At 66.1% G+C, this 56863-nt stretch carries 50 protein-coding genes (1 of these 50 only partly in view); 28 read left to right on the top strand and 22 right to left on the bottom strand.

Translation table 11 applies throughout. The features are described 5' to 3' along the window. From katE to OKW26_RS11555, 6 genes are all read left to right on the top strand, one after another. On the top strand, positions 1-348 hold the final stretch of the coding sequence (gene katE / locus OKW26_RS11530) for a catalase HPII (RefSeq protein WP_429353673.1). Its footprint begins 1773 nt before the window's first position; the window shows 348 of its 2121 coding nt (coding positions 1774-2121); its start codon lies off the left edge, out of view; its stop codon occupies positions 346-348. 262 nt (positions 349-610) lie between these two features. Further along, positions 611-4099 (top strand): response regulator, encoded by a 3489-nt coding sequence (locus OKW26_RS11535; RefSeq protein WP_429354221.1) that lies wholly within the window; start codon positions 611-613, stop codon positions 4097-4099. A gap of 34 nt (positions 4100-4133) precedes the next feature. Further along, on the top strand, positions 4134-4979 hold the full coding sequence (locus OKW26_RS11540; protein ID WP_429353674.1) for a CheR family methyltransferase: 846 nt from the start codon (positions 4134-4136) through the stop codon (positions 4977-4979). Positions 4980-4989: 10 nt separating this feature from the next. After that, complete coding sequence (locus OKW26_RS11545) at positions 4990-5631, top strand: chemotaxis protein CheB (protein ID WP_429353675.1); 642 nt, start codon at positions 4990-4992, stop codon at positions 5629-5631. A gap of 9 nt (positions 5632-5640) precedes the next feature. Next, positions 5641-6768, top strand: coding sequence for a hybrid sensor histidine kinase/response regulator (locus OKW26_RS11550; RefSeq protein ID WP_429353676.1), 1128 nt, complete (start codon positions 5641-5643; stop codon positions 6766-6768). Positions 6769-6868: 100 nt separating this feature from the next. Then, positions 6869-7693, top strand: coding sequence for a helix-turn-helix transcriptional regulator (locus OKW26_RS11555; protein ID WP_429353677.1), 825 nt, complete (start codon positions 6869-6871; stop codon positions 7691-7693). A gap of 46 nt (positions 7694-7739) precedes the next feature. Here OKW26_RS11555 and OKW26_RS11560 read toward each other — a convergent pair whose 3' ends face one another. Next, entirely contained in the window at positions 7740-8681 is a 942-nt protein-coding gene (locus tag OKW26_RS11560; RefSeq protein ID WP_429353678.1) for a LysR family transcriptional regulator, read from the bottom strand. A gap of 192 nt (positions 8682-8873) precedes the next feature. On the opposite strand from OKW26_RS11560, the gene OKW26_RS11565 reads away from it, so the two are divergent. The 3 genes from OKW26_RS11565 to OKW26_RS11575 all read left to right on the top strand — a co-directional run bounded on the left by OKW26_RS11565 (position 8874) and on the right by OKW26_RS11575 (position 12029). Beyond that, entirely contained in the window at positions 8874-10073 is a 1200-nt protein-coding gene (locus OKW26_RS11565) for an aromatic amino acid transaminase (RefSeq protein ID WP_429353679.1), read from the top strand. Positions 10074-10179: 106 nt separating this feature from the next. After that, a complete protein-coding gene (locus OKW26_RS11570; protein ID WP_429353680.1) occupies positions 10180-10974 on the top strand; it encodes a class II aldolase/adducin family protein in 795 nt (264 codons plus the stop codon). A gap of 71 nt (positions 10975-11045) precedes the next feature. Beyond that, a complete protein-coding gene (locus tag OKW26_RS11575; RefSeq protein ID WP_184060025.1) occupies positions 11046-12029 on the top strand; it encodes a 2-dehydropantoate 2-reductase in 984 nt (327 codons plus the stop codon). 108 nt (positions 12030-12137) lie between these two features. Here the strand turns inward: OKW26_RS11575 and OKW26_RS11580 are convergent, their stop codons facing one another. The 3 genes from OKW26_RS11580 to OKW26_RS11590 form a co-directional block, all read right to left on the bottom strand. Continuing rightward, positions 12138-12332: a hypothetical protein gene (locus OKW26_RS11580; protein WP_429353681.1), complete on the bottom strand. Its 195-nt coding sequence runs from the start codon at positions 12330-12332 to the stop codon at positions 12138-12140. 21 nt (positions 12333-12353) lie between these two features. Continuing rightward, entirely contained in the window at positions 12354-14090 is a 1737-nt protein-coding gene (locus OKW26_RS11585) for an FAD-dependent oxidoreductase (protein WP_429353682.1), read from the bottom strand. Positions 14091-14218: 128 nt separating this feature from the next. Continuing rightward, entirely contained in the window at positions 14219-15745 is a 1527-nt protein-coding gene (locus OKW26_RS11590) for a PLP-dependent aminotransferase family protein (RefSeq protein ID WP_429353683.1), read from the bottom strand. A 190-nt stretch (positions 15746-15935) separates the two neighbouring features. Here OKW26_RS11590 and OKW26_RS11595 point away from each other — a divergent pair, with 190 nt between their 5' ends. After that, complete coding sequence (locus OKW26_RS11595) at positions 15936-16685, top strand: SDR family oxidoreductase (RefSeq protein ID WP_429353684.1); 750 nt, start codon at positions 15936-15938, stop codon at positions 16683-16685. A 202-nt stretch (positions 16686-16887) separates the two neighbouring features. Here the strand turns inward: OKW26_RS11595 and OKW26_RS11600 are convergent, their stop codons facing one another. Next, on the bottom strand, positions 16888-17589 hold the full coding sequence (locus OKW26_RS11600) for a carboxymuconolactone decarboxylase family protein (protein ID WP_429353685.1): 702 nt from the start codon (positions 17587-17589) through the stop codon (positions 16888-16890). Between the two features lie 44 nt (positions 17590-17633). Then, a complete protein-coding gene (locus OKW26_RS11605) occupies positions 17634-18044 on the bottom strand; it encodes a (R)-mandelonitrile lyase (RefSeq protein ID WP_184060038.1) in 411 nt (136 codons plus the stop codon). Between the two features lie 114 nt (positions 18045-18158). Between OKW26_RS11605 and OKW26_RS11610 the strand changes: the two genes are divergently transcribed. Beyond that, positions 18159-19064: a LysR family transcriptional regulator gene (locus tag OKW26_RS11610; RefSeq protein ID WP_429353686.1), complete on the top strand. Its 906-nt coding sequence runs from the start codon at positions 18159-18161 to the stop codon at positions 19062-19064. 64 nt (positions 19065-19128) lie between these two features. Here OKW26_RS11610 and OKW26_RS11615 read toward each other — a convergent pair whose 3' ends face one another. The 4 genes from OKW26_RS11615 to OKW26_RS11630 form a co-directional block, all read right to left on the bottom strand. Further along, positions 19129-21102: an AI-2E family transporter gene (locus tag OKW26_RS11615; RefSeq protein WP_429353687.1), complete on the bottom strand. Its 1974-nt coding sequence runs from the start codon at positions 21100-21102 to the stop codon at positions 19129-19131. A 307-nt stretch (positions 21103-21409) separates the two neighbouring features. After that, positions 21410-22705: a UbiA family prenyltransferase gene (locus OKW26_RS11620; protein ID WP_429354222.1), complete on the bottom strand. Its 1296-nt coding sequence runs from the start codon at positions 22703-22705 to the stop codon at positions 21410-21412. Between the two features lie 275 nt (positions 22706-22980). Continuing rightward, positions 22981-24654, bottom strand: a complete 1674-nt coding sequence (locus OKW26_RS11625) for a hypothetical protein (protein WP_429353688.1) — start codon at positions 24652-24654, stop codon at positions 22981-22983. Between the two features lie 296 nt (positions 24655-24950). Next, positions 24951-26231, bottom strand: a complete 1281-nt coding sequence (locus OKW26_RS11630) for a DUF445 domain-containing protein (protein ID WP_184062366.1) — start codon at positions 26229-26231, stop codon at positions 24951-24953. Positions 26232-26438: 207 nt separating this feature from the next. Here OKW26_RS11630 and OKW26_RS11635 point away from each other — a divergent pair, with 207 nt between their 5' ends. Both OKW26_RS11635 and OKW26_RS11640 read left to right on the top strand, forming a co-directional pair. After that, the gene (locus OKW26_RS11635; RefSeq protein WP_429353689.1) at positions 26439-27644 is read left to right on the top strand and encodes a metallophosphoesterase family protein; all 1206 of its coding nucleotides are present in this window, start codon (positions 26439-26441) and stop codon (positions 27642-27644) included. Next, positions 27641-30262: an AAA family ATPase gene (locus tag OKW26_RS11640; RefSeq protein ID WP_429353690.1), complete on the top strand. Its 2622-nt coding sequence runs from the start codon at positions 27641-27643 to the stop codon at positions 30260-30262. Before OKW26_RS11635 ends, OKW26_RS11640 begins: the two co-directional genes overlap by 4 nt. 34 nt (positions 30263-30296) lie before the next feature. On the opposite strand, the gene cobJ is transcribed toward OKW26_RS11640, so the two are convergent. Genes cobJ through cobG form a run of 4 tightly spaced genes read right to left on the bottom strand, consistent with a single transcriptional unit; the run spans position 30297 to position 34850 of the window. Beyond that, positions 30297-32051 (bottom strand): precorrin-3B C(17)-methyltransferase, encoded by a 1755-nt coding sequence (gene cobJ, locus OKW26_RS11645; RefSeq protein WP_429354223.1) that lies wholly within the window; start codon positions 32049-32051, stop codon positions 30297-30299. Beyond that, positions 32048-32791 carry a precorrin-2 C(20)-methyltransferase gene (locus OKW26_RS11650; RefSeq protein ID WP_429353691.1) on the bottom strand — a complete coding sequence of 248 codons (744 nt, stop codon included), beginning with the start codon at positions 32789-32791 and terminating at the stop codon, positions 32048-32050. Before OKW26_RS11650 ends, cobJ begins: the two co-directional genes overlap by 4 nt. Then, positions 32792-33418, bottom strand: a complete 627-nt coding sequence (locus tag OKW26_RS11655; RefSeq protein ID WP_429353692.1) for a precorrin-8X methylmutase — start codon at positions 33416-33418, stop codon at positions 32792-32794. Then, positions 33411-34850: a precorrin-3B synthase gene (gene cobG / locus OKW26_RS11660; RefSeq protein ID WP_429353693.1), complete on the bottom strand. Its 1440-nt coding sequence runs from the start codon at positions 34848-34850 to the stop codon at positions 33411-33413. Before cobG ends, OKW26_RS11655 begins: the two co-directional genes overlap by 8 nt. Positions 34851-35157: 307 nt before the next feature. Between cobG and cbiE the strand changes: the two genes are divergently transcribed. Genes cbiE through cobM form a run of 4 tightly spaced genes read left to right on the top strand, consistent with a single transcriptional unit; the run spans position 35158 to position 38967 of the window. Beyond that, positions 35158-36381 (top strand): precorrin-6y C5,15-methyltransferase (decarboxylating) subunit CbiE, encoded by a 1224-nt coding sequence (cbiE, locus tag OKW26_RS11665; RefSeq protein WP_429353694.1) that lies wholly within the window; start codon positions 35158-35160, stop codon positions 36379-36381. Further along, positions 36381-37481, top strand: a complete 1101-nt coding sequence (locus OKW26_RS11670; protein ID WP_429353695.1) for a cobalt-precorrin-5B (C(1))-methyltransferase — start codon at positions 36381-36383, stop codon at positions 37479-37481. Before cbiE ends, OKW26_RS11670 begins: the two co-directional genes overlap by 1 nt. Then, positions 37478-38218: a cobalt-precorrin-6A reductase gene (locus tag OKW26_RS11675; protein ID WP_429353696.1), complete on the top strand. Its 741-nt coding sequence runs from the start codon at positions 37478-37480 to the stop codon at positions 38216-38218. The genes OKW26_RS11670 and OKW26_RS11675 overlap by 4 nt, the downstream gene beginning before the upstream one ends. Positions 38219-38238: 20 nt before the next feature. After that, positions 38239-38967: a precorrin-4 C(11)-methyltransferase gene (cobM, locus tag OKW26_RS11680; protein ID WP_187611420.1), complete on the top strand. Its 729-nt coding sequence runs from the start codon at positions 38239-38241 to the stop codon at positions 38965-38967. Positions 38968-39052: 85 nt separating this feature from the next. Here cobM and OKW26_RS11685 read toward each other — a convergent pair whose 3' ends face one another. After that, a complete protein-coding gene (locus tag OKW26_RS11685; protein ID WP_429353697.1) occupies positions 39053-40753 on the bottom strand; it encodes an MDR family MFS transporter in 1701 nt (566 codons plus the stop codon). On the opposite strand from OKW26_RS11685, the gene OKW26_RS11690 reads away from it, so the two are divergent. Both OKW26_RS11690 and OKW26_RS11695 read left to right on the top strand, forming a co-directional pair. Next, on the top strand, positions 40752-41027 hold the full coding sequence (locus tag OKW26_RS11690) for a DUF1488 domain-containing protein (protein ID WP_008923225.1): 276 nt from the start codon (positions 40752-40754) through the stop codon (positions 41025-41027). The two genes, OKW26_RS11685 and OKW26_RS11690, sit on opposite strands and share 2 nt — an antisense overlap. A gap of 319 nt (positions 41028-41346) precedes the next feature. Further along, on the top strand, positions 41347-41982 hold the full coding sequence (locus OKW26_RS11695) for a carbonic anhydrase (RefSeq protein ID WP_090809864.1): 636 nt from the start codon (positions 41347-41349) through the stop codon (positions 41980-41982). A gap of 110 nt (positions 41983-42092) precedes the next feature. On the opposite strand, the gene OKW26_RS11700 is transcribed toward OKW26_RS11695, so the two are convergent. Then, a complete protein-coding gene (locus OKW26_RS11700) occupies positions 42093-42302 on the bottom strand; it encodes a hypothetical protein (RefSeq protein ID WP_429353698.1) in 210 nt (69 codons plus the stop codon). Between OKW26_RS11700 and OKW26_RS11705 the strand changes: the two genes are divergently transcribed. Both OKW26_RS11705 and OKW26_RS11710 read left to right on the top strand, forming a co-directional pair. Further along, on the top strand, positions 42301-43200 hold the full coding sequence (locus tag OKW26_RS11705) for a DMT family transporter (protein ID WP_429353699.1): 900 nt from the start codon (positions 42301-42303) through the stop codon (positions 43198-43200). The genes OKW26_RS11700 and OKW26_RS11705 overlap by 2 nt on opposite strands. 229 nt (positions 43201-43429) lie before the next feature. Beyond that, positions 43430-44248 (top strand): DUF4148 domain-containing protein, encoded by an 819-nt coding sequence (locus OKW26_RS11710; protein WP_429353700.1) that lies wholly within the window; start codon positions 43430-43432, stop codon positions 44246-44248. A gap of 31 nt (positions 44249-44279) precedes the next feature. Here the strand turns inward: OKW26_RS11710 and surE are convergent, their stop codons facing one another. Then, entirely contained in the window at positions 44280-45059 is a 780-nt protein-coding gene (surE, locus tag OKW26_RS11715; RefSeq protein WP_184060073.1) for a 5'/3'-nucleotidase SurE, read from the bottom strand. Between the two features lie 116 nt (positions 45060-45175). Here surE and OKW26_RS11720 point away from each other — a divergent pair, with 116 nt between their 5' ends. The 4 genes from OKW26_RS11720 to OKW26_RS11735 all read left to right on the top strand — a co-directional run bounded on the left by OKW26_RS11720 (position 45176) and on the right by OKW26_RS11735 (position 49009). Next, on the top strand, positions 45176-46351 hold the full coding sequence (locus OKW26_RS11720; RefSeq protein ID WP_429353701.1) for an epoxide hydrolase family protein: 1176 nt from the start codon (positions 45176-45178) through the stop codon (positions 46349-46351). Between the two features lie 164 nt (positions 46352-46515). After that, a complete protein-coding gene (locus OKW26_RS11725) occupies positions 46516-47475 on the top strand; it encodes an aldo/keto reductase (RefSeq protein ID WP_429353702.1) in 960 nt (319 codons plus the stop codon). 172 nt (positions 47476-47647) lie between these two features. Continuing rightward, positions 47648-48592 (top strand): metallophosphoesterase family protein, encoded by a 945-nt coding sequence (locus OKW26_RS11730; protein WP_429353703.1) that lies wholly within the window; start codon positions 47648-47650, stop codon positions 48590-48592. Between the two features lie 36 nt (positions 48593-48628). Then, entirely contained in the window at positions 48629-49009 is a 381-nt protein-coding gene (locus tag OKW26_RS11735; protein WP_429353704.1) for a cupredoxin domain-containing protein, read from the top strand. A gap of 78 nt (positions 49010-49087) precedes the next feature. Here OKW26_RS11735 and OKW26_RS11740 read toward each other — a convergent pair whose 3' ends face one another. Continuing rightward, positions 49088-49393, bottom strand: a complete 306-nt coding sequence (locus tag OKW26_RS11740) for a hypothetical protein (RefSeq protein WP_429353705.1) — start codon at positions 49391-49393, stop codon at positions 49088-49090. A 197-nt stretch (positions 49394-49590) separates the two neighbouring features. Continuing rightward, positions 49591-50658: an FUSC family protein gene (locus tag OKW26_RS11745; RefSeq protein WP_429353706.1), complete on the bottom strand. Its 1068-nt coding sequence runs from the start codon at positions 50656-50658 to the stop codon at positions 49591-49593. A gap of 588 nt (positions 50659-51246) precedes the next feature. Here OKW26_RS11745 and OKW26_RS11750 point away from each other — a divergent pair. Both OKW26_RS11750 and OKW26_RS11755 read left to right on the top strand, forming a co-directional pair. Further along, positions 51247-52026, top strand: a complete 780-nt coding sequence (locus tag OKW26_RS11750) for a hypothetical protein (protein WP_429353707.1) — start codon at positions 51247-51249, stop codon at positions 52024-52026. Further along, on the top strand, positions 51983-53179 hold the full coding sequence (locus tag OKW26_RS11755; RefSeq protein ID WP_429353708.1) for a diguanylate cyclase domain-containing protein: 1197 nt from the start codon (positions 51983-51985) through the stop codon (positions 53177-53179). Before OKW26_RS11750 ends, OKW26_RS11755 begins: the two co-directional genes overlap by 44 nt. Before the next feature lie 12 nt (positions 53180-53191). Here the strand turns inward: OKW26_RS11755 and OKW26_RS11760 are convergent, their stop codons facing one another. From OKW26_RS11760 to OKW26_RS11770, 3 genes are all read right to left on the bottom strand, one after another. Then, positions 53192-53842 (bottom strand): glutathione S-transferase family protein, encoded by a 651-nt coding sequence (locus OKW26_RS11760; protein ID WP_429353709.1) that lies wholly within the window; start codon positions 53840-53842, stop codon positions 53192-53194. 162 nt (positions 53843-54004) lie between these two features. Continuing rightward, a complete protein-coding gene (locus OKW26_RS11765) occupies positions 54005-55480 on the bottom strand; it encodes a sodium:solute symporter family protein (RefSeq protein WP_429353710.1) in 1476 nt (491 codons plus the stop codon). Further along, positions 55477-55692, bottom strand: a complete 216-nt coding sequence (locus OKW26_RS11770) for a DUF3311 domain-containing protein (protein WP_090809890.1) — start codon at positions 55690-55692, stop codon at positions 55477-55479. Before OKW26_RS11770 ends, OKW26_RS11765 begins: the two co-directional genes overlap by 4 nt. Before the next feature lie 349 nt (positions 55693-56041). On the opposite strand from OKW26_RS11770, the gene OKW26_RS11775 reads away from it, so the two are divergent. Continuing rightward, positions 56042-56719: a MarC family protein gene (locus OKW26_RS11775; RefSeq protein ID WP_018425193.1), complete on the top strand. Its 678-nt coding sequence runs from the start codon at positions 56042-56044 to the stop codon at positions 56717-56719. Positions 56720-56863: the final 144 nt, after the last annotated feature.

Consider the following 56863-nt stretch of genomic DNA (forward strand, 5'->3'; position numbering starts at 1 on the left):
ACGCTCGCCGAGATCGATGGCCTCGCGCCCGACGCGACGATCGCCGGGCTGCCATCGGTGATGTTCGACGCGGTGATCGTCGTCGGCGGCGAGAAGGGGGCGAAGGAACTGTCGCAATCGGGCGATGCGCGGCACTTCGTGCTCGAAGCGTTCAAGCATCTGAAGGCGATCGCGGCGCTCGGCGCGGGGCGCGACCTGCTCGCGGCCGCGCAGTTGCCCGCGCAGCCGGACGGCGTCGCGACCGGCGAGGACTCGCAGTCCGCCGATGTGTTGAAGGCGTTCATCAAGGCCGCCGGACAGCATCGCGTGTGGTCGCGCGCGGCGCAGGCGGAATCGGTGCCGGCCTGAGCGGGCCGAGCCGGTTGCGCTGATGCGCTGCCGCGTTAGCCGCTGAACGGTGCTGAGCGTAGCTGAAACGCGGCGCGTCGATACGCGTCGATGCAGGCGCCTGGCCGGTGTTAGCCGGCCAGGTTGTTTTTGGCATTCCGCGTCGCGCGCGTGCGGGTCGTCCTTGTATGATGACAGCGGTCGCATCGCGGCACTCGACACCGTGCGCAGACCCGAAAGATATTCCGCATCGACCCGATTCGCCATGCCACTTACAGAAAAAATGACCGCATCGCCGGCCGTCGATCAACTCCGTTTCCGCCGCATCCTTCGCCGCAATATCGCGCTGCCTTTGGGCGTCGGCCTCGTCACGATGGCGCTGTTCGTCGGCTTGATCGCGTATCTCGTGTCGACGATGAACTGGGCCGAGCACTCCGGCCGCGTGATCGGCGACGCCAACGAATTGCTGCGGCTCGCGGTGGATCGCGAATCGTCGATGCGCGGCTTTCTGATCACCGGTAACGAGAGTTTCCTCGCGCCGTATGAAAACGGCGGCCCGAAATTCAAGGCACAGCTCGAAGCGTTGAAAAAGCAGGTCGCCGACAACCCGCCGCAAATCGAGCGGCTCAAGCAGATCGAGGCCTCGCAGGAGCGTTGGAGCCGCTTCGCCGAACAGATCATCGACGCGCGCCGCCGCAACCAGGACTATGAGAGTGCGATCGCAGCGGGGCGCGGCAAGCTCGAATTCGACGAAACGCGCCGCGAATTCGGCGATTTTCTCGACGTCGAATTGCGCTTGCGCCAGCAGCGCGTCGAAGCGACGCGCAACGTGACGGCGACGCTGGTCGGCGTGTTCCTGCTGTTCAGCCTCGTCGTCAGCGGCCTGCTAGCGTGGCGAGGCCGTCGCGAACTGCTGGACCTGTCCGGGACCTATGACGACGTGCTGCGCCGTCAGGCCGAACAGACCGCGCTGCTCGAGCAGCAGGTCTGGTTGCGCTCGGGCCAGCGCCTGCTCGCGGACAAGGTCGTCGGGCGGACGAGCGCGCCGCTCGTCGGCCGCGCGATGCTCGAGTTTCTCGCCCAATATCTCGATGCGCTCGTCGCCGCGCTGTACGTGCGCGACAGGCAGAGCGGCACGCTGCGCCGCATCGCCGCGTACGGCTATAGCCGTGACAGCGAGCAGACGGCCGCTCTGAGTTTCGAAGAGGGTGAAACGCTGGTCGGCCAGGCCGCGCGCTCGCGCCGCACGCTGGTGTTGCGCGATGTGCCGGCCGATTACGTGCGGGTCGTGTCGGCCACTGGCAGCGGCGCGCCGCGCAATCTGCTGATCCTGCCGACCGACAACGACGGCCAGGTCAACGGCGTCGTCGAAATGGGCTTCCTGCGCGAGGTGACGCCGCGCGACGAAGAGTTCATGGAGCTGATCCGCCACAGCATGGGCAATTTTCTCGAGGCGGCGCTGTATCGCGAACGCCTGCAGGATGCGCTCGCCGAGACGCAGCAGCTGAACGAGGAGTTGCAGGTCCAGCAGGAGGAGTTGCGGGTCTCCAACGAAGGGCTCGAGGAACGCGGCCGCGCGCTGTTGGAATCGCAACGGCGCCTCGAAGCGCAGCAGGCCGAGCTCGAACAGACCAACGTGCGGCTCGAGGAATACGCGCTGCGGCTGGAGCGGCAAAAATCGGATCTGCTGCGCGTGCAGAACGATCTGGCGGCCAATGCGGAGCGCCTCGAACAGTCGAGCCGCTACAAGTCCGAGTTCCTCGCGAACATGTCGCACGAATTGCGCACGCCGCTGAACAGCTCGCTGATTCTCGCGAAGCTGCTGCAGCAGAATCGCAGCGGCAATCTGACCGACGAGCAGGTGCGCTACGCGGAGACGATCCACGCGTCGAACAGCGATCTGCTCGTGCTGATCAACGACATTCTCGACCTGTCGAAGGTCGAGGCGGGTCAATTGACGGTCGAGCACGAAACGGTGTCGATCGAGGCGACGCTGCAATCGCTCGAAGAAATGGTTCGTCCGATCGCGACGACCAAGCACTTGCGTCTCGCCTTCGACAAGTTGCCGGGCACGCCCGATACGTTCGTCACCGATGGCCAGCGGCTCACGCAGATCCTGCGCAACCTGCTGTCGAACGCGGTGAAGTTCACCGAGCGCGGCGAGGTCACGCTCGAGGTCGCCAGGGTCGAGGACAACGTGCTGCGCTTCGACGTGCGCGATTCGGGCATCGGTATTCCGGCCGACAAGCTCGACCTGATCTTCGAGGCGTTCCAGCAGGCCGATGGCTCGACGAGCCGTCAATATGGGGGCAGCGGCCTCGGGCTGTCGATTTCGCGCGAGTTCTCGCGGTTGCTGGGCGGGCGCATCACGGTGGCGAGCGAAGTTGGCAAGGGCAGCGTGTTTTCGCTGTGGCTGCCGCTCGATGCGCGCGAGGCGCGCGTGAGCGCGGACACCGCACCCCCCGCGGTGATCCCGCCAGCGAATGGTCTGGCAAGCCGGGCGCCGCCCACCGCGTCGCGCGAAGCCTTGCTGCCCGGCGCCGCCGAGCCCGCCGCCGCGTCGATAGCCGACGATCGCGACCATCGCACCCGCGCGGGCCGTCTGATCGTCGCGGTCGAAGACGATCCGCCGTTCGCCGCGATTCTGCGCGATCTCGTGCACGAACTCGACTTCGACTTCGTGCACGCGAGCGATGCCGCGAGCGGCCTCGCGCTGGTGCGCGACATGCGGCCGGCCGCGGTGCTGCTCGACGTCGGTCTGCCGGACCGCTCGGGCCTCACGGTGCTCGAATGGCTGAAGAACGATCCGCTGACTCGCCACATTCCGATCCATATCGTGTCGGCCACCGATCACGCCGACAAGGCGCTGCATCTCGGCGCGATCGGCTACACGCTGAAGCCGACCGCGCGCTCGACGATGGAGGCCGCGATCCGCCGCCTCGAAGCGCGGCTGCAACAGCGCCTGAAGCGCGTGCTGGTGATCGAGGACGACGCGCCGATGCGCGAAAGCATCCGCGCGCTGCTGCAAAGCGAGAACACCGGGATCGTCGCGGTCGCGACGCTCGCCGAGGCGTTCGAGCAACTGTCGGCGCCGAGGTTCGACTGCGTCGTCACCGATCTCGCGCTGCCGGACGGCACCGGCTACGATCTGCTCGAACGCCTCGCCGCGAACAGCGCGCATGCAGCGCTGCCGGTGATCGTCTACACGGGCCGCATGCTGTCCGACGAAGAGGAGCACCGGCTGCGCCGCTACTCGAAGTCGATCATCATCAAGGGCGCGAAATCGCCGGAGCGTCTGCTCGATGAAGTCACGCTGTTTCTGCATAGCGTCGAGTCGTCGCTCGCGCCGGAGCAGCAGCGCATGCTGCGCACCGTGCGCCAACGCGACAATGCGTTCGAGGGCCGCACGATCCTGCTCGCCGAAGACGACGTGCGCAACATCTTCGCGCTGTCGCACGTGCTGGAGCCGCTCGGCGCGAAACTGCTGATCGCGCGCAACGGCCGCGAGGCGCTCGACCAACTGGAGAGCGGGCCGGAAGTGCATCTGGTGCTGATGGACATCATGATGCCCGAGATGGACGGCCTGACCGCGATGGGCGAGATTCGCCGCAATCCGCGCTTCGCGCATCTGCCGATCATCGCGCTGACCGCGAAGGCGATGGCGAACGATCGCACGCGCTGCCTCGAAGCGGGTGCCGACGACTACGTGTCGAAACCGATCGACGTCGACAAGCTCGTCGCGCTGTGCCGCGTGTGGCTGCGGCAGCGCTGACGGCGCGAGCGTTGGCACGCAAGCGAGCAATGCGATGAAACCGTCCGCATCTGAGGTACCGCACCGCATCAGCGATTTCGACATCGAGCTGCGGCTGCTGCTCGAGGCGATCTATCTGAAGTATCAGCACGACTTTCGCCACTACGCGATGTCGTCGCTGCGCCGCCGCCTCACGCAGGCGCTCGATGAATTCAACGTGGAGACGCTGTCGCAATTGCAGGACCGCATCATGCGCGACGGCTACGAGTTTTCGCGGCTGTTCCGCTACCTTACCGTGCAGGTCAGCGACATGTTTCGTGATCCGTCGTATTTCCTCGCGCTGCGCGAGCACGTGCTGCCGCGTTTGCGCACCTACCCGTCGATCAACGTGTGGGTCGCCGGATGCAGCACCGGCGAGGAGCTGTGGTCGCTGAAGATCCTGTTCGACGAGGAGGGTCTCACCGAGCGCACGCTGTTCTACGCGACCGACATCAACCCCGACGCGCTCGCGCGCGCGGAGGCGGGCATCTACGCGCTCGAACGCATCCAGGGCTTCACGCAGAACTATCTGGCGGCGGGCGGCACGCGTTCGCTGTCGGACTACTATCATGCAGCGTATGGCGGCGCGCGCTTTGCCGGCTCGCTCAAAGAGCGCGTGGTGTTCGCCGATCACAGCCTGTCCACCGACGAAGTGTTCCTCGAAGCGCATCTGGTGTCGTGCCGCAACGTGCTGATCTATTTCGATCGCGGCTTGCAGGATCGCGCGTTGGGGCTGTTCGAGAACGCACTGGTGCGGCGCGGCTTTCTCGGCCTGGGCAGCAAGGAAACCCTGCGGTTTTCACGTCACTACCCGGCGTTCGACGAGTTTCGCGCGGCCGAACGCATTTATCAGAAGCGTTAGCGAGGTCGCGATGCCACGCTCGACCAGTGAACCCCCGCCCACCCAGGCCGCCGACGCCAGCGCCGCGCGGACGCACGCGCGCCGCGGCTATCAACTGGTCGTGATCGGCGGGTCGGCGGGCGGCATCGAGGTGCTCAAGGTGCTGCTCGCCGCGCTGCCCGCGCGCTTCGCGGCGGCCGTGATGATCGTCGCGCATCTGCCGCCCGATTCGCCGAGCTATCTGGTGCCGGCGATCGCGCATCGCTGCGCGCTGCCGGTGCTCGAACCCGATGCGGGGGAGCTGATCCTGCCGGGCCGCGTGTACGTCGCGCCGGCCGGTTATCACATGCTCGTCGAAGTGGACCGCACGGTCGCGCTGTCGACCGCTGCGGCGGTGCGCTTCTCGCGGCCGTCGATCGACGTGCTGTTCGAATCGGCCGCCGCGGTGTACGGCGAGCGGCTGCTCGCGATCCTGCTGTCCGGCGCCAACGACGACGGCGCGCACGGGCTCGAACGCGTGCGCGCGCTCGGCGGCACCGCGTGGGTGCAGGACCCCGGCAGCGCCGGTGCACCGGAGATGCCGCGCGCGGCGATCGAGCGCGGCGCGGCCGACGCGATCTACAATCCCGAAACCCTGGCGAAGCGCCTTGCCGCGCTGCCGACTTCCCTCTGATCCGGTGCCATGACGAACTCACCTGTGAACATCCTGATCGTCGACGACATCGTCCACAACATCACCGCGCTGGAAGCGTTGCTCGCGCGGCCCGACGTCGCGGTGCTGGTCGCCGACTGCGGCACCGCCGCGCTCGATCTGCTGCTCAAGCACGAAGTCGCGCTGGCGATTCTCGACGTCAATATGCCCGGCATGAACGGCTTCGAGCTGGCCGCGCTGATGCGCGGCAGCCCGCGCACGTCGCACGTTCCGATCATCTTCCTGAGCGCGACCGCGCAGGACGCGTCGCGCACGTTCCGTGGCTATGAGGCAGGCGCGGTCGACTTCCTGTACAAGCCGTTCGATCCGCGCATCCTGCAGTCGAAGGTCGACGTGTTCGTGCAGCTGGAGCAGCAGAAGCGCGAGCTCGCCGCGCAACTGGTGACGACGCGCCAGATGCTCGAAGCGAACGAAATGCTGATGGCGGTGCTCAGCCATGATCTGCGCACGCCGCTCGGCGCGGTGCTGGCGTCGGCGGAATACCTGATGCGCACGGCCGCCGACGAGCAGGCCGCAACCGTCGCCGCGCGCGTGAAGAACAGCGCCCTGCGCATGGCGCGGATGGTCGATCAGCTGCTGAACCTCGCGCGCCTGCAAGGCGGACGTCTGCCGTTGCAGCCGCGCTCGATCGAGCTCGCGACGCTGTGCCGCTCGGTCATCGACGAATTCGCATCGCAGAAGAGCGGCAAGCAGATCGTGTTCACCTGCACCGGCAATACGGCCGGCGCGTGGGATACCGATCTCGTGTGGCAGGCGGTGTCGAATCTCGTCAGCAATGCGCTGCATCATGGGGCGCCGGAGGGCGATATCGGCGTGGAGGTCGATGGCGACGCCGAGGATTGCGTGCGCCTGAAGGTGTCCAATCGCGGCACGATTCCGGCGGAGGTGTTTCCGCATCTGTTCAAGGCGTTCGCGTCGAACGGCAACGGCGCGCGGTCGCGCGAAGGGCTCGGGCTCGGTCTGCATATCGTGCAGGAGATCGCGCGCATGCATGGCGGCGACGTCAGCGTCGTATCCACGGACGAGTCCGGCACGACCTTTACGATCGAATTGCCGAGGACGGTCGCATTGCAGCGGGGGGCGTTTACCCGGCGATAAAGCATCGCCAGGCCGGCGATCACGCCGGTGGGCCACCGCGTGCCCGCTGTGCTACGCTTGCCGCAACCCAATTCACGCAGCGCAAGCACGAATCCCCATCATGCGTTCCTGGCGCCTCGCATCACCGCAGCGCAGCGGTCAGATCAGCACCGCGCGCGCCACCGACCTCGTCATGGCGATCTCCCACCCGGATGCCGACGCGCTCGCCGCGAGCATTCTGCTGACGGTTGGCGAAACGTTGTCGCTGCCCGTCTCGCAGTGCACGATCTTCGCGTATGAGTTCGACGCGCGACCTCGTACGGTGTCGGCGGCCGACCATCGCGGTGGGCATTTTCTGCGCGACGTCGCCGAACGCTACGCCGCGCATTTCTATGCGCTCGACGGCAATCGCGCGGTCATCGGTCAATCGAACCACAGCCGGCGCACCGCTTTGCGCGATGCGCTGGTGCTGCATCAGCAGCGCGGCGACGAAATCGAAAACGAAGCGTATCGCGCGGCCTGCTACGCGCAGCCGAACGTATCGGACCGGCTGTCGTTGCTCGTGCAGCCGGCGGATAGCGTGTGGCTGTCGATCAACCTGTATCGCGACCGCGCGTACGGCGTGTTCGCGCCGGGCGAACTGGAGCGGATCGAAAGCGTCGCGCCGCTGTTCGCGCATGCGGCGAAGGGCCAATACGCGCTGAACGGGCAACATCAGCAGGGCACCGGTGCGGCGATGCTCGCGCGCGTGCGGCGCGCATGTCCGACGCTGACGCCGCGCGAGCTCGACGTGTTGCGGGGCACGCTCGATGGCGCGAGCGCGGCCGAGATTGCCGGGCAGATGGGCGTGAAGCGGGCGAGCGTCGTCACGTACCAGAAGCGCGCGTACGCTCGGCTCGGGATTTCTAATCAGCGGCAACTGTTCGCGCTGTGTATGCAACCCTAGCTGCACATCTGTCGAAACTCGCGTCGCATCGCGCTTCGAGTCCGCTTCAACTCCGCTTACCCCGCGCCTCGGCCTGCGTCTCCCGATCCCAGCGTTTCAACCACGGCATCACGAAATCCGCGAAGCCGTCGGCCGATGGCGACAGCGCACGCTCGGTCGACCGATACACACACACCTCGCGAATCGTTTCAGGATCGACGATGCGCTTCATCACGAGCCCGAAGGTCCGCGCGAGCGGTGCGACATAGGCTGGCGCGAGCGTGACCGCCAGCCCTCGCGCGGCGAGGCCGAACGCGGTGGTCACGTTGTCGACGACATCGACGGGAATGATGCGCGCCTCGACCGGCAGATTGGCGAGCATCTGGCCGACCGCGCGCTCGTGGTCGCGGCCGGTCGCGACGATCGGCACGTCGCGCAGATGCTGCCACTGCACGCGGCGGCGCGCGGCGAGCGGATGCGCGGCCGAGCACCACATGACCCACGGACTCGCGAACGCGGGCTCGGAGCGCACGCGCGGACCGCTTTGCCGGTCCGGGCCGATCGCGAGATCGATGTCGCCGCTCTCGACGCGCTCCACCAGTTGCTCGACCACGGTATCGCAGACGCGCACGACCACCTTCGGCTTGTCGCGCGCGTATTCGGCGATCGCCGCGGGCAGCGCTGTCGACGCGATGACGAGCGGCGCGCCGACCCGCACGATGCCGGCCGCGCGGTTGCGGATATCGTCGGCGGATTGGGCGGCTGCGCGCACGTGGCGCAGCACCGATTCGGCCGACGCCAGAAAGTCCTGCCCCGCGCTGGACAGCGCGACGCGCCGCGTGGTGCGATCGAACAGCCGGAAGCCGAGCTCCGTTTCGAGTTCGGCAAGCAACTGGCTGACCGCCGACGAGGTCAGCCCGAGCCGCTGCGCCGCCGCGCCGATGCTGTGCAGATCGACGATGGCGAGGAACGCTTCGAATTGACGGATCGTGATGCGGGTAAGAGGCATACGATCGATTCTAAAGAAAAACTTACGAATCATGAAAAATCGATTGATTGTGCGCGGCGCGTCGACGACCGACACTCGTGCGGGTCGACTTGGCCCGGCAAACCCGCTTAGACTCAAGGTTTGCCCTGTCGTCCCGCGGCGCGCGGACGACCGCTACAACAGGCCTGCAGAGGCCGTCTTCAAGGACCCGTCATGTTCGACCATATTCCCGCCTATCCGGGCGACCCGATTCTGAGCCTGAACGAAGACTTTCAGCTGGACCCCCGGCCGAACAAGGTCAACCTCAGCATCGGCATCTATTTCGACGACGCCGGCAAGCTGCCGGTGATCGACGCGGTGCGCCGCGCCGAAACCGCGCTGCTCGACGCGATCGGCCCGCGCTCGTATCTGCCGATGGCGGGTCTGCCGCTCTATCGCGACACTGCGCAGGCGCTCGTGTTCGGCGCCCACAGCGCCGCGCGCGCCGAAGGCCGGATCGCGACGCTGCAAACGCTCGGCGGCTCGGGCGCACTGAAGGTCGGCGCCGATTTCCTGAGGCGCTATTTCCCCGGCTCGCAAATGTGGATCAGCGATCCGAGCTGGGAAAACCATCGCGTGGTGTTCGAAGGCGCGGGCCTCACGGTCAACACCTATCCGTACTACGACGTGCAAACGGGTGGCCTGCGCTTTGCCGACATGCTCGCCGCAATCGACACGCTGCCGGAAAAGAGCATCGTGCTGCTGCACGCGTGCTGCCATAACCCGACTGGCGTCGATCTGAGCCCGTCGCAATGGACGGAACTGGTGCCGGTTTTGCAGCGCCGCAAGCTGATTGCATTCGTCGACATGGCCTACCAGGGTTTCGGCGCGGGCCTCGAAGAAGACGCCGCGCCGGTGCGCCTGCTCGCCGACGCGAACGTGCCGCTGATCGTCGCGAACTCGTTCTCGAAGAATTTCTCGCTTTACGGCGAGCGCGTCGGCGCGTTGAGCGTGGTCTGCAAGAGCGCCGACGAAGCGGCGCGCGTGGCGGGCCAGCTGATGTCGGCGGTGCGCGCGAACTACAGCAATCCGCCGACGCACGGCGCGCGCCTCGTCGCCAACGTGCTCGCCGATGCGACGCTGCGCGCGTCGTGGGAAGCCGAGCTCGGCGCGATGCGCGAGCGCATTCTGGCGATGCGCAAGGTGATTCACGCCGGGCTCGACGGACGCGTCGATGAAGTGATGCGCGCGCGCTATGTCGCGCAGCGCGGCATGTTCACGTATACGGGCCTGTCCGAAAGCCAGGTCGAGCGTCTGCGCAACGAATACGCGGTGTACGTGCTGCGCTCGGGCCGCATGTGCGTCGCCGGGCTGAACGCGCGCAACGCGGACTATGTCGCGTCGTCGATCGCGGCGGTGGTGTCGGGCGCCTGAAGCGCTCCGGCGCTCCGGCGCTCGGGCCGCTGTTGCGGCACGCGTGAATATGATGGGCGGCGCGCACGGGCGCGCCGTCACAACGACAAACTTGGAGACACCGACGATGGCCACGACCCTCGAAGCGCAACCGGCGAGCCCGCCCAGATCGGCCGCGATGCATCCGGACGAATGGCAGGCGCGCGTGCAACTTGCCGCGTGCTACCGGATTTTCGATCTGCTCGGTTGGACCGAGATGATCTACAACCACATCACGCTGCGCGTGCCCGAAAGCGTCAGCGGCCCGGAGCGCCAGTTCCTGATCAATCCGTTCGGGCTGCACTACAGCGAAGTGACCGCGAGCAATCTGGTGAAGATCGACGCGCAGGGGCGCGTGCTCGACGGCTCGCCGTATCCGGTGAATCCGGCTGGCTTCGTGGTGCATGCGGCGATTCACGGGGGCTTGCCCGACGCGCACTGTGTGATGCATACGCATACGACGGCGGGCGTCGCGGTCGCCTGCCTCGAAGAGGGCCTGCAGCAGACCAACTTCTATAGCGCGCAGTTGCACGACCGGATTGCGTATCACGACTTTGAAGGCATCACGATTCATGCGGAAGAGGGGCCGCGGCTGCTCGCGCATATCGGCGACAGGCAGGCGGTGATCCTGCGCAACCACGGTCTGCTATCGTGGGGCCGGACGTTGCCGCAGACCTTCGCGATTCTGTGGACGCTGAATCGCGCGTGCGAAGTCCAGGTGGCGACGTTCTCGATGGGCCGCGCTCGGCCGGTGCCGGAGGAGGTCGCGATTCGCTGCTCGCGCGACGCGCTGCAGTTCGATCCGCGCCACGGCGCCGGACAGGACGTGTTCGATGCGCTGGTGCGGCGGGTCGACCGGATCGATGCGAGTTTCCGGCAATGATTGAAGCCACGCGTAAACGAGCGCGACAATCAACGCTGCAATAATCACAGCAACAGGCAAGGATTCAGGCGATGAAAGTAGCGATCTACGGCGCCGGCTCGATCGGCGGCTGGATGGGAGTGAAGCTCGCGCAGGCGGGCCATCGGGTCAGCGTGGTCGCGCGCGGCGCGACGCTCGACGCGGTGCGCCAGCATGGTCTGCGGCTGATCGAAGGCGGCGTGATCTACGCCGAGCAGGTGAAGGCGAGCGACAAGCCGGCCGATCTCGGCGTGCAGGAACTCGTCGTGATCGCGGTGAAGGGCCCGGCGATGGCGACCGTGGCCGCGCATATCAAACCGCTGCTCGGCCCCGAGACGATCGTGCTGACGGCGATGAACGGCGTGCCGTGGTGGTTCTGCGACGGCCTGGGCGGCGAACTCGCCGGCCAGCGCCTGAAGACGATCGATCCCGACGGCGCGATCACCGCCGCGATCCCGGCCGCGCAGACGGTCGGCTGCGTCGTGCATGCCAGTTGCCTGATCGACGCGCCCGGCGTGGTCCGGCATCACCAGGGCAACGGGCTGATCGTCGGCGAGGCGTCGGGCAAGCCGAGCGAGCGTGTCGAGCTGCTCGCCGCGCTGTTGCAGGCGGCGGGCTTCCATGCAACGGCTTCGGCGCAGATCCAGCGCGACGTGTGGTTCAAGCTGTGGGGCAACATGACGATGAACCCGGTCAGCGCGATCACCGGCGCAACGACCGACCGGATCCTCGGCGACGAACTCGTGCGCGGTTTCGTCACGCACATCATGCTGGAGGCGAAGGAAATCGGCGCGCGCTTCGGCATCCCGATCGACCAGGCGCCCGACGACCGTCACGCGGTCACGCTGAAACTCGGCGCGATGAAGACATCGATGTTGCAGGACGTGCAGGCCGGCAAGGCGGTCGAACTCGATGCGCTGGTCGGCGCGGTGCGCGAACTCGGGCAACTGACGCGCGTGCCGACGCCCTATACGGATGCGTTGCTCGGACTCGCGCGGCTGCATGCGAGTACGTTGGGCTTGTATCCGAGGCAGTGAGGTCGGTCTGCCAGCGCCCGTTTTGTTGTGATGGCTGTAATTCCCTCGCACTGCTGCGGCATTGCCGTTACCGCCTCTAGCGAACCGCCTCCAGGGAGGCGGTTTCTTTTACCCGCGCCAGGCCGTGGCGGCAGCCGGCAGCTTCGCCGCTTCGATCAACGACAACGCGCGCCGCGAGTCGTCGAGTTCGGTCAGGCACAAGAGCGCGAGACGCGCGAGATACAGCGACGCCTGCGCCTCGCCTTCGTGGGTCAGCGTCTTGCACAGCGTCGTATAGACGAGGTCGAGATCGGAATCGGTCATGATGTCGAAGGTCCTTGCGCGTTAGTTCTGCTGTGTCAGCGTGGCATCGAGCGCGCGCAGAACGGCCGCCGCGCTGCCGTTGCGCCAGCGCGCGAGCACGTGGCCGTCGGGGCGGATCAGATAGACGGTGCCGGGCTGTGCGTCGAGCATGTCGTGCAGGCGGCCGGTTGGGTCGATCGCTCGCGGGCTGTTTGCCGATTGCGCTTCGGCCGTGACGATATCGATCAGGTTGAACGGAACGCCTTGGCTGGCTAGCGTGCTTTGCAGTTGCTGCCACGCGTCACCATCGTTCGCGAGGTCTGCGTCGAAGCGCAGCGCTGTGAAGCACGGTCCGAGCAGATCGGTTAGATGAATGCCGAGCCGTGCGCCATCTTGCGATTGTTTGAGCAGCCTGCCCTCGGGCAGCACGGTACCCGGCGCGGGGCCGCGATCGAACGCATCGGCTCCGTCGCCTGCGAAGTTCAGCGGCGATTGCCGATACGCGATTGCATGCGTCTGGCGCGGATTGATCAGCGGCCGCACCGCCGCATGCCGCTCGGCGAGCCCGAGCACGGCCGTGCGCAGCAAGTCGAACGCGAAGGTCGGCGGCGCCATGAACTCGGTACTTTTCATGCCGTAGCTCAGGTTCTCGCGCGCCGCGTACACACGTTCGTCGCTATAGCTATCGAGCAGCGCTGGCGACGCGCTCCCATTGATCACGCAGCCGAGCTTCCAGCCGAGATTGTCGGCGTCGTCGATGCCGGAGTTCGCGCCGCGCACGCCGAAGATCGGCACCAGATGCGCGGCGTCGCCCGCGAATAGCACGCTGCCATGCCGATAGCGTTCGAGCGTCAGCGCATTGGCCTTGTAGATCGTGATCCAGATCGGCGACCAGGCGCCGGCTTCGCCCATCGAGTCGAGCAAGTTTTGCACGCGCGGTATCACGTTCTCGGGCAGCACGGCGGCGTCGGGGTCTTCGTCGTCGCGTAACTGATAGTCGATGCGCCACACGTTGTCAGGCTGCTTGTGCACGAGCACCGTCGAGCCCGGATTCGACGGCGGATCGAAGTACGCGAGCCGTTCGGTCGCGCGCGTGCTGTCGAGTTCGATATCGACGATCACGTAGCGGCCTTCGTAGGTCGTGCCTGTGAGCTTCAGCCCGAGCAGGTCGCGGATCGTGCTGCGTCCGCCGTCGCAGGCGACGACCCACGCAGCGTCCATCTGCCAGCTTTTGCCTTGCGGATCGGCAGGATCGGCGCTGCGCAAGGTCAAGCTCGCGCCGCCCTGCGGCCGTTGCTCGAGGCCCGTCACACGCGTTTGCCAGCGCACGTCGATCAGATCGGCGTGCCGTTCGATCTCGTCGAGCAGCAACTGCTCGATCTGATACTGCGCGATATTGATCATCGGCGGCAGCGACTGCTCGTCGTCCTGATGCATCGCGAAGCGGAACACCTCGGTGTCGCGATAGAAACTGCGCCCGCCGGTCCACGCCAGCCCCTTTTGCAGAAAACCGTCGACGACGCCGAGCCGCTTGAAGATTTCGAGGCTGCGTCGCGAGATGCAGATCGCGCGGCTGCCGGTGCACACGCTGTCGTCGGCCTCGATCAGCACCGAGCGCACGCCCTGGCGCGCGAGCGCGAGCGCGAGCGTCATGCCGACCGGACCGCCGCCGACGATCGCGACGGCGCGTGCTTGTGGATCGCGTCCGTCGATGAGCGGCGGCACCACGGCCGGATAGCGGCGCGGGGCGAACGGATAGGGCTTGAACGGGCGGGTCATGCGTGTCTCCAGTTTGCTTGCGTTATCGGTGCAGTATGCGTCAGGGTTCGCGCGCGGCTGTCCTCATTTTGGGTACAGCGCCGCGCGCGAGCGTGAGGAGTGGTAGAGACCTGGACCTTCGCCGCTCGTTAGCCGTCCAGACAGGCGCGCAAGCTCCGCGCGAGGTGGCCCGCTTCACCTGCATTGGCGATGTTTGCGAAGCCCATCACAACGCCACGCGGCGTGCTACGCGTGCGACGATTCGCGTACCAGACCGAGAGCGGCAGAACGGCGAGCCCCGCTTCGCGGGCGCGCGCCGCAACCGCGACGTCGTCGACAGGGCCATCAGGGCCCTCGACGAACTGTGCCGCGAACTGGATTCCCCCTGGCGGCAGTTCGACGATCAGCCGTTCGCCGAACGCCTGCTCCAACGCGCGCACGATCAGCACGCGCCGCTCGGCGTATAACGCACGCATGCGCTTCAGATGTCGCGCAAAATGCCCCCGCTCGATGAAGTCGGCCAAAGCGGCCTGCAACACGGTTGGCGATCCGGCGTTCATGCTGCGCGCCACCCGCCCGACGCGCTCGACGGCCCGCTCCGGCACCACCGCATACGCGAGCCGCAAGCCGGGAAACATCACCTTGCTGAATGTGCCGCAGTAGATCACGTGATCGCGACGATCGAGGCTCTTCAATGCCGGCAATGGCCGGCCCAGATAGCGGAACTCGCTGTCGTAATCGTCTTCGACGATCCAGCTGGACGCTTGCTCTGCCCAGCCCAGCAACGCCATGCGTCGGGGGAGCGATAACGTGTGCCCGAGCGGGCTCTGGTGCGACGGCGTGACCAGCGCGAAGCGCGCCTGCGCGTCCAGCCGTATGCCGTGTTCGACGTCGATCCCTTCTTCGTCCACCGGCACTGCGACGAGCTGCACGCCGGTTTCGGCGAGAAAACCGCGCGCGAGCAGATAGCCCGGATCTTCGTACCACACGCTGTCGTTCGGGCGGGCGAGACTGCGCAACACGAGCTCGAGCGTCGCACGGTAGCCGCCCGTCACGAACACCTGGTCCGGCAGGCAGGTCACCCCGCGCGACAGCCCAAGATACGTGGCGATGTGTTCGCGAAGCGGCCGGTAGCCGGCAGGATCCGGGTACGCGAGCATCGCGCGCTCGCCGCTGCGCGCGCGATGCGAAACGAGACGATTCCAAACCTTGAGCGGAAATGCGTCAAGCGCGGGCAGCCCGGGTTGCAACGGCCGGGGCTCGCCGCTCATGGCGGCGGCAATGGCAAGCTGGCGCGGCGCCGGTCGAGCGCCGTGCGATTCGCCTGGCGTCTGAGCTGCGGCAGCCGCTTTAACGCTCTGCGTGCCGTTCGAACTCTTTGTGCTTTGCGTACGCGAGCGCGTCACTGAAGCGGGCAGCGAGGGCGACACGAACGTGCCAGCCGCACCGCGCATCTGGAGGTAGCCTTCGTCGACGAGGACCGTATATGCCAGTTCAACCGTGCCGCGCGCCGTGTTCAGTTGCGTAGCGAGGCTGCGCAGCGCGGGCACGCGATCGCCTGGACGCAGATGCCCTGCGGCGATCGCGGTTCTGAAGCGCGCGCAGATCTGCAGGTAGATCGGCAACTGGAGCTGCCGATCGATATCGACGGTGAATGCGGTAGGCGATACGGTCATCACGGTCTTGCCGGCAAGCAGACCGGAATCAGGATGTCCTGGTCCGATCGACAATTCTTGGCACTTTTCGATAGTTCATGATCTTCTCACAATAGCCTCACACGATGCGACGGCGGCGAGTTCTTTCCCGCGATGCAACGGCTGCCAGCCGCCTGCCCGTGTCAACTGACTCTCATCTGGAGAATGTGCCATGAAGATCGTCGTAATCGGTGGTTCCGGCCTGATCGGCTCGCGCCTCGTCACGCTGCTCGGCGAGGCGGGTCATGAGGCCCTTGCTGCGTCGCCGCGTACCGGTGTGAACGCCGTGACGGGGGATGGTCTGAGCAACGCGCTAGCGGGCGCGGACGTCGTAGTGGATGTGGCGAACGCCCCTTCCTGGGAGCCTCAGGCGGTGCTCGACTTTTTCCGCACCTCGACGCGCAACCTCGGCAAAGCCGAAGTGGCTGCAGGGGTACGCCATCACGTCGCGCTTTCCATCGTCGGCTGCGACCGCACGCCGGAAAATGCGTATTTCGTTGCCAAGGTCGCGCAGGAAGAGGCGATTGAAGCGGCGGGCGTGCCCTATACGATCGTGCGCGCGACCCAGTTCATGGAATTCATCGGCGCGATTGCTGATTCCGGCGCAGAAGGCGGGACGGTGCGCGTTGGGGACGGACTGTTCCAGCCGATAGCCGCGGACGACGTCGCAGCGATCCTCGCGCAGGTCGCTCTCGCCACGCCACTGAACGGCACAGTCGATATCGCGGGCCCGGACCGTGAACCGTTTGCCGCCATCATCAGACGTTATCTGAAGTCCGTCAGCGACCCGCGCCCTGTTGTGACGGATCAGGGTGCGCGCTATTACGGCGGCCGCGTCGAGGAACAGTCACTCGTACCGCTCGGCGAGGCGCGAATCGGCCGCGTGAGCCTGGACCAGTGGCTGGCGCAAACTGCAAACTGAAAAGGGGTGATTTCAGGTCGATGCGAAAGCAGAATCAGCATGTCTGCGAATATGTTCGAGAACCGGTATGAAGTGAAGACGCGGTCCCTAACTGATGTTTGTTCGAGCTTCCGCGGTGCCAGTGCAGCATCCGGGCCGACGAGCTTCCACCTCGGTTGGAAAAACGCGGCTTCCCAACCGGTGGACGATCCGGCATCGACGTTTATGCCGCTCGCTTCGCGAATACATCCTTGAACACGGGCATTGCCGAAAAGACGTTCGGCCAGCCTGCGTAAAAGGCGAGCTGCGTCAGCATTTCGGACGCCTCGTCCTTCGTCAGACCGTTGTCCATGGCACGGCCGAGGTGATACGGAATCTGCGCGACCTGACCGCTGGCAACCAGGGCGCTCACCGTGACCAGGCTCCGGTCGCGTGGAGCGAGTCCTGGACGCAGCCAAAGGTCGCGGAAAAGCACATCGGTCGTGTACTGAACAACGCCGGGAGCGACCGACCCGAAGCTTTGCTCGACCGCCTGCGCACGCTGTTGCTCTGCGACTTCGTTCAGTGGTAGCGGCTCGACATCGGTCCGAGGGACCTGATCGATACCGATGCCACGTTCATCGAAGATACGCTTCGTGACGACAGCCGCCGCGGTCGCATTTCCCCAGCCGGAATAGAAGGCGAGGTGCGTGATCATTTCCGAAATCTCGGCAGGCTTCACACCGCTATCCAGCGCTAACCGGAGATAGAAAGGCATCTCGATGGTCTGGTTGCGGGCGATGAGCACCGACAGCGTCACGATGCTCCGGTCTCGCGGTGACAGTCGCGGCCTCTTCCAGAGGCCGCCGAGCACGGTCTGGCTCGTATAACGCGCGAATGCCGGAGAAACGGGAGTGAGATCAACTTGTGACAATGGATCTTGCATGTTTCCAGTCCTTTCCATTGAGGTACAGGCAGCGAAGAACCGCATTACACCTGCTCGCCGCTGCCGAGGTACTGCTCATCCGTGACCTTCTCCAGCCATTCGACGTTCTTGCCGTCGAGCGCTTCCTGAATGGCGATATGTGTCATCGCGGTCGTCGAAGTTGCGCCATGCCAATGCGTGTGGCCAGGCGGGCACCAGATCACGTCACCAGCCCGGATTTCGACGCGCGGCTCGCCTTCGCACTGGGTCCAGCCACAGCCGGCCGTAACGATCAAAGTCTGGCCGAGCGGGTGGGTATGCCAGTTAGTCCGCGCTCCCGGCTCAAAAGTGACGCTCGCGCACGAAACGCGTGCCGGCGGAGGCGGAGCGTTCAGCGGGTCGAGCCGCACCGTGCCCGTCAACCATTCTTCAGGGCCTTTCTTCGAGGGCTGGGAGCCCGCGCGTTTCAATTCCATGACTGTTCCTCGTCGGTATCGTCGGGGCGATATGCCACTGCTGTTAATCTAACTCCTGGCAATTGATGCGACTAGATCGCAATATCGGGATGCCCTTATGCTGTGGAGCATTAATTGAAAGAGGATTTCAACGATCTGGTCGGCTTCATGAACGTCGCGCGTGAGCGCAACTTCACACGGGCGGCCGCGCAACTGGGAGTCTCGCAGTCGGCCTTGAGCCGGACGGTTGCCGGCCTTGAAAAGCGGATGGGCCTTCAGTTACTGATGCGCACTACCCGGAGTGTCTCGTTGACGGAGGCAGGCGAACGGCTACTGGCGGCGATTGCACCGCGTTTTCAGGAAATCGAAGCGGAGGTCGATTCTTTGCGCGCGATGACGAGCCGCCCAGGCGGAACTGTCCGGATCACGACCACCGACTACGCGGCAAACTCGTACGTTTGGCCGCGTCTGCAACCGTTGCTGCGCCAGTATCCGGACCTGAAGATTGAATTGCTCAATGACTACGGGTTAGCCGACATCGTCGCGGATCGGTACGACATCGGCGTGCGGCTAGGCGACCAGGTGGCCAAAGACATGATCGCGGTGCGAATCGCGCCTGACATGACGATGGCAATCGCGGGCTCTCCAGGCTACCTGCAATCGACCGCACCGGCGAAGACGCCGCAGGATCTAACGCTGCACAACTGCATCAATCTCCGATTGCCAACGCGAGATTCACTGCTGCCGTGGGAGCTACGGAAGGGGCGGCGAGAACTGCAGGTGCGGGTCGAAGGGCAGCTCACCTTCAATAGTGTCTACCAGATGATGGACGCAGCGCTTGGCGGGTTTGGGCTCGCGTACGTGCCAAAAGACCTGGCTGAGGCGCATGTCCGGGCCGGGCGCTTGAATTGGGTGCTGGAAGACTGGTTTCCCACGTTCGTCGGACATCACGTCTATTATCCAAGTCGCCGCAAATCATCCCGGGCAGTCGAGCTTGTGGTGGACGCATTGAAGAGCGGTTATCAGCGTCGAGGGCAGTGACCGGCAAATGGCGATCACGACGCAGATTTTCACCACTGCGGTCACGGCGTCAGCCCACCCAGCCTCAGCCGGCGCTGGCCGTCTGCGACGGCTGCCGCGTGGGCTGCCCAGCCGTCGCCGCGTGACATGCCTCGATCATCGCGCGGAACGTCGGCGACGCATGCAGTTCCCCGCCCGCATCGAGTTCGACGCTGCCGTCCGGCGCGTCGCCGACGCCGACCACCAGCGTCGCGCGTGGCCGCCATTCGCGCGTGCGCCGCAGCATGTTGCGCAGGTACAGCGGCGACTCGGGCGCGTCGAGCGACACGATGCAGATGATCGACGTGTCCTTGAAGCTCGGCTCGTCGGCGCGTGCGCTGCGATAGCCCGAGTGCGTCGCCATCAGCGGCGCGAAGCCCTGGCGGTTCAGCAGTTGCACGGCGATCGCGGTCGTCACTTCGTCGAACGCGCCGCGGCCGGGCACGCACAACACCGCGGCCTTGCCCGCTCCGTCCGGCGGTTGCGAGCGCGTGAGCAGATCGCTGCGGTATCGCTGCGTGGCACCCGCGCCGGGCGACGCCAGATCCGGCGTCCCGGCAAGCAGCGCGTTACCGGCGTCCGCCGGTTCGGCGGGCGACAGCGAATCGCGCAGCCCTTCGGCGATATCGAGGTTCTCGACGATATCGACGAGCGCGTCGTTGATCCGCTGCAACTGGTCGGGCATCAGCACGCCGCGCTGCGCGTCGTTGCGCGCGAGCCGCAGGCCTTCGAGCGCGACCTTGTCGTAGTAGTCGATCAGCGACATCTCGCGCAGCAGCCGTTCGGCCTGCACGATCGCCTCGTGCGGATCGTCGGCGAGCAGGCGCTGATAGAAGTTCTGCGCGGGCGTCAGCGCGGGCTGATCGCCGAGCAGCACGGTCAGGAAATTCAGCCGGTCCGCGTAGCGCCCGAGCGTGACGACGCACAGCGTGAGCGGCGTCGACAGCACGAGGCCGATCGGCCCCCACAGCCAGCTCCAGAAAATCGCCGCGACCACCACCGCGAGGGGCGACAGGCCCGAGCGATGACCGTACAGCAGCGGCTCGGCGATCTGCCCGGCGACCACGTCGACGACGATGAACAGGATCAGCGTGAGGACCGCCATCGTCCATTGCGGCTGGATCGCGGCCGCGAGAAAGAATGCGAGGATCGCCGCGATCCAGATGCCGATGTACGGCACAAAGCGCAGCAGCGCGGCGATCACGCCGAACAGCAGCGCCCCCGGTACGCCGATGATCGCGAGCCCGATCGCGATGATGCCGCCCGCGCTCAGATTCACGCCGAGCTGCGCGACGAAATAGCGTGACAGGCGCCCGGCGGCGTCGTTGATCGCGGTAGTCGTGCGGTGCAGGTCGCGCGAACCGAACAGGCTGATCAGACGGTCGCGCAAATCCTCGCGCTGCAACAGGATGAAGATGGTCACGACGAGGACGATGAAGGTCGTCTCGATCGGCGCGATGGCCGGCGTCAGCGCGCGCTGCGCGAGTTGCACCGGCGTCGGCGCGGGCTCGTGCACCTCGACCTGTTGCGGCACCTGCGGCGCGTTGCGCGCGGCCCGGCCGGTCGGGCGCGGCGGCGCGGGGCGCGATGGCGCCACGCGCTGCAGCGCGCTGGCAGCGCTGCTCATCAGGGCGTCGGCGCGGCCCACGGTCTTTTCCTGCACGGTTTCGATCTTCTGCTCGATCGCTTCCTGGTACTGCGGCAGCGCGTCCGCGAGCTGCACGAGCTGCGCGCCGATCAGCGCGCCGATCGCGAGCAGCGAGGCGAGAGCGAACAGCACCGCGATGAAGATCGACGGCAACTGGCCCATGTGCAGACGCCGCAGCATCTGCACGAGCGGCGCGAGCAGGAAGCTCAGCAGCACCGATAACGTGATCGGAATCAGTACCTCCCGCCCGAAGTACAGCCCGCACACGACCACCACGCCGGTGATCAGCGACACGAGGCCATGCAGGCCCGGCGTGCCCGGCGGGTAAACGCGGTTGGGCCGCCCCTGCGGTGGCGGTAGCGATATTTTCATGTAAGCAGAATTCCGGTTGGGACGCGTTGACGACCGAGCGGAGCACTGGTCCTCAGCAAGACAGATGCCCGAATTGTAGGTGGTTTGGTGGGGTGGGGGTGCTTTGCCACGTCGCGGCGACCGGTAAGAGGCCGATTCAGATCGGCGGCCGCGCATCGTCTGGTTCCAGGAGGGCTGGTACGACGTACGCCGCCTGCACAGTCGGATTGGCTACCGTTTGCCGCTCGAACTCGAGAACGCCGACACCCAACGGCGAGACCGTGAGCGAAGGGCGACGCATGCCAGGGTCACCAAAGGCAACATGGCGTCAGCGGCTGTCGAACTCATCGACACATTCCGACATGCGACACGATGAACGCGTGCGCCGGTCACGCATCATGCGTCGCGGGCTAGATTGAATGAGCACTGCAACTACGCACAGCACAATGGTCAGAAGGCTGGAGCGGTTTTTTATTGCGTAGGCGATCGGGTCGTCGTGCATCTCACCGCGAAATGCAACCATCCAGACGCGGCTGATCCAGTACAGGAGCAGGCAAAACAGTATCCACAGCCGATGGGGATGGCTGTACAGCACCGTCACGTCGGTGGATTTCATGTAAAGCGCAAGGACTAGCACTGCAACATAGCCCGAGGCCGATCCGAATGAGCGAAGAATGTTCATGTCAGCAGTCAGATAGCCCCGGCCCGCTGCGGAGCCCTTGCCCTCTCGCTGCATCTTGTCGAGCTCTGTATAACGCTTCACCAGGGCGAGACTGAGGAAAATCATGACCGAAAACATGATCAACCAGTCGGAGAGTACGACATCAACGGCAGCTCCTCCAGCCACGATACGGGTGGTGTACAGTGCAGCCAGCACGAACACGTCTACCAGCATGACCCGCTTGAGGCGGAATGAATACGCGAGCGTCATCGCCACATAGCCGACCAGCACGAGTTGAAACGCTACCGGCAACAGGACGGCAAGGGCTGCCGATGCCAGCATCAGAACGAACATCAGAAAGATGCCCGCGGCAAGCGGCAGTTCACCGGATGCGAAGGGGCGCTCGCGCTTTCGGCTATGACGCCGGTCTGCGTCGAGGTCGAGCATGTCATTTAGCAGGTACACGGACGACGCACAGAAAGAGAAAGAAACAAAGGCTATTGCGTCAGCGCTCAGTGCCTCGACATTGGCAAACCGGTGCGAGGCGAGAAGCGGCACGAAGATAAGGAGATTCTTCACCCATTGATAGACGCGCATCTCTTTGATGACGAGCCAAAGGAGCGGTCTTTTGCTATCAAACACGACCGTTGCGTGATTGACTTTGGAGGCCGCAGCCTGGATGATTTTTCCTCCAACGACGATTGCCTTGCGGGCCTGCTTCCACACGGGCACGTCAGCGCGGGAATCGCCGCAATAGTCGAAACCCTGTACGCCGAACTCGGCCGTCAAGGCGCCGGCTTTGCTAGCGCCTGATAGATTTCGCAGCTCGTTGCTCGCCATCACGCCTTTGAAGAAGCCGAAATGCGAAGCGATCTGCTCTGCAAAGCGTTGATCGCCTGCCGTGCACAGGTAAAGGTCGCGACCGCTCGATCGCTCACGCTTCAGGAAATCAATCAGGCGAATCGCATGAGATCGCTATCAAGAGACAGATAGGTCCGGTGCGCTCACTTTATTGATAACCGAGCCTCTAGTTGTGTAGAGCGCGCATTGGCGGGAAGCTGCTGAACAGCATCCGAGCGGTCAGGAAACGGGTTCAGCAGACCTTCCGTACTATTCTGTCTCGGTTTGTTGCGATATGAGGCGAAGCTCAGAGAATGCATACCCGACGAACGGTGGTCCCTCGTCGAACCGTTGCTACCCGTGGGGGCGCTCGCAACAGCTTCCAAGCCGACAGAAGTTCACCGACTGAGTACCGTCACAGCGGGAAACCGCATCAGATACCAGGCGTCTCGACTGTCTCCCACATAGCGAATATCAAGCAACCTCCCCGGGCGAACAGGATCGGCCGCCACGCCGCGAGCAACCAGACGCTCCAGGACGTCATGACGCAGCCAGAAAAGCGTCCCATTGTAAATCGCGGGCAGATAGTCCGTCTGGAATTCGGCGACGGAGTATATCCCGCTGTTGCTGCTCCAAAGGCCATGTGTTTCGATGACTTCCGGACGTTCCTTGCTCAGATAGTCCGCAAACCCTGCATACCCGCGACGCGCCAGCGATGGGTTGGTCAACAGCGCCGAATCCAGAATGTCCAGATGTTCGCAGCACAGTGCGGCGCCACCAACGTCTGGCGTCATGAACTTGAGCGTCGGTTGCCCCAGATACTCGCGCAGATGATCAACCGAAGCACCCGTCATCGCGTAGTTCGCTGGCGTAATTCCGCGCCAGTCACCGGGGAAATCGTGCCACGCTCTTTTTCGGGCCGCGTCTCCCGCCGCATTCAGCGCAGCGGGCAGCACGCCACGCATCGCCGCACCAAGGATTACCGTGTCGACGTTGTCGCGCAGCAACGCAATGTTGAACAGGAAAGTTCCAGAAAGGCACAGCAAGAGCCCACGAAATACATATGGTTGACGCATATTCGCAAAGCGTTCTGCGAGAGAAAGGACGAAAAGGGGAACCACGGCCATGAACATCCGCCCGGTATACCCCCAATTTTTTCCCGATACGAGCGCGAATACGGCAAAAGAACATATTAGAAGTACAGGCATCGGATCCAGACGCCGCTTTTTCTCTCCCTTCCGGCTCAGGTACATGCCAGCCAGAAACGCGGCATTCACGAAAAGGAAATCCTTGAGACCGCGCAGCTTTACCAATACGCCGTCCCAGCCTTTTTTACTGTAGGGCATTTGCAGCTTGGCCAGGATGGTATTCGGCAATAGCGTGCCGAAGACACGATACCTCCAGATTGTCATCAGCAGAAAGCAAAGCATGAGCCAGACGCACATTCGAATGGCATGCGGCCTATCCTGCGGGCAAAACACGACCATCCAGCCAAGCGCGAATCCCAGATAGAACACCGCCTCGAAGCGAGTCAGCATCAGAAGCGGCAACAGTGCATAGGCGAGTGTCGATCGCGCGCGCCAGGAGAGCACGAACGCAAACAGCAGCAACGCAAAGACCGGCATTTCCATGCCATTGATGATCTCGGCCTGGCAGGCTGGCAGCAGCCCCAGCAAGCACACCACAATGAGGCGATGCGTTGGGCTCGGCAGGCACGGTTCAAGTGCGCGCCACACGAGCACCAGAGTAGCGCTCAGTGCGATGAAGGAGAGCAACTGCGCCGTCATGATCGCATCCAGAAAGCCTGGATGCATCATCCACTGCCCTATCGCCAACATTGCCGTCATGAGCAAAGTTGACGTACCTTCGGCCGGCGCCGAAGCTGATGTCAACGCGAATACCCCGTGTCGCCCGAGTGTATGCGCATAGGCAATAGTGATGGCGCCGTCGTCCCAGCCATACGGGCCGACCAGCGCTATCGCTGTCAACGAAAGTGCCGCATACGCGACGACGAAGAGGAATCCGGTGGCTCCAACTCTCCCCTCGACACTGCGTGTCAGGTTCTCGGACATAGCCAGTCGACGTAAGTAGGATGGCTGATAATACATCGGGCAAGCGGCGAGGGAACGTGGCCCCGAATACATGGACGCAGGTTGGTTCGACTTTCCGTTTTGTACAGACCATTGTCCGATTTGCGCGTGACGAAATGCGAAGTGATTGGCGAACGCGGCATGCACGAGTCAGAGAATTGCTCGACGCGCACTCCTTGATCAAAACTGCGATCGAAACCGCATCAGTCAAAAAGTGCGACGTCCTTCGGCCGATCGACGGCATGGAAGACTACCGGTAGGGGCCGCCAATCCGCATGCTAGCCGACATGCACCCGCAGCATCTCCAGCAATAGCGAACTCACATACAGCAACAAGCCGATAAATCCGCCGACGATCGTCCCATTGATGCGGATGTACTGCAGATCCTTGCCGATATTCATCTCGACCTGGTGCGACATCTCGTGCGCGGGCCAGTTCTTCACCGTATCGCTGATATGGCGCGTGAGGAACCGCGCGAAGTCCGGCGCCATCGCGCGCGCCGCTTCCTCGAGGTGATCGTTCAGCGATTGCCGCAGCGCTGGATCGCGCGCGAGTTCGCGGCCGACCCACGCGCCCATCGCGGCGACACGCGCATGCAGTGCCGAATCGGCGCTTTGCAGATCGCGCTTGAGCCACGCACGCAGCTCGCCCCACATGTCCTTCACGTAGCTGCCGAAAGCCTCGCCTTCGACCAGATAGCGCTTCAGTGCTTCGCCTTGCTGCAGGAACACGGGATCGGTCTTCAGCCGCACGATCAGCTTCTGCACCGCGTGGTCGAACTTGTCGCGCAGCTCGTGCGTGGGGTTCTGCGCGATCTGTTCGAGCATACGGTTCGCGGCGCTCGCGATCGCTTCGGCGCCCTTGTCGCCGAGCCACACCGACGGCAGAAACTTCTCCATCGTCGGATACTCGCTTTTCACCCAATCGACGATGCGCGCGGCAATGAATTCGCGCGCCGGCGCCTCGCGCAGCACCGCGATCACCTGATCGATCGCGGTGTCGAGCAGTTCCTGATGGCGGCCGTCGCGCGTCAGCGTGTCGAGAATCGCGCCGAGCGATTGCGACAGATCGACCTTCGCGAGCACGTCGCGCAACCCGTCCCTGATGAAGTTCTGAATGCGCGCGTCGTCGGCCACGTCGAGGATGCCGCCGGTGAGCCGCACCACGTAGTCGCCGAGGCGCGCGGAGTTGGCCGATTCGCTGAGCCACGCGGTGATGGTCTGCGCCGGATCATGCCGGCGGATCAGACCGACCAGCGACGGCACGTCGAGAAACTTGTCCTGCACGAAGTGCGCGAGGTTGTCGGCGATCTTGTGCTTGTTGCGCGGGATGATCGCGGTGTGCGCGGACACGAGCGGAATCGGCACACGGCGAAACAGCGCCGCGACCGCGAACCAGTCGGCGAGCGCGCCGACCATCGCGGCCTCGGCGACGGCCTTGATGCCGTCGACCCACAGGCCGCGCGGCAGGAATGCGGCGACGACGAAAACGCAGGCGGCCGCGAGCAGCAGCAGTAAAGGCGTGCGCTTGGCCTTCTTCAGTTCGGTGGTCTTGTCCATCGGGCGCGGTTGATCGTGTCGGGCGGGGGCTGGAAAGTCGGCGGGCTCGGCCGGTTCGGTTGCAATGATGCGGTACGGCCCGCGCGCGCGTCCAGCCTGGATACGCGCGCGCAATACGCGCCGGCGCTTCGGCAAGGTAACATTCGCGATCGGGCTCCTCGGCGAAATCAACGCAAGAGGACGCAACGCAATCGCAATGGAGGCACAGTGATCAGGTTTCTGCACACCGCGGACTGGCAGATCGGCACGCAATTCGGTCAGTTCGAACCGGACGAGGCCGCGCATCTCGCCCAGGCGCGCTTCGACACGGTGCGCCGCATCGCCGAAGAAGCGGCCGCGCGCAACGTCGACGCGGTGCTCGTCGCGGGCGACGTGTTCGATCTGCAGACGGTGTCGGACACCGTGATCCGACGTTTGTTCGCCGCGCTGCAAGCGTTTTCCGGAGCGTGGATCATGCTGCCGGGCAATCACGACGCGGCGCTCGTCGAAAGCGTGTGGACCCGCGCGCAGCGGCTCGATTGCGTGCCGCCGAACGTGCGCCTCGTGCTCGAAGCCGGCGTCGTGCTGCTCGACGCATGCCGTTGCGCGCTGCTGTGCGCGCCGCTCACGCAGCGCATCACCTACGACGACACCACCGCGTTGTTCGATTCCACCGCTACTCCGCCCGGCTATCACCGTGTGGGGCTCGCGCATGGCAGCGTCGGCGGCATTCTGCAAGACGGCATCGATTCGTCGAATCCGATCGCGCCGACGCGCGCCGCCAGTGCGCGGCTCGACTATCTGGCGCTCGGCGACTGGCACGGCCATCTGCGCGTCGACGAACGCACGTGGTACGCGGGCACGCACGAGCAGGACCGTTTCCGCGCGAACGAGCCGGGCTTCGTGCTCGACGTTACCGTCAGCGATCCCGGCGCGGTGCCGCAGGTCGACGCGGTGCGGGTCGGGCAATACCGGTGGCATCGCTGGGACGAGACGATTTCGGTGCCGACCGATGTCGATGCATTGAAAACCCGCCTCGCCGAACTCGGCGCGAATGACGTGCTGCGCATCGAGGTCGGCGGCACCGCGGCGCTCGCCGATGCCGAGGCGCTGCATGTCGCGGTCGAACAGGCGCGCGCGCGCGTGCGCGCGTTGCGTGCCGATCTGGGCAGCCTGCACGTGCTGCCGACCGCCGACGATCTCGCCGAACTCGGCGCGCAAAGCGGCTATCTCGCGAAGGTGGTGGCGCGGCTGCGCGGCCTGCAGGAAGACGCGCAAGCCGATCCGCAAGAGGCGCGGCGCGCGGCCGAGGCGTTGCTGCTGCTGGCGCGTTTTCAGCGCGACCAGCGGCAACGCGATTCGCAGGCCGCACCACCCGCGCAGACGCGCGAGCGGCAGCAACCTGAAGCGCCGCGTGAAGGAGCCCCCGCATGAAGCTGCAACGTATCGCGATTCAGGAATTCAGGCAGTTCGCCGGGCAGATCGTGATCGACGATCTGCAGCCCGGTCTCAATCTGTTCATCGGCCCGAACGAGGCCGGCAAAAGCACGATTGCCGAGGCGGTGCGCACGGTGTTCCTCGAACGCTACAAGGCGTCGCATCTGAAAGACCTGTTGCCGTGGGGGCTCGCGAGCGGGCAGCCGTCGGTCGAGGTCAGCTTCGAGCTCGATGGTGTGGCGTGCCGTCTGTCGAAGCAGTTCGTGTCGCGTCAGCGTTGCGAGCTGAGGATCGGCCAGACCGTGTATAGCGAGGACGAAGCCGAAGACAAGCTCGCCGCGCTGCTCGGCTTCTCGCGCGCGGCGCGCGGTCCGATGAAAGCCGAGAACGCCGGCGTGCCGGGTCTGTTGTGGGTGCAGCAAGGCGGCACGCAGGAGATGCGCGATTCGACCGGGCACGCGGCGCAGTATCTGCGCGACGCGCTCACGCAACTGTCGGGCGGCCGCGAAGCGGGCGGCGAGGACGCGCTGATCGCGGCCGTGCAGCGCGAACTGCGGCAACTGCTGACCGCGCGCACGCAGAAGTCGACCGGGCCGCTCGCCGAGGCGGAGCAGAAGCTCGCCTCGCTGATCGAGAGCCGCGACGAGCTGCAACAGCAGCGCCAGCAGTTCGACGACAACATCGCGCGCCTCGCCGCCCAACAGCAGGCATTCGACGACGCCGAGCGCAGGCGTCCGTGGGAGCTTCACGAACAGAAGGCCGCGCTCGCGCAGCAACGTGCCGCGGCGGTCGAACAACTCGAACGCGGTCTCGAAGGGCTCGCGCAGTCGCTGAAGATCGGCGAGGCCGAACTCGCGTTGTCGGTGCAGCAGGAGCAGGGCGCGCTCGAACTGGAGGCGGCCATCGCGCGCGAACGCGAGCAGCTCGACGCGGCGCGCGTCGAGGTCGCGGCCGCGCAAACCGCGGCTGCGCAGGCGCAAAGCCGTGTGGCGCAATTCGAGCAGGCATCGGCCGAGGCGAACCGCGCGCTCGAACTCGCGAACGCGGCCGTGACCGCCGCCGATCTGCGCAGCCAGGTCGATTTCTATCGGGCGGAGGGCCAGCGGCTCGAAGCGTCGATCGGCGAGGCGGACAAGGCGAACGCGGCGGTGTTGCAGGCCGCGCGCGACGCGGCGACGCTCGAACTCGACGAAGCGCAGTTCAAGCGCCTCGTCGCGCTCGACGGCGAATTGACTGTGTTGCGCGCGCGGACCGAAGCGGCGATGACGCGCATCGAGTACAGCTTGAATGGCGAGTTGAGCGTCGGCGATCAGACGATCAGCGGCACGGGCGTGCTGCATGTCGACGATGAAAAACGCATCGGTCTCGGCAAGCTCGGCGAATTGCGCGTGATTCCGGGCGTGTCCGATCTGTCCGCGCGGTTGTCGGAGCTGGCGTCGCTCGAGGCGAAGCACGCGCAGTTGCTGCGCTCGCTCGGCGTCGCGTCGGTGGGCGATGCGCAGGCGCGTCGCGAGCAATGGAAAACGCTGGTCGCGCAACAGAAGAGCCAGGCGAGGATACTCGAGGTGCACGCGCCGCAAGGCATCGATGCGTTGCGCGCGGCGCTGGCATCGACGGCGGCGCGCTTGCAGGCGTCGAGCGAGCGCCTTGCCAGTCTGCCCGACGTGTCCGCGGCGCCACCGCTCGACGACGCGCGCCGCAACGCCGACATCGCGCGCGACGCGTTGGAGACCGCGCGCAAGGTGCTCGAGCAGGCGGCGGGCGCGCAATCCAGCGGCGTTGCGAAGGCCGATTCGCTCACGGCGCAGCTGCAGCGTAAAGAAGCGCAGCTGAACGACGAAGCGTTTCGGCGCAACCGTGCGCAGTGGCAGGCGCATATCGTCGAGCAACGCGTCAAGGTCGATGCGCTGAAGAACCAGCGCGGCGAGCGCGAGCGCGAACTCGATGCGGCGCGTCTGGACGACCCCGTGGCGGAGGCGAAGCGCTATCGCGCATCGGCGGACCTCGCGCGCAACGAGCAGCACGAGCGTCAACTGCGGATCGCGGAGCTGCGTAGCCAGCTCGAAACGATGGGCGCATCGGGCCTCGGCGAACGGCTTGCCGCGCTCGAAGCCCAGGTCGAGCAGGCCACGCGTCGCAACGACGAACTGCGCCTGCGCGCGAGCGCGCTGAGTCTGCTCGACGAAGTGCTGGTCGACGAACGCGACGCCGCGCTCGCCCAACTGCGTGCGCCGTTGACCGAGCGGGTCGGTCACTACCTGAAGCGGCTTTTTCCGCAGTCGAGCCTCGCGCTCGGCGACGATCTGATTCCGGCGATGCTCGATCGCGACGGCCGCGCGGAACTGCTCGATGCGCTCAGCTTCGGCACGCGCGAACAACTCGGCATCCTGACGCGGCTCGCGTATGCGGATCTCTTGCAGGCCTCAGGCCGGCCGACTCTGCTGATGCTCGACGACGCCGCGGTACACACCGATGCCGCGCGCCGCGACGCGCTCAAACGCGCGTTGATCGACGCGGCGACGCGGCATCAGATTCTGGTGTTCACGTGCCATCCGGAGTTGTGGGACGACCTGGGCGTCAGGCAGCGGGCGGTGCAGGATCTGAAGGTGGCGTGAGCGGGGCGGGCCGGTACCACCCGGTACGGTCCGCTTACTCGTACCACCGCGGCGTGTACACCCACTGCGCGCCGTGATGACCGCAAGCGAATCTTCTCGTCAGCGACGACCCGACGATCACCATCGTGCGCATATCCACATCGGCCGAGCGAAGCTCGCCGAGCGTCAGCGTGCGCAGCGTGCCGCCGGGCCGGCCGATATCGCGACCCAGCACCACCTGAGTCGATGGCACGCGATACTCCCGCACGATGTCGAGTGCCTTGTCGAGTTGCCACGGACGCGCGCGCGAAATCGGGTTGTAGAACGCCATCACGAGATCGGCTTGCGCCGCATGGCGCAGGCGGGTTTCGATGATCGTCCACGGCTTCAGGTTGTCCGACAGCGACAGCATGCAGAAGTCGTGGCCGAGCGGCGCGCCGGCCTGCGCGGCGGTCGCGAGCGCGGCCGACACGCCCGGCACGATCGATAGTTCGACGGCCGCCCATGCGTCGTTCCGGGAAGCTTCGAGCGCTTCGAGCACGGCGGCCGCCATCGCGAACACGCCGGGGTCGCCCGAGGACACCATCACGACCGAGCGGCCTTCGCTCGCGAGCTCGAACGCGTGCCGCGCGCGCTGCATTTCCTCGCGATTGTCGGAGCCGTGCACGCGCTGACCGGCGCGCAGCGGGCCGGCCATTTTCACGTAGGTGTCGTAGCCGAGGATGTCGGTCGCTTCGTTCAATGCGGTGCGCGCGGCCGGGACCATCAGCTCGGCCCGGCCGGGGCCGAGGCCGATCACGGTCAGACGGCCGCGGGCACGGCCGAGCGTCGCGGGGTCGATGGCGAGCGGGGAGAGGGCGAGCGCGACGTCGGGGTGTGCGTCGTCGTGCAGCGTTTCGTGGGGGACGCGTAGCGCGGTATGCAGCAACCTTGCGGCACTCGATTCGCCCGGTTCGGCGCCGGCATCGGCGAAGCGCAGCGGCACCTCGAGAAGCCTTGCCGCTTGCGCAAGCGCCGGGTCGGCCATGCTTGTCGATGGCGCGAGCAAGGCCGCAAGCGAAAGCATCGCGAGACCCTGCGCGTTCAGTGCCGCGCGCACGCGTGCGACGATCGCGTCGGCGGCATCGGCATCGTCGCGGGCGACAGCCGCCACCACACTGCGCGGATGAATCACGAGCTCGTCTTCACGCCCATCCCACGCGCGCGGCGTCACGCGAATCGCGAGACGCGCCGACGCCGAGCGCGGCAGTTGCGCGTCGGCGAGCCACGGCGCGTCGCCTTCGATGCGCGTGCTTTCGCCCGCGAGCAGATCCGACACGAAGCGCTTGCCGAGGCCCAGGTCGGCGAGCGCATAGCCATCGGGCGGATTGAGCACGCAGGTGCCGAAGCGCAGCTCGCCGCTCGTCGTGATCGCGGGCTGCACGGCCAACGCCGCGGCGATGTCGCGCGCCATCACGTTGACGCCCGCGAGGCCGCCGAGCAGCGGCACGACCGCGCTGCCGTCCTCGGCGACCGCAAGCACCGGCGGCTCGGCGCCTTTGTTCGACAGCAGCGGCGCGAGGCAGCGAATCACGATGCCGGCCGCGCACAGCGCGACGATCGGCGTGCCGCGCGCATACAGCTCGCGCAGATGCGCGCCGAGTTCGCTGTACGAGACGTCAGCGTCGACGCGCCCCTGCAGCGCATGGACCTGGCAGTCCGTGGCAACGCCGGCCGCGGCATGCGGGCCACGCTCGACATACGACGCCTGAATCCGCCGCGCGGTCGCAAGCGCGCCCGTGCCGAGAATCACGATGGCGGGCGCGTTCATCCTTGCCATTTTTGCCCCGGCACGACCAGCAGTGAGAAATACGGCGACGCCATCGGATCGACTTCCGCGAGCGGCACGATGCGCTGATTTCGCATCGTCGCGCGTTCGACGTACAGCGCGCGCGGCGCGAGTCCGAGTTCGTCGAGCACGCGCCGTACCTTGTCGAAATTGCGGCCGAGTTTCATGATGACCGCCGCGTCGGCGTCGGCCAGACGGCGACGCAATTCATCTTCGGGCAGCACGCCCGACAGCACCGACAAGCTCTGGTTGCGATAGACGAGCGGCGCGCCGAGCACCGCCGCGCCGCCGAGCATCGAGCACACGCCGGGCACCACCTCACTGTCGTAGCGCGCCGCGAGCCGGTCGTGCAGATACATGTACGAGCCATAGAAGAACGGATCGCCTTCGCAGATCACCGCGACGTCGCGGCCCGCGTCGAGATGGCCCGCGACGATTTCGGCGGCGGTGTCATAGAAGTCCGCGATGATCGCTTCGTACGACAGCGGCGCTTCGAGTGCTTCGGTGGTGACCGGATAGACGAGCGGCAGATGCTGCTGCGCGTCGTGCAGATGCGCCTCGATGATGCCGAACGCGTTGCCCTTCTTGCCCTTCGCGACGAAATACGCGACCACCGGCGCCGCTTTGAGGAGCCGCAGCGCCTTCAACGTCAGCAATTCCGGGTCACCGGGACCGACGCCGATGCCGTACAGCCGTCCGCGACTCGTTAGCTGGCTCGCCATTTATTCGACCTCCGTCGCAAGCGCGTTGACCGCGGCAGCGGCCATCGCGCTGCCGCCGCGCCGTCCGTGCACGACCACATAGGGGACGCCGCGGCTGTTTTGCGCGAGTGCCGCTTTCGATTCCGCCGCGCCGACGAAGCCGACCGGAAAGCCGAGAATCAGCGCCGGCTTCTGCGCGCCGGCATCGAGCATGTCGAGCAGATGAAACAGCGCGGTCGGCGCATTGCCGATCACGACGACGCTGCCCCCCAGATGCGGGCGCCACAATTCGAGCGCGGCGGCCGAGCGCGTGTTGCCGATTTCGCGCGCGAGCGCGGGCACGTCCGGGTGCGTGAGCGTGCAGATCACTTCGTTGTTCGCGGCCAGCCGCGCGCGCGTGATGCCTTGCGCGACCATGCCCGCATCGCACAGGATCGGCGCGCCTTGCGCGAGCGCGCGGCGGCCCGCGCTGCCGGCGCCGTCGGAGAACGCGAGGTCGTCGATCACGTCGACCATGCCGCACGCGTGGATCACGCGCACCGCGAGCTTTTCGAGGTCGGCGGGGATGCGCGCGAGGTCGGCCTCCGCGCGGATCGTCGCGAACGATTGGCGATAGATCTCCTGACCGTCGCGAATGTAATCAAGCATGTGGAGTACTCCGGGCGAGGCGCGCGAGCAGCGCGGCGGCCTCGTCGATCGTCAGTTGGGGCGCGACGCATTGGCCGAAGCCGGGGCGGCCGTCGCGTCGATAAAGGTCGTAGAGGCCGGGCGCGGCGGCGAGCAGCGTGTAGGGCGCGCGATGGGCGGCCGCGCAGGAGCGCGGACAGCCGGTCAGATGCACGTCGACGCCGGCGGGTAAGCGCTCGGCGAGTTGCAGCGCGTCGGTCTTGGTGTCGGCGAGGCCCTTCGCGCAGCCGGCCGAACCGGTGCAGGCGATCACGTGCGTGATGGCCTGCGCGGGATCGCACGCGAGACCGAGTGCGATCAGCTTCGCGAGCACGGCGGGCACCGCCGTCGTCGCGATGTCGGGCAGCAGCACGCTTTGCCATGGCGTCGCGTGCAACCTGCCGTTGCCGTGTTTTTGCGCGAGCGCAGCCAGGGCGCGCAGCGTGGCCGCATCGATCCGGCCGAGCGGTGGATGGCCGCCGACATGCGACGTGCCGTCGCCGTGCTGCGCGTGCGCGCCGAGCCGCAGCGATGGGTCGGCGGCGATGTGCCGTTGCCAGTGGCTCAGCGATGCGTCGCGCGCGAGCGGGAAATCGACGTAGCGCTGCGCGTGCCGCAGCAGCGCTTCGGCGCAATGCGTAGCGAGCAGGTCGCGCATGCGGGTCGCGTCGGCTGCGGCGAGGTCGAGGAACGTGTGCAGCAAGGCGCGCAGGAGCGCGGGCACGCGCGACGGCGGCACCGCCGCGAGCCCGCCCGTGCCGTTGGAATCGTGATGGTCGCGCGGGTTCGAGTTCTCGCCTGCCGGAGCCGGGCACCCCGCGAGGCCGAACACGAAGCGCACGCCTTCTTTGTCAGCCGACGCCGCGAGCCACACGTCATGCGGATGATCGACCCGCGCAAGCTGTTCGCCGCCGTCGAGCAGCAGCGCGAATTTCGGCGACAACGCTACCAAGCGCGCATCGCCTTGCAGCAGCGTCAGCAGTTCTCCGCACAGCGGCGTCGTGTCGATCAGCGCGTGCGGATCGCGGCCGGCGGCGGGGCTGATCATCACGTTGCGGACGTCGTCGGCGGAACTGAGCGCGCCGGCCGGTCCAAGCCCCGCGCCGATCAGCGCCGCGCTCAACGCCGCTTCGTGTCCGTTACGCACGCCGCGCAGTTGCAGATTCGCGCGATTGGTCAGCTCGGCGACGCCGTTCGCGTGCCGCGTGCTGGCATCGGCGATCGCGCGTGCCTGCGCCGCGCTCAGCACGCCGCCGGGCAGTTTGATGCGGCAGATGCCGCCGTCGCGCGCGGGGACGATGCGCAGCAACCCCGGACATGCCGAGGACCGCGGTGTCGTGACCGCGTGGGACGAAACGGTGGGAGGCGAAGCTCGATTCAAAGGGGCACCGGGTTTAGCGTCGCGCGACGGCATGGCTGCGGCCTCGCTGCATGCTGCCCGACGAGGGCCGGCGTGAACTGTGCGGCCGAAAGGCGCTTCGGGCCGACCGTGGGCGATGAAAGCGGCCATTATATCTTTACGCTGTGGCCGCAGCGCCTGTTTGCCGGCCATCGCGCGATGCCGGTGATCCCGGCAGCATGGCGCTCCGCCGCGAAGCCGCGGGCCGCATGGCGGCGGTATCATGCGGACTTTCGCAACCCGCGCTCCGAGCCTGTGCAAAGCCGCATGCGTGAGCCGGTGCAATCGCTAAAGAATCGACGCAACCGATGAGGATGGATGCATGCCGGCATGGCTGACCGTAGTGGGCATTGGCGACGACGGCTTCGCCGGTTTGGGGCGGCCCGCGCGGCGTGCGTTGCTGGGCGCGTCGGTCGTGTACGGCGGCGAGCGCCATCTGGCGATGCTGCCCGCGCGGCTCGCCGCGCGCCGTGCCGCATGGCCGCGTCCGTTCGATCTCGCGCCGTTGCTCGCCGAGCGTCCGCACGCGGTGTGCGTGCTCGCGAGCGGCGACCCGATGCTGTTCGGCGTCGGCGCGACGCTCGCGCGGCAGTTGCCGGCCGGCGAGCTGCGCGTGCTGCCGGCGCCGTCGTCGTTGTCGCTCGCGGCCGCGCGGCTCGGCTGGCCGTTGCAGGATGTCGCGACCGTCTCGCTGGTCGGCCGACCGCTTGCCGCGCTGAATGCGCATCTGCGTGACGGCGCGCGCCTGTTCGTGCTGAGCGCGGACGGGCACACGCCCGCGGCACTGGCGGCCTCGCTCGATGCGCGCGGTTTCGGCGCGACTGCCATGACCGTGCTCGAACATCTGGGCGGTGCACGCGAACGGCGTGTCGATGGCCGCGCGGATCAATGGCCGGCCGGCGAGATGGCCGCGCTCAATCTGATCGCGCTCGCGTGCCGCGCGTCGGCGCATGCGCCGCGTCTGCCGCTGACCTGCGGTTTGCCCGACGACGCCTTTATCCACGACGGCCAGTTGACCAAGCGCGACGTGCGCGTCATCACGCTCGCGCGCCTCGCGCCCGCGCCCGGCGAGTTGCTGTGGGACGTCGGCGCGGGCAGCGGTTCGATCGGAATCGAATGGATGCGCGCGCATCCCACGTGTCGCGCAATCGCGATCGAAGCGAACGAAGCGCGGCAGCGCTTCATCGAACAGAATCGCGATGCTTTGGGCGTGCCCGGGCTGCAGCTCGTGGCCGGCCGCGCGCCCGACGCGTTGCGGGGACTGCCGGCGCCGCACGCGGTGTTTATTGGCGGTGGGGTGACGGAGCCCGACGTGCTCGACACCTGTTGGACACAACTGCGCGACGGCGGCCGGCTCGTCGCGAACGCGGTGACGCTGCAAGGCGAGGCGGTGCTCGCCGCATGGCGCGAGCGGCATGGCGGTACGCTGACGCGCATCGGGCTCGCTCACGCGCAACCGCTCGGCGGCTTCGATACGTGGCGCCAGGCGTTGCCGATCACCCTGCTCGACGCGACCAAACCCGCCAAACCATCGGCCGATTCGTGATGCGCGACGAGACTCCCGAACAGCCGGCGCCGCTGCGCAGCGGCTATACGACCGGCAGTTGCGCGACCGCGACGTCGCTCGCGGCCGCTCGTCTACTGCTGGCGGGCGAGGTTAGCGAGGTCGCGGAGATCGTGTTGCCGAAGGGCCAGCATGTGCCGATGCGGCTCACGTTCTGCCGCCTTGCCGCGACGGACGGCGAGCGGATCGCCGAAGCCGGCACGATCAAGGACGCCGGCGACGATCCCGACGTGACCCACGGCGCGCTCGTGTTCGCGCGCGTGCGCCTCGTGCCCGAGCCCGGTGTGATCTTTCGCGCGGGGCCGGGCGTCGGCACGGTCACGCGCGCGGGGCTTACATTGCCGGTCGGCGAACCGGCGATCAATCCGGTCCCGCGCCAGATGATCACGCAGCACCTCGTCGAACTCGCCGCGCGCCACGCGTATCGCGGCGGCTTCGAAGTGACGGTCGGCGTCGAAGGCGGCGAAGCGCTCGCGCTGAGAACGATGAACCCGCGACTCGGGATTGTCGGTGGACTGTCGATCCTCGGCACCACCGGCATCGTGCGGCCGTTTTCGTGCTCGGCGTATATCGCGTCGATCCATCAGGGCATCGACGTCGCGCGCGCGAACGGCTATACGCATGTGGCCGCCTGCACCGGCAACGCGAGCGAGGACGCGATGCGCGCGCACTACGGCCTGCCCGATATCGCGCTGATCGAAATGGGCGATTTTGTCGGCGCGGTGCTCAAGCATGTGAAGCGCGCGCCGGTCGAGCGACTGAGCATTTGCGGCGGCTTCGGCAAGCTCAGCAAGCTCGCGGCCGGCCATCTCGATCTGCATAGCCGCAACTCCAGCATCGATCTCGAACAACTCGCCGGCTGGGCTGCCGCGCATGGCGCCGACGCCGCGCTGCAAGCGGCGATGCGCGCGGCCAACACGAGCCAGCAGGCGCTCGCGCTCGCTCACGCGCGGCAGGTGCCGCTCGGCGATATCGTCTGTCAGCACGCGTTGGCCGTTGCTCGCGATATCGTGCCGCCGCAGGTCAGCGTCGAAATCTTCGCGATCGACCGGCAGGGCAACATCGTCGGAGTCGCGCGATGACGCGCATCCTGCTGCTCGGCGGCACCGGCGACGCGCTGAAGATCGCGCGCCAACTCGGTCCCGCGCATGTGTACAGCCTCGCGGGACTCGGCAAGGTCCCCGACGACTTGAAGTGCGCGGTGCGCGTCGGCGGTTTCGGCGGCAGCGCGGGTCTGGCGCGTTACCTCGCGAGCGAAGCGATCGGCCTCGTGATCGACGCGACGCATCCGTACGCGGCGCGGATCAGCGCGAATGCCGTCGACGCGTGCCGCGTGGCGAAGGTGCCGTGCTGGGCGCTGCGGCGTCCAGCGTGGCAGCCGCAAGCCGGCGACGACTGGCGCATGGTCGATGACTGGAACGAACTGATCGACACGCTCGCGCCGTTCAGGCGGCCGCTTTTCACGCTCGGGCGCGAACCGCTCGCGCATCTCGACGAGATTGCGCCGCATCAATTCTGGACCGTGCGCGTGCTCGATTCGCATCCGGACACGGCGCGCTCGCGCATCCTCGCGGCGCGCGGACCGTTCACGCTCGACGGCGAACGCGCGCTGTTCGCGGTGCAGGCGTTCGACGTCGTCGTCAGCAAGAACAGCGGCGGCGGCGCGACCGAGGCGAAGCTCGCGGTCGCGCGCGAACGCGGCTTGCCGGTGATCATGCTGCGACGGCCGGTGTTGCCCGAGGTCGATCGCGAGTTCGCCGGCGTTGCCGATCTTCTCGATGCGTTGCCCGAGCAGGCGAATGCGGATTCGGGTAAGTGAGCAAATAATTGGAGTACTGAATGACAGTGTTTTTTATCGGCGCGGGTCCGGGCGACCCGGAACTGATCACGGTCAAAGGGCAGCGTCTCGTGCGCAGTTGTCCGGTGATCCTGTATGCGGGGTCGCTGGTGCCGGCCGCGGTGCTCGAAGGTCATAGCGCGCAACAGGTGATCAATACCGCGGAGCTCGATCTCGACCGGATCGTCGCGCTGCTCGCGGCGGCGCACGCGAAGGGCCAGCATGTCGCGCGCGTGCATTCGGGCGATCCCTCGCTGTACGGTGCGATCGGCGAGCAGATCCGCCGTTTGCGCGAGCTGGCCATTCCTTACGAAATCGTGCCCGGCGTGACCGCGACGGCCGCATGCGCGGCGGCGCTCGGCTGCGAGTTGACCCTGCCCGGCGTGTCGCAGACGCTGATCCTCACGCGCTACGCGAGCAAAACGTCGATGCCCGAAGGCGAGCAGTTGGGCGATCTCGCGCGGCATCGCGCGACGCTGGCGATTCACCTCGGCGTGCGGCATCTCGCGCGCATCGTGGATGAGTTGCGGCCGCATTACGGCGGCGCGTGTCCGATCGCGGTGATCTATCGCGCGAGTTGGCCCGACGAGGAAAAGATCACCGGCACGCTCGACGATATCGTCGCGAAGGTGCAGGGCAGCGCGATCGAGCGCACCGCGCTGATTCTGGTCGGCCAGGTGCTGGCTGCCGAAGGGTTCGCCGATTCGACGCTGTATGCGAAGGGCAGTTGACGGCGCCGTGATTTCTTCGCGGCGACGCTGCCGGCGGGCGGCTCATAGCGCTCGCGAACGCACGCGGTTCGCGACGCCGCGCGACTCAGTCCTCGAGCGGCGACAAGGCCTTGAGTGGTGCCGGCTTGTCGTCGCCGAATCGGATCGTTGGCACCAGTGTTAGCAGCACGACCACGAATAGCGCGATCACGAACATCGACACGAAGGTCAGATGCAGCGACTGGTGCAGCACGAGCCGGACCAGATCGCTGTCGCCGAGATCGGCGGCGCGGTTCTGCAGCAGCGCCTTCAACTGATCCGACGTGACGGTCGCGACGCCCTGCGAATGACTGAGCCCGAAGTTCAGCACCGCGCCGAACAGCGTCGCGCCGAGCGTGCTGCCGAGATTGCGCGAAAACAGGTTCGACGCGGTCGCGCTGCCGCGTTCGTCCATCCTGACGATCTCCTGGATCAGCACGAGCGAACTGACGCTCGACGTCCCCATGCCAAAGCCCATGATCAGCGACGCGAACCCGGCGACGAGCGGCGACGCGCCCGGCGACAGCAACAGCAGCAGCACCGCGCCGAGCGGCACGAACGCGCTGCCGCAGATCAGGATGCGCCGCAAACCGAGCCGGTGAAACGACTTCGCCGCGAACGTCGCGCCGGTGGGCCAGCCGACCATCATCATCGTCAGCGCGAGGCCGGCCACCACGGGCGAACGATGCAGCACGCCCTGCACGTACATCGGCAGGAACGTGGTCGCGCCCATCAGGATCATGCCGGCCAGCACCGTCGCGCTGTTGCATGCGGCGATCGGGCGGCGGCTCCATAGCGCGAACGAGATCATCGGTTCGGCCGCGCGACGCTCCTGCCGCACGAACAGCAGCACGCACAGCACGAAGACGCCGCCTGCGAACGAGGCTCGCGCCAACGCGTCGTCGCCGGCGTAGGTCAGCGTCATCATCAGCGCTGCGATCGCGGCCATGAACAGCGCGGCGCCGGCGAAGTCGATGGACGGCCGCGCGTGCCGTTCCGATTCGCGCAGGAACGCGATGAAGCCCGCGGCCGACGCAAGCCCGATCGGCACGTTCATCCAGAAGATCCACGCCCACGACAGGTTGTGAATGATGAAGCCGCCGACCATCGGACCCACGACCGCCGAAATCGCCCACACGCTCGCGAGATAACCCTGCACCTTGCCGCGTTCGCGCGCCGGGTACAGATCGGCGACGACGGTCAGCGTGACCGGCTGGATCGCGCCCGCGCCGATCCCCTGGATCAGGCGGAACACGATCATCGCCGGCATCGACCACGCGAAGCCGGCGAGCACCGAGCCGACGAGAAAGATCGCGATGCCCGCGAGGATCACGGGCTTGCGCCCATAGAGGTCGGCGAGCTTGCCGAACACCACGGTCATAGCGGTCTGCGTGAGCAGGAACGACGAGAACACCCAACTGTATAAATGCAGGTCGCCGAGTTGCGAGACGATCTGCGGCATCGCGGTCGACACGATGGTCGCTTCGATCGCGACCATCGCCATCGAGGCCATCACGGCGGCGATCACGAGCGGGCGTGAAGATTGAGTATTGCGGGACATGAAGGGCGTAGTATCGATATGTTGAATGCGTCGACGGCCCGGAGGAGGCCTTGCTGCGACGCATCGGCGCGGCCGCGCGTGGCGGCCGGTCAGGAGTATGCACCTTGCGGAGAATGCGCGCTCGCGCCCGGGCAGCCGGCGAGCCGGCCGGATTGGGCACGACCGTTGCGTATTCGGATTTCCCTTTGACACACGGAGGACAATCATGAGGATCGAATTCACCGGACGCCGGGAAGTGGTGGCTGCTGCGCGCGTCGCCTACGAGGCCAATGTGGACGGGAAGGACGTATGGTGCAGCGTGTCGCTCGACGCGCTCAATGACCATTTCGGCAATGGCAGCCTCGGCAACGGCGCCCCGTCTGCTCACGATCTGGTGGGAGCGTTCGAGGCGAACCGCGCCCGCATTGAAAATGCTACGCGGCGGGTGCTCGAACGCAACGGGGGACGGTCCGTGGAGCTCGAGACGCGCGACTTCGATTGAGCGACCCGCTTGCTCGTATCGGGTCAAGCGATTCGTGCCGCGGTGGAAAGGACTCTTCCATCGCGGCGACTATATCCGCGACGTCGGCGCGGCTACAGTATCGACGCACACACCGCTTAACGCGTGTGAGCGAGAGAGTTGGACCCGGCTGCCGGCAGCCGGGTCTTTTTTTATGGCGCGTGCGAGCACGCCATTATTTCGCTGGCGGTTCGCCGCAGGAGCGTGCGACGATTAGCACGGTGATTCGCGCGACGATTGAAAGGCTGCGGTATAGTCGCGGCAACTTTAAATCCGTCTCTTCGATTCTCTGGAGAATATCGTGCAGGAAATCATCGAAGGTCTGATCCGCTTTCAACGCGAGGTCTTTCCACAGCAAAGCGCACTCTTCAAGCGTTTGTCGACCGCGCAGAATCCCAGCACGCTCTTCGTGACCTGTTCGGACAGCCGCGTGGTGCCGGAACTGCTGACGCAGACCGAACCGGGGTCGCTGTTCGTGATCCGCAACGCGGGCAACATCGTGCCGTCGTACGGTCCGGAGCCGGGCGGCGTGTCGGCGACCGTCGAATATGCGATTGCCGTGCTCGGCGTGACCGACATCGTGATCTGCGGCCATTCGAACTGCGGCGCGATGACGGCGATCTCGAGCTGCACGAATCTGGAGCACATGCCGGCGGTCGCGAGCTGGCTGCGTCACGCGGATGCGGCGAAGGCGATCAACGCGTCGCGCCACTACTGCTCGGATGCGGAGCGTCTCGAGGCGCTGGTCAAGGACAACGTGATCGCGCAGCTCAGCAACATCCGCACGCATCCGTCGGTGGCGGTCGGACTCGTGAACAAGACGCTGCGGCTGCACGGCTGGATCTTCAATATCGAAAGCGGTGAAATGCTTGCGCTCGATGGCAAGACCGGTAACTTCTTGCCGCTTGCGGATAATCGGGAAATTTGTGCGAGTTGAAGTGGCATTAAAACGGGTTTTTAGTTTGCGGGATTAACACTCGGCTTGCTAAAAGCCGGCGCGGCGGCGCGGTTTCAACCCCACCGCGCCGCCCGCCACAACCATCCCTATCAGCTCGACGACACCAGCGAATCCGACGGCACGATCTTCAACACACCAGGGCTCTTCGCAGCCGGGTTCGACCACAGCAGATGCATGCTCGCCGCGCCCGTGCCGTGCAGGTACTCGACCTTGATCGACGCCCTGATTTGCCAAAGTGGGCGCGCCGGAGCGCGGGCATAATCCTGTTCTCCATCACCCACGCTCACCGAATCGTCCATGCCGCCCGTCGCCGCCGTCCGCCCGAGCGCCGTACCGTTGCGCAGCGTCGCGCTGATCCTCGTGTCGATGTTCTGCTTCGCGCTCGTCGACGCCCTCGCGAAATCGCTTGCGCTCGCCTATCCGGCCAACGAGGTCACGTTCTTCCGCATGCTGTTCGGTCTGTTCCCGGCCCTCGCGATGTGCCTGCGCGGCAAGCCGCTCGCCACGCGCTTGCGGCAACTGGACGTGCGCGGGCAGACCCTGCGCGCGCTGACGCTGCTCGGCGCATCGGGTCTGTTCTTTGCGGGGCTGCCGTATATGCCGCTCAGCGAGGCGGTCGCGATCGTCTATTCGGAGACCTTGCTCGTGATCGTGCTGGCACCGCTGCTGTTGCACGAAACGCTCAAGCCGCGCGACGCGCTGGCCGCGGCGGTCGGTTTCGCCGGCATGCTGCTCGTGGTGCGCCCTGACGGCTCGCATGCGAGCTGGCTCGGGCCTGCGCTGCTGATCGCGAGTGCGTTGTGCGGCGCGCTGTCGATCATCCAGATCAAGCGCATCAAAGCCAGCGACGATTCGGGCACGACCGTGCTGTACTTCACGCTGGTCGGCACGGCCGTCATGGGCGCGTCGCTGGTCTTCGCATGGCGCACACCGTCGTTCGATGCGCTCGCGATCATGGCGCTGCTCGGCGCGCTTGCGACGGCGGGCCAGTTGCTGATGACGATGGCATTCCGCGATGCCGATGCCGGTGCGCTCGCGCCGTACAACTACACGAGCATCGTGTGGGCCGCGCTGTTCGGCTACCTGGTGTGGGGCGAGACGATCGGCGCAATATCGATGCTCGGTATCGCGTTGATCGTCGGCAGTTCGATCGCCGTCGCGATGCGCGGCAAGCCCGAGGAAGGGCCGCTCGTGTGAGCTGCGCTTGCGTCGCTGAAAACAGGGTCGAAGGCGGCGCAGGAAGAACCGCTTGGGACTCCGATCAAGGCGCGCGTTTGAACGGAAGAATACCCGTCGGTTTCGGACACATCCCCGACCAGATCCGCCGATTCGTCAGTTGTTGGGCCTAAAAAGGAAAACACTGTCATTCGGATCGCCCACACTTCGACTAACGGGGCGGTCGATCGGTTGGAATGGGGAGCGTGCCTTGTATAGCGAACCGAGAATGATCGTGTTGATGGGCCTCGTCTTCGGCGCGGTGACGATTGGGGCCTATGTGTCGCAGCTGGACAACGACTGGTCGTCCGGTCGGGACGTGAGTCTCGTCGCCGACGGCGGACGGGGTGTCAGCGCGACGGCGGCGGCGGCGGGGCAGAGCGAAGGCCGGCCCGGCGCGGCGACGGTCGCGCCGGCAACGCGTCGCCATGCGCTGCGCGACGACGTGGCCGCCTTGCGGGCTCAGCCGGCCGCATCGATTGGAGCGCAGGCGGGCGACGCTCTGGCCATCGCCGCGCTACAGTTCGCGCGGGAGTCGAACAAGGCGCAGCAACAGCAGCAGCCGCACCCGCAGCCGCAGCCGCAGCAGACGAGTTTGCCGCCGCAGCCTGCGGTGACTTCGAACCGGACCCAGGCGCCACCCACGGCAAAGACCGGGCACGCACACCATAGCCGCGTTGCGTCGGGTACCACGACGAAACCGCACTCAGCGCAAAGTGTGGCGACGACATCGGGTAGTCATGCGCGGGGCGGCAGCCACCGGAAAAGTTCTACTGCTGAGCGGTCTGGGAAGAAAGCGGCCAGCGTCGTGCCAGAGGCGCGGCCGTTGCCGCAATATGCAACGCAAGGCGTCGAGTCGCCATGGTCGATGCCGCGCGCGGGGCTGACCAGCCAGTCCGCAACTCAGGCGGTCGCCAGCAACGGCCCCAAAACCCGCGCCGAAGTAGAGGCCGAACTCGTGCGCGCGCGTGAGAACGGCACGATGCCCGCGTTCGGCAGACCCGAGCCATCGGGACCTGGGGCGCACTGAAGCGGGCCTCGCGCCGCGTCCCCGGCAACCGTTAGATCAACGACGCGGCGAGCCGCGCGAAGGTGGCTTCGTCGGTGCGATCGAACGCAAGCGGCGTGACCGATACGCACCCCGCCGCGACGGTTGCCGTTTCGCTGTCGGCATCGTTCTCGCGCGGGCCACGATCGAAGCGCAGCCAGTGATACGCGATGCCGCGCGGATCGACTTCCGGCAGCACCTCGATGTCCCTGACGAGCCCGACGCCCTGGCGCGTCGGCGTCAGCGGACCTGCGTCGGCGGCATCGACGTCGGGGAAGTTGATGTTCAGGCAGGTCGGCGCCGCATGCTCGATCGCGAGCAATTGACGGATCACGCCGGGTGCGAGCGTGCGCGCGGTGTCCCAGCGCACGCGCTCGCGATCGCTGAACGCCTGGCTCAGCGCGAACGACGGCAGCCCGAGCAGCAGACCGGTCATCGCCGCGCCGACCGTGCCCGAAAACATCGTTTCGATGCCGAGGTTGCCGCCGCGATTGACGCCGGACAGCACCAGCGACGGCGGCGCCTCGCGCATCAGATGACGCACGCCCATCACGACGCAATCGCCGGGCGTGCCGGTCACGCCGAAACGGCGTTCGCCCTGGCGGCTCACGCGCAGCGGCGAATGCAGGCTGATGGAATGCGACGTACCGCTCTGGTCGTGCTCGGGCGCGACCACCCAGACTTCGTGCGCGAGCTCGGCGGCCACGGCTTCGAGCACGGCGAGGCCGGGCGCGTCGATACCGTCGTCGTTCGTCAGCAGCACTCGCGGCAGCTTGGATTCGTAAGCGGACATCGCGTCAATCTCCTGTGGCTCGGTGAATGAATCGTAGGGAAGGGACGCCCATTATCGAGCTTTGGTCGGACGCGCGTACGATGACGGTGAGCCGCCAACGACCCAGGACGCCCCCCATGCAGATCGACCCGTTTGAGATTGCGATCGCCGATCAGGACATCGACGATTTGCGCCGCCGCATCCACGCCACCCGCTGGGCGCCCACGACGCCCGCGCCCGCCTGGCAGCAGGGCGCCGACCCGGCCTGGCTGCGCGAACTCGCGACCTATTGGGCCGGGCAATTCGACTGGCGCGCGGCCGAACGCAGGTTGAACCAGCTGCCGCAATTTCTCGCCGACGTGAACGGCCAGACCGTGCACTTCGCGCATCGGCGCGCCGCCAGTGTCGCGCCCGGCTTTCAGGCTTATCCGCTGGTGATCACGCACGGCTGGCCCGGTTCCTTCTTCGAGTTTCACGCGCTGCTCGATCAGTTGTGCGATCCGGTCGCGTTCGGCGCCGATCCCGCCGACGCCTTCGACGTCGTCGCGCCGTCGCTGCCGGGCTTCGCGTTTTCGCCTGCGCCCGCGCAGGCCGGCATGTCCGCGTTCCAGGTCGCGGACCTGTGGGTGTTACTGGTGCGCGGACTCGGCTACGAGCGCTTCGGCGCGCAGGGCGGCGATCTTGGCGCGGGCGTGTCGATCGCGTTGGCCGCGCATCATCCGCGGGTGGTCGACGGCATCCATCTGAACTTCCTGCCGAGTTCCTATGAGCCCGCGATCGGCGCGGCGCAGCGGGAGCTGACGCCGGCCGAGCAGGACTATCTGCGCGAGAAGAACGACTGGGCCGCACTCGAAGGCGGTTACGCGCATCAGCACGGCACCAAACCCCTGACGGTCGCCGCGTCGCTGAACGATTCGCCGGTGGGACTCGCCGCATGGATCGGCGAGAAGTTTCGCTCGTGGAGCGATTGCGGCGGCGAGGTGGAAAGCGTGTTCTCGAAAGACGATCTGCTGACCAATATCTCGCTGTACTGGTTCACGCAGTGCATCGGCCCGGCGATGCAGATGTATTGGGAAAACCGCCTGCAGCCGATGCGTTTCTCCGACGGCGAGCGCATCGACACACCAGTCGGCTTCGCGCTGTTTCCGAAGGAGATCAATCATCCGCCGCGAAGCTGGCTCGAACGAACCTTCAACGTCGCGCAGTGGAGCGAAATGCCAGCCGGCGGGCACTTCGCGGCGATGGAAAAGCCCGCGTTGCTCGCGGCCGAGATTCGAAAGTTCTTCAGGCCGTTGCGGCAGAAAGCGCGCTAGGCGCGCAGCGCGACGCGTCACGCTGCTTCTGTTTTCACCTGGCACGACCGCGCCGCTCGCGTCGAGCGTCTCGCGGCGATCGCAGGCTGCCCGCATTCATCGACGACAGCCAGGCCAGCGTGGACGGTGGTCGAACTTTCATGCACGAGGGCACCATACACGCTATGGCACATTCGTCGAACCACGATCACCGCCGCCGCTTTCTGCGCACGGCGCTCGGGCTGCCGGCAGCGCTTGCGCTGTCGCGCGTCACGTCCGCGCAAACCGAGGCGCACGCGCAATCCGGTGCCGCCTTACCCCGCGTGAGCCGCCGCGCGATCCCGTCCACCGGCGAAGCGCTGCCGGTGATCGGCTGCGGCACGTGGCGCACCTTCGACGTCGGCGACGATGCCGCCGCCCGCGCCCAACTCGCCGAGGTGCTGCGCATCCTGTTCGAAGCGGGCGGCTCGGTGATCGATTCCTCGCCGATGTACGGTTCGTCGGAAGCGGTCGCGGGCGCGCTGCTCACGCAGCTCGACGCGCATCGCAAGGCGTTCGTCGCCACCAAGGTCTGGGCCGAGGGACGCGAGGCCGGCATCGCGCAGATGGAGGAATCGCTGCGGCGTTTTCAGCAGCCGCATGTCGATCTGATGCAGATCCACAATCTGCTCGACTGGCGCACGCAGCTCGCGACCTTGCGCGACTGGAAAGCGCGCGGCCGGATTCGCTATCTCGGCATCACGCATTACACGTCGAGCGCGTTCGACGAAGTCGCGGCGGTGATGCGCAGCGAGAAGCCCGACTTCGTGCAGATCAACTACGCCGCCGACGATCGCGCGGCCGAGCAGCGCATCCTGCCGCTCGCGGCCGATCTCGGCATCGGCGTCGTGATCAATCAGCCGTTCGGCGGCGGCGGTTTGCTCGCGCGCGTGATGAAAACGCCGTTGCCCGCATGGGCCGGCGAAATCGGCTGCACGAGCTGGGCGCAGATTCTGTTGAAATTCGTGCTCGCGCAGCCGGCGGTGACGGTCGTGATTCCGGGCACCGGGCGGCCGCAATACATGGCGGACAATGTGCGCGCGGGATCGGGACCGCTACCCGACGACGCGATGCGCGCGCGGATCATCGCGGCGGTCGGCGGCTGACTCGATGCGCAATCCAGTGCGCAATCCGCCACGACGATTACTTGCCGCTTGCTATTCGCATACAGGTGCCGCCTCCCACAAATGCCGCACGACACGGGAATAAAACCCGCCACACGCCAGTCATGCCTCACGAACCGGGTTCGGTTCGGCGAATCCTTATCGTGAGGTCATCATGTCGTCACATCATTCATTCGATCCGGCGCGTCGCGGCGCGCTGAAGTGTCTTGCGTTCGGCGGCCTCGGCACCGTGTTCATGCTGTCGGGCGGCGTGCTGACGCCGGTCGAACTCGCGCTCGCGGCCGACGCGAACACCGCGACGCCAGCGGCTGGCACGCCGCTTTTCCTGCAGATCAGCGACACGCATATCGGCTTCAACAAGGAGGCGAATCCCGACGTCGCGGGCACGCTGAAACAGACGGTCGATTACGTCAACGCGATGCCGGCGCGTCCGCCGCTCGCGATTCACACCGGCGACATCACGCATCTGTCGAAGCCCGCGGAATTCGATCTGGCCGCGCAGCTGATGTCGGGACTGAAGATCACCGAGCTGCACACGGTCCCCGGCGAGCATGACGTCACCGACGGCCCCGGCACGGAGTACTTCAGCCGCTTCGGCAAGGCTTCGGATAACCGCGGCTATTACAGCTTCGATCACCAGGGCGTGCATTTCGTCGGGCTCGTCAACGTGATGCATTTCAAGCCGAACGGCCTCGGCGGTCTCGGCGACGAGCAGCTCGAATGGCTCGAAAACGATCTGAAAGGCCGCTCGTCGAGCACCCCGGTCGTGGTGTTCGCGCACATGCCGATGTGGACCATCTACGAGCCGTGGGGCTGGGGCACCGGCGACGCGGGACAGGCGATGAGCTATCTGAAGCGCTTCGGTTCCGTGACGGTGTTGAACGGCCACATTCATCAGATCGTGACGAAGGTCGAGGGCAACGTGACGTTCCATACCGCGCGCTCGACCGCCTATCCGCAGCCGACCGCCGGCCAGGGCGATGGCCCTGGGCCGCTGAAGGTCGCGAGCGACCAGCTGCCGAAGATGCTCGGCGTGACGAGCGTCAGCATCGCGCGTCATCCGCTGAAGGCGACGCTCGACGACACGACGCTCGCCTGACGACACGCGCTACTTTTACGCTCGAGGAGATCAATGATGCTAACCAGGATGATGGGCCGCGCGCTCGCGATTCTGCTCGGCAGTGTCGCGATTCTGGCGGTGTCGGCGGGGCTCGGTTTTGCGCAAACGACGATGCCGATGCAGGTGCAGAAACAGACCGTCGCGTCGACGCCTAACGCGATCGTCATCAAGAACTTCATGTTCTCGCCGATGGAACTGACCATCAAGGCGGGCACGACGGTCACATGGAAGAATCTCGACGGCGAGCCGCACTCCGTGGTCAACGACGCGGGCCTGTTCCGCTCGGCCGCGCTCGATCAGGACGACACCTATCAGTTCAAATTCGATAAACCGGGCGTGTACAAGATCTTTTGCGGCATCCATCCGAACATGAAGGCGACCATTACCGTGCAATGATCCAATTGCCGCCAAGCCCTTGCTCAGCAAGGGCAGTTCGGATTTTGCTCCGAACTCAACCCTGGATCGCGAGCACTGTTATTCCGTAGGCGGCTTGGCCTGCCCCCAGTCGACGGGGTGGTGCAGCGAAATGTGCAGACGATCGCGCAATTCGGGATGGACAGACGCCTGGTTGAGAACAGCCATGCCTCCGATTTGACGCAAGGTTTCGTCCGTGATCGGCGCGCGGCAATCGTCCGAACCCAGAGGCACAGTCATTGCCATTCCGCGCGCTATCTGCCGATCTATTGCCCCCTCGACTTCCTCGCGCGACACGGTACATACCTGGATTTCACAGGCATCCTCGTTATAAAAAATCACGGTGGCACGCTGGCGCTTTGTCATCTCAGAAACCTCTGCAGCTCTGGTAATTTTGAAATGCCGTCTGTTTGCACATGGCATAAGCACGGGGGTCTTGGGTCATCGCTCGTACGAAGTTGCATTGCTCCAAATCCAATTCGTACTCGGCAAAACAATTTGCCCCAGTTGTCCATCGTGCATCGTGTTGCGGTCCTGGTAGTTCTGACTGTGCGGAACGCCGCTCACGCGGTATGCAGCTCGCTCAACCGGCACAGCAGAATCCCATAGCCGGTCAGATGCCCGAGGTACACGCTCGTAAACACGTTCGACGCGGGCAGGTCCTCGGTCAGCTGACGCAGGTCCTCCATATGCAGCGGCGGCGCGTCGAGCGGCGGGCGCTCGACGCGCAGGTCCGCCGCCCCGGCCAGTTGCCGGTGCGCGTTGACGAGCCGCGCGAGCCGCGCGAGAAACATTTCGCGCCACGCGGCGTCGAGCGCGGCGAACTGATCGTGAAACGTGTCCATCGTTTCAAGAAAATTGACCAGCGAATCGAAGGTCTCCTGATAGCTCGCGAACACCGGCAGCCGTGCCGCGTTGCGCTTCAGATGTGGCGACACCCACGCCTGCTCGAGGTCGGTCTTCAGCAACAGGTGCGCCTGCTTCAGGTTCGTGCTCAGCATGCGCAGCTTCGAGGCCGCCGGCTTGATCTGCGCTTTGTCGAGTTGTCCCGCGGCCAGTTGCGCGACGACATCGGTGGCCCGTTCGTTGCCGTCGTTGACGAGCGTGTTCGCCCAGTAGCCGTGATCGGGCGGAAACGCGATCTGCTGGATGACGAAGCCGAGCAACATGCCGAGTACCACGCCAATCAGGCGCTGTTCGAGCAGCGGAAGATGTTCGCCGGTATAGAGCACGAGCGTGATCGGCACCGTGATGCTGGTCATCTGGAACAGCGACGGCCGCAGCGCGACGATGCTGAAGATCACGACCGGCAGCAGCGCCGCGCCCATCCACAGGTGCGGCGCGGTCAGCCAGATCAGCAGCGTGCCGATCGGCATCGCCACTACGTTCGAAAACACCCGCTTGTAGAAGTAGCTTCGAGCCGCCGAAATCGAGCTACCGAGCGCCAGCGTCAGCATCGTCGAACCGGCTAGCGGCACGGCCGCGTCGGGAAAGCCGAGCAGGTATGGGATGCCGAAACCGATCCACAGGCCGAGCGTCAGCTTCGTGTACTTGGCGGTTTCCGACAGAGAAAAGCGCGCGAGCGCGCGGCGCAACGGCGTGAGTGGCTGGTGCAGATACCTGTTCGACATGATTTTTATGCTGACCGATGACGTTGTGCCGGGCACCGTTGGGCCGGGCACCGCTGGGCCCGGCACGGCGCGGCGTTCGCGACATGCGCGCACGTGACCTTACCATCCGGCGCGGACGGCTTCGGGAATTCGCACGGTAGTAGGTTCGCGGAATGCTAATCGAGGCGCGCGGCGCGCGCAGTCCAACGCGGGTTTCAAGCGGCGGTTTCGGCGTCGCGCGCGCGTTCGCCGCCAGGCCCGGTTGTTGCATGCGAAACGGCGACCGCGTTGGCGCGTTTCGCAGAATCCGCGTCGCATCGGGCGTAGCGGCCTACGGCAGGCGCACGGCTGGCTGTCGGCTCTTTGCCGGGTTGGAGTTTTTACCGGCTTTGCACGCTTTTTTGCCAACTCACACGGCATCTGGCGGCGTCGTTTGAAGCACCGCCGAAGCGAGGCGGAAACGCAACGCTGCTATGTTGTCGGCCGTTCGCGACAGGATTACATTCATTGAGCATTGCGTGCAGCGGCAGCCTGCGAGCTCGGTTTACGCGCCGGCTCGTCAGCGCGCCAGCTTGTCTGCAAGAAGTGGCATACCCGGAGCGTATTGCGATGGCTACCGATCCCGACGATATCGACTTGCGTCATTCCACAACGGACGGCCGGTCCTCCTTCGAACCCGACGGCCCTGACGAATCGGGCGTGCCGCCCCCGCGCTTCGGCCGCCTCGCCCTGTGCCTCGCGGCGGCCGGCGCGCTGACCTTCGGTGTGATGGGCACCGTCGCCTACGGCGTCTGGTTCAACCAGGATCAGCAGACGTACGCGGATGCCATTGCGGGCGCGCGCCAGGCGCTCGGCTCATCGGCATCGGCCCGGGTGCCGACGGTGGCCGTCGCGCACGCGTCGGAGGAGGCCGCCGCGCCGTTTGCCATGCCGTTTGCCATGCCGTCAGCCAGGCAGCCCGCCGCGCCAGAGGTCGCGCTCGCAGCGGCCGGCGCGAACGGCGGCTTCGAGGACACCAACCCGGCCGTGTGGTCCGGGCAGATCCGCCCGAGTACGCCTGACCCGAATCTCACCGCCACGCTGGCCGATACGCCGGTCGATACCTCGGCGGATATGTCGGCAGATATGTCGGCCACCCCACCCACAGCCCCCATTGTTCCCACGCCGCCGCCGGGCTACCCGCGGCACGTCGCCAATGCCGCCAATTCCACCGCGAAGCCCGCGGCCGGTCACGACGCGAAAGAAGCACGGCTCGCACAGCAGGAGCGGCGCGCGTCGTCGCAGCACAAGGGCGGTCTGTTTGCGCGGATCGGACAGTTCTTTCGACGCGTGAGCTATCGTCAACATGACAACGGCCGACGGCAACAAGATCCCTACTCCCATCCCTGAGCACGCGGTCGTCGGGCCAGCGGGGCGAGCAGGGCTGCGCGGCGCCGCACGCGCGCGCGTGCCGGTGTGGCGCTTCCGGCCGGGGCCCGCGAGCGTCGGCGTGGCCGCGCTGTTGTGTCTGCTGTTCGGCCTGCTGTATGTGGCGATGCAGATCCGCACGGTGTTTTCCGATCAGTTGAAGCAGGAGTACGCGGGCCTCGTGCTCGAAGCCGCCGGGCGCGTCGACAGCGCGCGCGAACAGTTGGCCGCGTGGCAGCGTATGGCCGACACCCGGGCGAGTCACGACGCGTCGTTCGTGCCGGCCTATGACGCGGCGCGCGCCGAACTCGCGCGGCGTTTCGCGGCGCTCGCGGCGCTCGTCAACGCGAGTCCGTCGCCGGCGCCGCCCATTCCGTTGATGTCACCGACACAGGCGACGCCCGAAGCCGTCGCGGCGGCGCTCGGCAGCGTGTCGGCCTACTGGCGCGCACAACGCGACGCGTCGAGCGCCGACGTGCGGCTGCGCGTCGCGCACGTCGCGCGCACGCTGATCGCGCTCGCCGCGCTGCTGTTCTGCATGCTGATCACGGCGCTCGGCATGTACGCGAAGCGCACCCGCCAGCTCGCGGGGCAGTCGCACGAGTTCGAGCTGGCGTCGCTGCACGATTCGCTGACGGGCCTGTCGAACCGCCGCAAGCTGCTGGCCGCGCTCGACTCTGCCGCCAGGCACGCGCGGACCGTGGCCGTCGAGCAGCGCCTCGCGGTGCTGTATATCGACCTCGATGGCTTCAAGCAGGTCAACGATTCGTTCGGGCATCGCACCGGCGACGAATTCCTCGCCGCGGTATCCGCCCGGTTTCGCGCGTCGGTGCGCAAAGGCGATCTGGTCGCGCGCATCGGCGGCGACGAGTTCGCGGTGCTGGTGCGCACCTTTGCGGGCGATGACGAGCTCGCCGAGATCGCGCGCCGGCTGATGGCCTGCGTGGTCGACACCGACCAACAGATGGGAATCGGCGGCGTGCGCGCGAGCGTGGGCATTGCGAGTTATCCCGACGACGTCGACGATCACCGCCGTCTGGTCGCCGCCGCCGATGCCGCGATGTATCAGGTCAAGCGCGACGGCAAGAACGGCTTCGCGTTCGCGGCGCAGACGGGCAGGGAAGCGACGTTGTGAACCGCCTGAACGTCACTGGCCTTCGTTGCGCCACTCCGTCAGCTTTTCGCGCTCGTTGAGTTCGATGAACGCCGGCCGTGCGCGCAGCCTGCGGATATAGCTCGCGAGATGCGGCCAGCCCACCGTCGCGGGGTGGGGCATGTTGCGGGTCCAGCGCATCAGCACGAGCGCGAGCAGATCGGCGGTGCTGAGCTTGCCGCCCGCGAGGTATGCGTGGCCGTCGGCGAAATGCCTGTCGAGCCGCGCACACGCTTGTTCGATGCGGCGTTGCGCGAGCGCACGCACCGCCTCGGCGCCCGCGGGGTCGCCGTCGCTGCCGGCGTAGAACCAGTCGCGCATCGCGGGCAGCAGCGTATTCGCGAGGTAGATCATCCATTCGAGCCATTCCGCGCGTGCGGCCGAGCCGGGCGTGGGCGCGAGGTCGGCCTCGGCGTGGCGCTCGGCGAGCAGCATCAGCAGCGCGGCCGATTCATGCCGCGGCACGCCATCGACGACCAGCGTGGGCACGCGCCCGGCCGGATTCAGACGCAGATACTCGGGATCGCGCTGCTGGCCCGCGTCGATATCGACGAGGCGCGCTTCGAACGGCACGCCCATTTCGAGCAGCATCCAGTGCACGGGCATGCTGGCCGCGCCGGGCGAGTAGTAGAGAACGTAGGACATTCGGGACTCCGTGGATCGTCGAGAGCGCGGTCGAGCCGTGCACAGAAAGAATCAGGGGCTGTCGCCGAAACGAACAGCCCCTTCAGATGCGTCAGGCGCCAGCGTACGCAAATGCGGGCGCTCGAAACAGCAAGCCTCGAATCACGCCCGCGGCCAGGTCTTTCAATGCGCCGACGCGTGCTTCTCCTGCTCGGCTGCGCTCGGCTGCGTCACCGCGCTGACGATCACGAACACGATCACGTTGACCGCGAGCGCAAGGAAGCCGATGTTGACGTCCTTCAGCGCATCGGGCAGGAACGGCATCAGTTGACCGACGCTCCAGTGCAGCGTCGTGGTCAGTGTGACCACCGCGACACCCGCGACGATGCCGCAGAACGCGCCTTGCCTCGTCGCGCGGTTGTGCGGGAACAGGCTGCAGAGCACGGCCGGGAACAATTGCGTGACGAAGCTGTAGCCCATCAGCAGCAGCGCGACGATGGTTTCGCCGCCGTTCAGCGTGAAGGCGACCGCGACCAGCGCCACGACCGGTACGAGGAAGCGCGCGATCACCGCGACCGACGCATCCGACGCGTTGCGGTTCACCATGCCGCGATACACGTCGTTGGCGAGCAGCGTCGACGCCGAGGTCAGGATCATCGAGCCCGGCACCAGCGCGGTCAGGATACCGGCCGCGCCGATCACGCCGACGAACCACGGATCGAACGTCTGCAGCGACAGGCGGAACAACGACAGGTCGATGTCGGCGCCCTTCAGGCCCGGCACGCGCAGCGTCGCCGCGAAGCCGACGAAGAACACGAACAGCAGGATCAGCTGATAGAGCGGCAGAATCGCGGCATTGCGGCGGAAGATTCGCTCGTCCTTCGCCGTGAAGATCGAACCGAACGTGTGCGGCCACATGAAGAAGCCGAGCGCGGTCAGCAGCACCGTCGACTGGAACCACACGACGCTCGAACCGCGCGCCGGGAAGGTCAGGAAGCCGGGACGGGCGGCGTCGATCGTGCGGAACATCGCGCCGATGCCGCCGTAGTAATGCAGCGGCAGATAGATGCCGAGGAACAGCACGATCGCGAGAATCAGCAGATCCTTGGCCACCGAGTTCCAGGCGGAGCCGCGCACGCCCGACACGATCACGTAAGAGGTCACGACGATCGCGCCGATCCAGATCGCCGCCGTCGACGAGATCGCGCCGTACGACGCGGTCGCGACGATGATGCCGAGGCCCTTCAGTTGCAGCACCAGGTACGGGATCAGCGCGGCCACGCCGACCAGCGCGACCAGCGTGCCGAGCGCCGGGCTCTCGTATTTGCGCCTCAAGAAGTGCGGCTGCGAGACCAGGCGGTGCGTCTTCGCGTAGCGCCAGATCGGCGGCAGCATCCAGTACGACAGGATGTACGCGAGCGTGCCGTACGCGAGGATGTAGTAGACCGGCGCCCCCTTGCCGTACGCGAAGCCGCTGCCGCCGAGGAACGTGAAGGTCGTATAGATTTCGCCGGCCATCAGCAGGAACACGAACGCGGTGCCGAAGCTGCGGCCGCCCACGCTCCACTGCTCGAGGCTCATGTCGTGGCCGCGCCTTGCGCGCACGCCGAGGAACAGCGCGAATAGCGTAACGGCGGCGATGATGACGAGTGCGCTCATGGGCGAACCTCCTCGCCATCGGCGGCGACGTGTCGGTTGGACGGATCGAGGTTGTAGATGATCGCCATGATGATCGCGCTCAACACCACCCACATGACGATCCAGGCCAGCACGAACGGCATGCCGAGCACGAGCGGCTCGACGCGATTGACAAACGAAACGCCGACCAGGATGCCGACGAACGGCAACGCGGCAAGTACACGAAGCAGCATGTGGACAACTCCTCGAACCAGTAGGTATGTGTCGTTGAAATTCCGGCTTCGCTGAGGACTGTATGCCGGATACTTCGGTCCCGTAAAGCAGGCCAAAATAAATGTCGGAGTTTCGACCGCTGCAATTGCATCTTTCCAGCCCGGATTGCTGCAGTGCAAAGCGGGACGCGCCGTGGCGCGCAAGGTGTCGCGCGGCTTTTCTGCAGGCCGACTGGCGCGCCGCGATATGATCTGCGAGCATCGCAGCATTTTCCGGACCGCGCGATTCCGCCCGGGTTCATGACCGGCGGCGCGCCCAGGCGCGAACCCGCGCGAGCACACGCAGACAAGCAGGCACACGGACACCCACATGGTCGAAAGTCTGATCTCGGACATCATGTTTGGCTTTATCGGCTTAATCAGCATCATCAATCCGTTCAGCGGCGCGTTCGTGTTTCTGGACCGGACCGCGTCGTTGACCCTCGACGAGCGCACCCTACTCGCCCGCAAGATCGCGATCAACGCCGCCGTTGTGCTGCTGGTGGCATTCTTCATCGGCACGCCGATCCTGCATTTCTTTGGTATCTCGATGGAGGCGCTGCGCATCGGCGGCGGGCTCGCGCTTGCCGTGGGCGGCTGGCAAATGCTCAATGCGCCGGACACGCCAGCGGTCGAGCAGACGGAAGTCAAGCGCGTCGACGCCGAAACCGCGAAATCGCGCGCGTTCTTTCCTCTGACCGTGCCGCTGACCACCGGGCCCGGCTCGATCGCGACCGCGATCGCGCTGTCGGCGAATCGCACGCACAAGCTGTCGGCGTTCGTGATGTCGGGCATCGCGTCGGTCGCCATCACGTTCGCGGTGGCCGTCTGCGTGTATCTGATCTACAGCCGCGCGACGATCCTCGCGCGCTATCTCGGGGTCGAGGGCACCAAGGTCGCGTTGCGGGTGTCGGCGTTCCTGCTGCTATGCATCGGCGTGCAGATCATTCTGACCGGCGTATCCGAATTCCTGATTCCGATCGCGACGATGCGCCCGCCGGCGGGCTAGCGCCGCATGCCGGCGCCATGCACGCTGTGGCGGCGGCGCCGCGGGTGGATCGCCTTCGGGTGGTTCGTGCGGAACGTCGACCGGATCGTCCGGGATCGGATCGGGGTCGATCTTCGGCGGCGGCGTGTTCGGCGCGATGTCGGG

Source organism: Paraburkholderia sp. 32 (assembly GCF_050435345.1).
GTDB classification, from domain to species: Bacteria; Pseudomonadota; Gammaproteobacteria; order Burkholderiales; family Burkholderiaceae; genus Paraburkholderia; species Paraburkholderia tuberum.

What these genes read in the sequence shown, in the direction of transcription:
- OKW26_RS11755 (WP_429353708.1), top strand. Translation starts at nt 51,983, where the DNA reads ATGACAACGGCCGACGGCAACAAGATCCCTACTCCCATCCCTGAGCAC.
- cobM (WP_187611420.1), top strand. Translation starts at nt 38,239, where the DNA reads ATGACAGTGTTTTTTATCGGCGCGGGTCCGGGCGACCCGGAACTGATC.
- OKW26_RS11720 (WP_429353701.1), top strand. Translation starts at nt 45,176, where the DNA reads ATGCAGATCGACCCGTTTGAGATTGCGATCGCCGATCAGGACATCGAC.
- OKW26_RS11655 (WP_429353692.1), bottom strand. Translation starts at nt 33,418, where the DNA reads ATGCTTGATTACATTCGCGACGGTCAGGAGATCTATCGCCAATCGTTC.
- OKW26_RS11560 (WP_429353678.1), bottom strand. Translation starts at nt 8,681, where the DNA reads ATGCCTCTTACCCGCATCACGATCCGTCAATTCGAAGCGTTCCTCGCC.
- OKW26_RS11705 (WP_429353699.1), top strand. Translation starts at nt 42,301, where the DNA reads ATGCCGCCCGTCGCCGCCGTCCGCCCGAGCGCCGTACCGTTGCGCAGC.
- cbiE (WP_429353694.1), top strand. Translation starts at nt 35,158, where the DNA reads ATGCCGGCATGGCTGACCGTAGTGGGCATTGGCGACGACGGCTTCGCC.
- OKW26_RS11550 (WP_429353676.1), top strand. Translation starts at nt 5,641, where the DNA reads ATGACGAACTCACCTGTGAACATCCTGATCGTCGACGACATCGTCCAC.
- OKW26_RS11765 (WP_429353710.1), bottom strand. Translation starts at nt 55,480, where the DNA reads ATGAGCGCACTCGTCATCATCGCCGCCGTTACGCTATTCGCGCTGTTC.
- OKW26_RS11585 (WP_429353682.1), bottom strand. Translation starts at nt 14,090, where the DNA reads ATGACCCGCCCGTTCAAGCCCTATCCGTTCGCCCCGCGCCGCTATCCG.
- OKW26_RS11700 (WP_429353698.1), bottom strand. Translation starts at nt 42,302, where the DNA reads ATGGACGATTCGGTGAGCGTGGGTGATGGAGAACAGGATTATGCCCGC.
- OKW26_RS11675 (WP_429353696.1), top strand. Translation starts at nt 37,478, where the DNA reads ATGACGCGCATCCTGCTGCTCGGCGGCACCGGCGACGCGCTGAAGATC.
- OKW26_RS11605 (WP_184060038.1), bottom strand. Translation starts at nt 18,044, where the DNA reads ATGGAATTGAAACGCGCGGGCTCCCAGCCCTCGAAGAAAGGCCCTGAA.
- OKW26_RS11630 (WP_184062366.1), bottom strand. Translation starts at nt 26,231, where the DNA reads ATGGACAAGACCACCGAACTGAAGAAGGCCAAGCGCACGCCTTTACTG.
- OKW26_RS11735 (WP_429353704.1), top strand. Translation starts at nt 48,629, where the DNA reads ATGCTAACCAGGATGATGGGCCGCGCGCTCGCGATTCTGCTCGGCAGT.
- OKW26_RS11590 (WP_429353683.1), bottom strand. Translation starts at nt 15,745, where the DNA reads ATGACCGTATCGCCTACCGCATTCACCGTCGATATCGATCGGCAGCTC.
- OKW26_RS11595 (WP_429353684.1), top strand. Translation starts at nt 15,936, where the DNA reads ATGAAGATCGTCGTAATCGGTGGTTCCGGCCTGATCGGCTCGCGCCTC.
- OKW26_RS11730 (WP_429353703.1), top strand. Translation starts at nt 47,648, where the DNA reads ATGTCGTCACATCATTCATTCGATCCGGCGCGTCGCGGCGCGCTGAAG.
- OKW26_RS11690 (WP_008923225.1), top strand. Translation starts at nt 40,752, where the DNA reads ATGAGGATCGAATTCACCGGACGCCGGGAAGTGGTGGCTGCTGCGCGC.
- OKW26_RS11775 (WP_018425193.1), top strand. Translation starts at nt 56,042, where the DNA reads ATGGTCGAAAGTCTGATCTCGGACATCATGTTTGGCTTTATCGGCTTA.
- OKW26_RS11725 (WP_429353702.1), top strand. Translation starts at nt 46,516, where the DNA reads ATGGCACATTCGTCGAACCACGATCACCGCCGCCGCTTTCTGCGCACG.
- OKW26_RS11570 (WP_429353680.1), top strand. Translation starts at nt 10,180, where the DNA reads ATGGCCACGACCCTCGAAGCGCAACCGGCGAGCCCGCCCAGATCGGCC.
- OKW26_RS11580 (WP_429353681.1), bottom strand. Translation starts at nt 12,332, where the DNA reads ATGACCGATTCCGATCTCGACCTCGTCTATACGACGCTGTGCAAGACG.
- OKW26_RS11770 (WP_090809890.1), bottom strand. Translation starts at nt 55,692, where the DNA reads ATGCTGCTTCGTGTACTTGCCGCGTTGCCGTTCGTCGGCATCCTGGTC.
- OKW26_RS11575 (WP_184060025.1), top strand. Translation starts at nt 11,046, where the DNA reads ATGAAAGTAGCGATCTACGGCGCCGGCTCGATCGGCGGCTGGATGGGA.
- OKW26_RS11750 (WP_429353707.1), top strand. Translation starts at nt 51,247, where the DNA reads ATGGCTACCGATCCCGACGATATCGACTTGCGTCATTCCACAACGGAC.
- OKW26_RS11540 (WP_429353674.1), top strand. Translation starts at nt 4,134, where the DNA reads ATGAAACCGTCCGCATCTGAGGTACCGCACCGCATCAGCGATTTCGAC.
- OKW26_RS11625 (WP_429353688.1), bottom strand. Translation starts at nt 24,654, where the DNA reads ATGTCCGAGAACCTGACACGCAGTGTCGAGGGGAGAGTTGGAGCCACC.
- OKW26_RS11545 (WP_429353675.1), top strand. Translation starts at nt 4,990, where the DNA reads ATGCCACGCTCGACCAGTGAACCCCCGCCCACCCAGGCCGCCGACGCC.
- OKW26_RS11745 (WP_429353706.1), bottom strand. Translation starts at nt 50,658, where the DNA reads ATGTCGAACAGGTATCTGCACCAGCCACTCACGCCGTTGCGCCGCGCG.
- OKW26_RS11565 (WP_429353679.1), top strand. Translation starts at nt 8,874, where the DNA reads ATGTTCGACCATATTCCCGCCTATCCGGGCGACCCGATTCTGAGCCTG.
- surE (WP_184060073.1), bottom strand. Translation starts at nt 45,059, where the DNA reads ATGTCCGCTTACGAATCCAAGCTGCCGCGAGTGCTGCTGACGAACGAC.
- OKW26_RS11670 (WP_429353695.1), top strand. Translation starts at nt 36,381, where the DNA reads ATGCGCGACGAGACTCCCGAACAGCCGGCGCCGCTGCGCAGCGGCTAT.
- OKW26_RS11615 (WP_429353687.1), bottom strand. Translation starts at nt 21,102, where the DNA reads ATGAAAATATCGCTACCGCCACCGCAGGGGCGGCCCAACCGCGTTTAC.
- OKW26_RS11760 (WP_429353709.1), bottom strand. Translation starts at nt 53,842, where the DNA reads ATGTCCTACGTTCTCTACTACTCGCCCGGCGCGGCCAGCATGCCCGTG.
- OKW26_RS11685 (WP_429353697.1), bottom strand. Translation starts at nt 40,753, where the DNA reads ATGATTGTCCTCCGTGTGTCAAAGGGAAATCCGAATACGCAACGGTCG.
- OKW26_RS11555 (WP_429353677.1), top strand. Translation starts at nt 6,869, where the DNA reads ATGCGTTCCTGGCGCCTCGCATCACCGCAGCGCAGCGGTCAGATCAGC.
- OKW26_RS11640 (WP_429353690.1), top strand. Translation starts at nt 27,641, where the DNA reads ATGAAGCTGCAACGTATCGCGATTCAGGAATTCAGGCAGTTCGCCGGG.
- cobG (WP_429353693.1), bottom strand. Translation starts at nt 34,850, where the DNA reads ATGCCGTCGCGCGACGCTAAACCCGGTGCCCCTTTGAATCGAGCTTCG.
- OKW26_RS11600 (WP_429353685.1), bottom strand. Translation starts at nt 17,589, where the DNA reads ATGCAAGATCCATTGTCACAAGTTGATCTCACTCCCGTTTCTCCGGCA.
- OKW26_RS11535 (WP_429354221.1), top strand. Translation starts at nt 611, where the DNA reads ATGACCGCATCGCCGGCCGTCGATCAACTCCGTTTCCGCCGCATCCTT.
- OKW26_RS11650 (WP_429353691.1), bottom strand. Translation starts at nt 32,791, where the DNA reads ATGGCGAGCCAGCTAACGAGTCGCGGACGGCTGTACGGCATCGGCGTC.
- cobJ (WP_429354223.1), bottom strand. Translation starts at nt 32,051, where the DNA reads ATGAACGCGCCCGCCATCGTGATTCTCGGCACGGGCGCGCTTGCGACC.
- OKW26_RS11740 (WP_429353705.1), bottom strand. Translation starts at nt 49,393, where the DNA reads ATGACAAAGCGCCAGCGTGCCACCGTGATTTTTTATAACGAGGATGCC.